This is a genomic window from Streptomyces spiralis, assembly GCF_014654675.1.
Classification (GTDB): domain Bacteria; phylum Actinomycetota; class Actinomycetes; order Streptomycetales; family Streptomycetaceae; genus Streptomyces; species Streptomyces spiralis.
Genome location: NZ_BNBC01000013.1, coordinates 79,542 through 136,831, shown reverse-complemented (window position 1 = coordinate 136,831; position 57,290 = coordinate 79,542). Strand labels below are relative to the sequence as shown.

Below are 57,290 nucleotides of genomic sequence, written 5' to 3'. Positions count from 1 at the left end.
CGTGGCCAGTCGTGCGTGCAGGTGGCAGTCGCGGAAGGCGTCGTGACGGTCCGCCTCCCACATGGCGCCGCGCAGGGTCCCCTCGTACGTGAACCCGCACCTCTCGGCGATGCGGCACGACGCGTCGTGCCCGAGTGCGTGGCCCAACTCCAGGCGGTGCATGCCCAGTTCGGCGAAGGCCCAGTCCACGGTGAGCAGCAGCGCCCGCGTGGCGACTCCCCGTCCGCGGGCCTCGGGGAGCACCCAGTAGCCGACCCGCCCGGTCCGCAGGGGGCGGCTGATGGCGCCGATGCTGACGTGACCGAGGGTCGCGCCGGTCGCCTCGTCCGTGACGCAGAAGGGCATGCCCGTTCCGTCGACGGCGCCGCGCACATGGGCGGTGAGCGACTCGCGCGCGTCGTCCAGGCCCTCCTCCAGGATCAGCGGCGTGTTCCAGCGCCGGAACTCGGGCTCGGTGCGCCCGCGCAGCCAGGTCTCGACGTCCGTCTCGGACTCCGGGTCCCAGACGCGCAGCCGGAGGCCGTGCCCGGACAGCACGGGAGCGGGGTGGACGAGGGACGTCTCACGTATATCGGCCATCTGATCATTGTGTCCCAGGCACCGGCGCTGCGGCGGCCATCATGAGCGACCGTCACGCTCATCCGTGATCAATCCGCAACCAATTCCGGTCTTGACCGAGACCCATCAACCGGGCGTCTGATTACGCTCGCGCACATGGCCGACTCCACGTCCACAACGTCCACCGTTCCCGCACGCCGGCGCGCCGACCACCCCGTCTACGTCGTCGGCGGCGGGCCGGGCGGCCTGGCCGCCGCGTACGCGCTGCGCGCGCGGGGGATACGCGCGGTCGTCCTGGAGAAGTCCGACCGGGTCGGGGCGTCCTGGCGGCGCCACTACGACCGGCTGCACCTGCACACCACCCGCCGCCTGTCCGCGCTGCCCGGTCTGCCGATGCCGCGCCGGTTCGGCAGGTGGGTCTCGCGGGACGACGTGGTGCGGTACCTGGAGAAGTACACCGAGCACCACGAGCTGGAGATCGTGACCGGTGTCGAGGTCTCCCGGCTGACACGCGCGGCCGACGGCGCCGGCTGGCTGCTGCACGCCACCGGCGGGCGGGAGCTGACCGGCAGCGCGGTGGTCGTCGCCACCGGCTACAACCACACGCCGCGTCTGCCCGACTGGCCCGGCCGCACCGGGTACACCGGCGGACTCGGCGAGCCCCGCAGGCTCGTGCACGCCTCCGACTACCGCAACCCCGAGCCCTACACCGGCCGGGACGTGCTCGTCGTCGGTGCCGGCAACACCGGCGCGGAGATCGCCGTCGACCTGGTGGAGGGCGGGGCCGCACGCGTACGGCTGTCCGTGCGCACCGTCCCGCACATCGTGCGCCGGTCGACCGCGGGGTGGCCCGCCCAGTACACGGGCGTGCTCTGCCGGCGGCTGCCGGTCGGGCTCGTCGACCGCCTCGCCGGGCCGCTGGCGAAGGTGAGCGTGCCCGACCTGTCGGCGCACGGCCTGCCCCGCCCCGACACCGGCCTGTACTCCCGGGTCCGTGAGGGGGCGATCCCCGTCCAGGACGTCGGTCTCATCGACGCCGTGCGTGCGGGCAGGGTCGAGATCGTGGGCGCGGTCGAGGGGTTCGAGGACGGCAAGGTCGTGCTCGCCGACGGCAGCCGGATCGAGCCGGACGCCGTCATCGCCGCCACCGGTTACGCCCGCGGCCTGGAGGACCTGGTCGGCCACCTCGGCGTACTGGACTCCCGCGGCAAGCCGGTCGTCCACGGCCCCCGCACCACCGCCGACGCCCCCGGCCTGTACTTCACCGGCTTCACCAACCCCATCAGCGGGATGCTCCGCGAACTGGCCCTCGACGCCGAGCGGATCGCCAGGGCGATCCACAGGGCGATCGCGAAGGCCGGCGGCTGAGCCGGTGGACTAGGCGGTCGCCACCGCGAGTTCCGGCGCGGCCGGAGTCCGCCGGATGACCAGGGCCATCAGCGCCGCCGCCGCGCACAGTGCTCCGGCGGCGTACCAGACCATGTCGTACGAGCCGGTCACGTCCCGTACGACACCGCCGATGAAGGCGACCAGGGCGGCGCCGACCTGGTGGGAGGCGAGGACCCAGCCGAAGACGATCGCGCTGTCCTCGCCGTACTGCTCACGGCACAGGGCGAGCGTGGGCGGGACGGTGGCGACCCAGTCCAGGCCGTAGAAGACGATGAAGAAGATCATCGGCGGGTGCACGTTCGGCGCCAGCAGCATCGGCAGGAACAGCAGGGAGATCCCGCGCAGGGCGTAGTAGACCGCCAGCAGACGGCGCGGCTCGAAGCGGTCGGTGAACCAGCCGGAGGCGATCGTGCCGGCCACGTCGAACACGCCGATGACCGCGAGCAGGGAGGCCGCCGCCGTGATGGGCATGCCGTGGTCGTGGGCGGCGGGCACGAAGTGGGTCTGGATCAGGCCGTTGGTGGAGGCGCCGCAGATCGCGAAGGTGCCGGCCAGCAGCCAGAAGGGGCCGGTGCGCACCGCGGAGAACAGGACGGTCACGGCCCGGCGCGCGGCTCCCGGCACCGGCTCGGGCTTCGGCACGAACTCCGTTGCGCCGTACGGCCGTACGCCCACGTCGGCCGGGTGGTCGCGCAGCAGCAGCCAGACGAAGGGGACGACCGCGAGGGCGGCGAGGGCGACCGTGACGGACGCCGGGCGCCAGCCGTGCTTCTCGACGATCCAGGACAGCAGGGGCAGGAAGATCAGCTGGCCGGAGGCGGAGGCCGCGGTGAGGATGCCGGTGACCAGGCCCCGTCGCTCGGTGAACCACCGGTTGGTGACCGTCGCGGCGAAGGCCAGCGCCATCGAGCCGGTGCCGAGGCCGACCAGCAGGCCCCAGCACAGCAGCAACTGCCAGGCGGCCGTCATCCACACCGTCAGCCCCGAGCCGAGCGCGATCACCGTCAGCGCCGCCGCTACGACCCGCCGGATGCCGAAGCGGTCCATCAGCGCGGCCGCGAAGGGGGCCGTCAGCCCGTACAGCGCGAGGTTGATGGAGACCGCCGCACCGATCGTGCCGCGCGACCAGCCGAAGTCGTGGTTCAGCGGGTCGATGAGCAGTCCGGGCAGGGAGCGGAAGGCGGCGGCGCCGATGATCGTCACGAAGGTGACGGCGGCGACGAACCAGGCGCGGTGGACGCGGTGGGTGCCCTTCCTGCCGGAAGGTGTGCCCTCCGCGGCTGTGGCCGGGGCGGCGGCGGTGTCGGTTGTCTGGGTCACGTCACCAGCTTGCGGTGCCGGGCCGCGCACATCGAGTGGCCCGAAGGACAGCATTCGTAAGGATCGGGCCACTAGGATCGGGGCATGAGTTCTGCGCAGGAGTTCCGGCCGCACCGCGTCGTCGTCCTCGCCCTGGACGGGCTGCTCCCCTTCGAGCTGGGCATCCCGCACCGGATCTTCGGACGGCCCAAGGACGACGCGGGGCGCCGTCTGTACGAGGTCGTCACCTGCTCGGTCCGGCCGCCGGGGCCGGTGCAGACGGACGCCGACTTCTCGATCGAGGTCGCGCACGGGCCGGAGGCCCTGGCCACCGCCGACACCGTGATCGTCCCGGCGTCGTACGAGCTGGGACCGGTGTTCGAGGAGGGCCGGCTGACCGACGAGCTGGCCGCCGCGCTCGCCCGCATCCGGCCCGGCACGCGGCTCGCCTCCATCTGCACGGGGGTGTACGTGCTGGCCGCCGCCGGTTACCTGGACGGCCGCCCCGCCACCACCCACTGGGCCGACGCCGAGCACTTCCAGCGGCTCTTCCCGCGGATCGACGTCGACGCGGACGTGCTGTTCATCGACGACGGCGACGTGCTGACGTCGGCGGGGGTCGCGGCCGGGATCGACCTGTGCCTGCACATGGTGCGCCGCGACCACGGCACCGCGGTCGCCAACGACGTCGCCCGCCGCACCGTCGTACCGCCCCACCGCGACGGCGGGCAGGCGCAGTACATCCACCGGCCCGTTCCGGACCCGCAGCTGGCCACGACGACCGCCGCGCGCGCATGGGCACTGGGGCGGCTGCACGAGCCGATTCAGCTGCGCGACATGGCCGAACAGGAGGCCATGTCCGTCCGGACCTTCACCCGGCGCTTCCGTGAGGAGGTCGGGGTCAGCCCGGGGCAGTGGCTCACCCAGCAGCGCGTCGAACGGGCCCGCCATCTGCTGGAGTCCACGGATCTGTCGGTCGACCAGGTGGCGCGGGACGCGGGGTTCGGTACGGCGCCGTCGATGCGGCAGCACCTCCAGGCGGCGCTCGGGGTGACACCGACGGCGTACCGGCGCACGTTCCGCACCACGACGGCCGCCGCGTCCAGGCCCTCGTCCAGCACGTGAATGTTGTCCACACCCTGTGGACAACATTCACGTGGAATCCCGTCCCCCGGTCACGGTGAGTCCGGGTGACGGCGCGCCCATGCCCGCCCCGAGCACGGCATCGCGCGCCGCCATCCGGTTCCGGCGTTCCGGTCCCACCCCCCTCGGTCCTGAAGGGACCGGCCGACGCCGACCTGACGACTCACACTCGTCGAGGGCTTCCGGCAAGCGGGCCCTCGTCGTCCCCTCACGGCGAATCGCTGCCACAAGCGTGATCAAACGGACACGAACCGTCAACAGCCGTTCAGCGATTTACCCGTTATGCCGGGATCACAGCGGCCGCGCACGGAAGCACCCCCGGCGCACACCCGCCCCACCCCCCGGCCCCGGGGAGCACCGGGCGCCAAACCCCTCGCACACCGGCCCGGCGAGCTACACCGCCTCGTACGCCAGTCCGTCGAACGCGGGGCCGGTGCGGGCGGGTTGCTCGTAGGCGGTGGCGCATGCCGGGGCCGTGCAGACCGGTGCCGCGCACGGTGTCGCCGCGCCGGCGGCCGTCGCCGGTGTCCGGGTGCCGCAGGTCGCCGGGGTCGCCGCGGGAGGCGGGGGCGGTGCACAGCGGTCCAGTTCGCACCAGATGCGCTTGCCCGCGCCCTCGGCGCTCCAGCCCCAGCGGTCCGCGAGGCCGTCGACGAGGGCGAGGCCGCGGCCGTTGGTGGCGTCGTCGCCCGCGCAGCGCGGCACCGGGGCCCGGGTGCTGGCGTCCGCCACCTCCAGGCGCACGGTGGCCGCACCCTCCCCCGTGGCGCCGGGCAGGGACAGTCTGAGCACGGCCGGAGAGCCGGTGTGCAGCACGGCGTTGGTGACGAGCTCGGAGACGAGCAGGACCAGCGTCTCGGCGAGCGGCTCGTCGGACGCTATCCCCGACCCGGCGAGCCGCGAGCGGGCCCACCTGCGAGCTCGCCCCACTTCCGCGGGGTCGGGCCGGATCTCCAGCTGCACTTGAAGCACCTGCACCGCTCACACCATCCGAACCGGCGGACACATAGCCTCGCGCCACACGAGGGCCACGATCGTAGCCATTTTCTGCATGGCCAGAACAACGGCCAGAGCAAGGGTCACCGACCGTGACTCACTTGCCAGACAGCATGGTTGACGTACCGTCACCGCAACAAGCGCTTCGGGCATATTCCCGCGCGAAGGAGTACCCGTGCGGCATACTGTGCGACGCTCGCCACGGGGAGTCGAACAGATGGACGACGAAGGCCGCCCGACCTCGCGAGCCGCGGCGCGCACCGCCGGATCCGGAGCCGCCCCAGGGGCAGCACCGGGACGGCCGGCGCTCCGAACCTCTCGCATCTCCCACAAGGTACCGGAGCGGGGCGGCGACTCCGGGACGTGACGAGCCCGGTCGGCGAAACGACCCGGCAACTACGCTCCGCGACCCCCGATTGCCACGATCATCGACACCCGCATCCGGCTCGGGCCGCCGGCGTCCGGAGGCAGTCACGGACGCCGTGGTCGCGCCCGGTCCTTCAACGGTGTTCCGGGACGGTGAGGCTCAGCGCGATTCCGGGACGGTGAAGTAGCGGGCGAAGGCGGGGACGACGTCCTGTTCGCCCACCCTGCCGTCGGAGTCGGTGTCGAGCGCGGCGGCGGTGGCGTCAGCGATGTCCTCCGCCACGCCGAGCACCTTGAGCATGCGCACGGTGTCGGCGACGGTGGCGGCCCCGTCGCCGTCGGTGTCCGCGACGGCCAGGGCGGCGTGCAGGAAGGGGCGGGCGATCTCGGCGAACCGCTCGGGGTTGTCGCGCAGCCGCTTGACCGCGCCGGTCACGAACTCCTCACGCGTGATGCGCTGGTCGCCGTCGCGGTCGGCGATCCCGGCCATGCCCTGCCAGAACGCCTCCGCACCGGCGTACAGGGCCTGTCCCTTGTCCGAGCGGGCTGTGGTGCCGAACTCGGCGAGCAGCGACTTGGCCGCCGCGCTGAAGTCCTCGCGGTCGATCCAGCCGTTGCCGTCCTGGTCGAAGACGGCGAACCGGGCCGCGATCCTGCGCTCGTACTCGCTGCTGACCATGTCTTCTCCGGCTGCCTCACGTGTGGGTTCCGTCTGGCAGGGAGCGTACGACGCCGGAGGTGTCCGCAGGTGGGAAACGCACGGTTGTGCCACCTACGGGTACTGGCGCACCGTCACGCGGACAGGGGTTCCTCGTCCACGGCCGCCGCGAGGTCCGGGTAGACGTCGAAAAGGCGGCGCACGCCGAGCGCGCCGAGGACCCGGTTGACGTGGGAGCCGTCGACGGCGCCGCCGGCCGGGAGGATCAGGCGCAGCCGGCCCTGGCAGGAGCGGATCAGACGGCGGGCCGCGATGAGGACGCCGACGCCGCTGGAGTCGCAGAAGAAGACGTCCGAGAGGTCCAGTACGAGATCGTGCCGGCCCTCGGCCACCACGTCGTGGATGCGTTGGCGCAGCATCGGCGAGGTCACCAGATCCAGTTCGCCCGCGACCTGGAGCACGCTCCACTCGCCCTGCCCGTCGCTGGTCACCTTGAACACCACGGCTGCCCTCCGCTCGCCGGAATTCCCCGGAACCGCCCGGAAACGGAAGCAGTTCCTACACTTCTGTCCGCGCGGCTGCCCAGCGGCCGTTCCCGCAAACGCCGGACGACAAACCGACGGCGTTCATCAAGGGACTTGTTTCAGTCATATTCATTCGTGTTCGATCAGACTTGATCCGACGGCACGGGGTAGGCCGACTCGTGCGGCCTCCACCACCGGCCCCACCCACCGGCCTTCACCACGGCCTTTACCACCTGCGGACGCCCGGGGGCGCGCAATGCAACAAAGGGGCGTGCGCCGTAGGACGTGCCGACTACATTCGATGTGACCAGACAGACAGGCTGGACCGGGACGGACCAGGACAGAAGCAAGGCAACGGGACCACAAGCAGCAAGGGCAGCAAGGCAACAGGACCGCAGGCGGCAGGGCCGTAGGCAGCAGGACGGCAAGGCCGGGCGTGAAGGGGGACGCATGGCGGACAGGGACGCACCACCCCGCTGGGACCGCGGAATGCAACAGCGGCTCGCACGCGGAGAGGCGGCCGCCCTGGGCGAGCTCTACGACCGGTTCGGCTCGCTCGTGCACGGCCTCGCGCATCGCGTGCTCGGCGACGAGAAGGCCGCCGACAGCATCACCGGCGAGGTCTTCACCCACGTCTGGCAGCACCCCGACGCCTACGACCCCCGCCAGGGCCCCCTGCGTTCCTGGGTGGCCGCGCTCACCCACCGCCTCGCCGTGCAGCGGCTGCGCACCACCGAGACCGCCGCCCTGGTCCGCGGCGGCGGGGGCTCCGCCGAGGAGCTGGAGGGCAGGGTGCGCCGCGCCTCGGTCGCCGCCCGTGCCGACTACATCGTCCACTCCATGCCGGCCCCGCTGCGCGCCGCCCTGGAACTGGCCTACTTCCAGCGCCACGACTACCGCCGGACCGCCGCCCGCCTCGGCGTCACCGAGGACGAGGCCCGGCGCCGGCTCCGCCTCGGCCTCCAGCTCCTGTCCACCGCGCACGACGCCGCGGTCCTCGGCGTGCCGCCCGAACACGGGGGTGCGGCATGAGCGGAGCGGGACCGTACGAAGAGGGCGACGGGCACTTCGAGGAAGGCGGCGGAGGCGACGGGAAGAACGGGAACGAGGAGCACGGCGACCCCGGACGGTCGCCGCGCATACCCATGCCCCGCGTCTCCGTCGAGGACAGCGGGCTGCCGCTGCCCACACCGGAGCAACCGGACAAATCATCAGCAATCACTCAACTCGCAGAGCCCACGGAGCCTTCCGCGCGCCCGGAGTCGAAGGGCCGCACCGTGCTGGAGCATCACGTCCTGAAGTCGCTCCTCGGTGCCTGGGCGCTGGCCGCCTGTTCCGCGGAGGAGACCGCGGCCGTCGAGGAACACCTCGGCGAGTGCGGCGGCTGCGCGGAGGAGGCGCTGCGGCTGCGGGACGCGGTCGGCCTGCTGCACCGCCCCGAGAGCCTCGACCTCGACCCGGGTCTGCGCACCCGCGTCCTGGCGAGTTGCCTGCAGCGCAGGCCGCCGCGCTTCCCGGTGCCCGACTGGGCTGCGCCCTACGACGCGGAGACCGCGCGTCTGGACGCGCTGCTGCAGGACATCGGGGACTCCGAGTGGGACGCGCCGGTACGGCTGCGCTGGTTCGACGGCGAGGACGCGGCGAGCCGCCGTACCACCGTGGCCGGGGTGATCGCGCATCTGACGAGCGTCGACGGGCTGATCGCGGTCGCCCTCGGCCTCGACGACCCACTGGGGGACGCCGCCGACGGCACGGGCGACGGTGCCGGGCCGACCCCCGAGGCGCGCACCGAGGCGTACTGGCGGTCCGCGCACCTTCCCCGGGCCGGCTCCGTACGGATGCCGTGGCGGGAGCAGACGCACGCGCTCGTACGGACGGTGTCCGTCGCCGGTGGGGTCGGTGGTGCCGGCGAAACCGACACTGACGGGTCGGACGCCACCCCCGACGCGCCCCCGGCCGTGTCGTACGGCGACTTCGAACTGCCGTTGCGGGACGCGCTGCTCGACCGGGCCTTCGAGTGCTGGATCCACGCGGAGGACATCGCCGAGGCCGTCGACTACCCCTACGAGCCGCCCGCGCCGCGCCATCTGCGCGGGATGATCGACCTCGCCGCCCGGATGCTGCCGGGCATGCTGGCCGTACGGCGCCGGGCCGGCCTCGCCTCCCCCGCCCGCACCCGGCATCTCGTGGCCGCCGGACGGCCCGGCCGCAGCCTGCGGCTGGAGATCGAGGGGCTGGCCGGCGGCGAGTGGCTGATCCCGCTCGACTCGCCGGGAGCGGTGGGCTCCGCGGAGCACGAGGTGGCCCATGTCGCGCTGGACGGGGTGGAGTTCTGCCGCCTCGCGGCGGGCCACATCGCCCCGCGCGAGGCGGCGGTCGGCCAGGTCGGCGACCGGGAGGCGATCAGGGACGTGCTGTACGCGGCGGCGTCGCTGAGCCGGATGTGAGGTGCCCCCGTTCCCGGGGGCACCGGGCGGGTGCCCCTACGCGAACACCACCGTGCGGCGGCCGTTGAGCAGGATGCGGCGCTCCGCGTGCCACTTCACCGCGCGGGCCAGCGCCTGGCACTCCACGTCCCGGCCGACCGCGACCAGTTGGTCCGGGGTGACGTCGTGGCCGACCCGCTCGACCTCCTGCTCGATGATCGGGCCTTCGTCGAGGTCCGCGGTCACGTAGTGGGCGGTCGCGCCGATCAGCTTCACGCCCCTGGCGTGCGCCTGGTGGTACGGCTTGGCGCCCTTGAAGCTCGGCAGGAAGGAGTGGTGGATGTTGATGATCTTTCCACTGAGCTGCTTGCACAGGTCGTCCGAGAGGACCTGCATGTAGCGGGCGAGGACGACCAGCTCGACCTTCTCCTCGCGCACGATCTCCAGCAGCCGCGCCTCGGCCTCGGCCTTGGTGTCCCGGGTCACCGGGATGTGGTGGAAGGGAATGTCGTACGACCCCACCAGCTCCGCGAAGTCGGTGTGGTTGGACACCACCGCCGCGATCTCCACCGGCAGCGCGCCGATCCGGGCGCGGAAGAGCAGGTCGTTCAGGCAGTGCCCGAACTTGCTGACCATCAGCACGACCCGCATCTTCTCGTCGGCCCGGTGGATCTGCCAGTCCATGGCGAAGGAGTCGCCGATCGCCGCGAAGCTGGCGCGCAGCTTGTCCACGGTCACGGGGGCCTCGGCGGAGAAGTGGACCCGCATGAAGAACAGTCCCGTGTCCTGGTCGCCGAACTGCTGGCTGTCCACGATGTTGCAGCCGGTCATGAACAGGTAGCTCGACACGGCGTGCACGATGCCCTGCTTGTCCGGGCAGGACAGGATCAGGACGTACTGGTCGGCCGGCTGGGCCGCCGCGGCTCGGGGGGACTGCTCATTCATGCACCACAGGGTCCCACACGCCCCGCCCGCCGTGGGCCGCCGTCCCGCAGGACGGGACGGCGGCCGCAGCCTGTGCGGCGCGGGTCACGCGGCGCCGTGCGGGTCGTACGAACCCCGTGCGGGTCACGCGGCCCGCTGCGGGTCACGCGGCGCGGGTGAGGATGCGCAGCACCTCGAGGCTGCGCGGCGGGGCGTCGGGGTCCTCGCCGTCGCTCACCGCCATCCGCACGTGCGCGTCCCGCGCCGCCCGGACCGCCTCCGGCCAGCCGTGGTGGTCGAGATAGGCGGCCACCGGCGCGTCCGGGCCGACCTCGTGCATGAGCCGCAGCACCCGCAGCACGGCGGTGTCGACGAGGGCCGCCTCCTGGGAGTCCCGGAAGATCGTGCCGACGTACTTCTCGGCGGACCAGTTGTCCAGCCAGGTGTCCTCGACCAGGCGGTAGACGGCGTCGGTGACGTCGCCGTAACCTTCGACTCCCGCCAGCCAAACCTCGCGCTGGAACACCGGGTCGGAGAGCATGTGCAGCGCGGAACGCACATTGCTGCGCCAGCGCCACCACGGCATGTCGTTGAGTGGCATGCCGCCCATGGTGGATGAGCGACGGCCGCGACGGGAAGAGTTCTCCGAACCTTGCACGGTCATCGATCGTACGTTCTCCCTCCCGGCACACTCACCGGCCCCTGTAATTCACCTGCGCGTCACCCGCTGTTGAACATGGGTCACTCCATGGTTAGGGATGTGCGGGAATCGTGCGTGTGCATGACCGGCAGGCGACGTACGCGCAGCACGAACCTCCCCGCCCCCACCCGCCCCGCCGGAAGGCGCAGAGCCCTTCTGTCCGCGGGCGCACTGGCGGCGTGCGCGTCGCTCGCCGCGGGCTGCGGTGTCGTCCCCGGTGCCACGGGGGGCTCCGGGGACGGCACCGTCACCGTGATGACCTGGGCGCCGGACGGGACCAAGGCGACCAACAAGCCCGGCATGCCCGCCATGGCCCGCGCCTACGCCCGCTGGGTCAACGCCCACGGCGGCATCGCGGGCCACAAGCTGAAGGTCCTCACCTGCAACGACGGCAACGACAGCGTGCAGGCCGGCAAGTGCGCCCGGCGCGCCGTCCAGGAGAACGTGGTCGCCGTCGTCGGCTCCTACAGCCAGTTCAGCGACTCCTTCTTCCCTCCGCTGGAGGGCGCGGGCATCCCGTACATCGGCGGCTACGGCGTGACCAGCACCGAGTTCACCAGGGCGCTGTCCTATCCCGTCAACGGCGGGCAGCCCACCCTGCTGGTCGGCCTCGGCCGGGAGCTGGCCGCCGACTGCGGCCCCGTCACGCTCGTCCGCCCCGACAGCATCGCGGGCGACGAACTGCCCAGCCTGCTCAACGCCGGCCTGAAGGCCGGCGGCCACACCCCCGCCCACGACCAGATGGCCCCCGAGGACGCCACCGAGTACTCCGCCGAGGCGGACCGGGCGCTGCGGCAGGCCACCGCCGACCGGGGCAGGAAGGGCTGCGTGATACCGGCCCTGGGCGAGCGCACCAGCATCTTCATGGACTCCTTCCGCCGCGACCGGGAGAACTATCCGGCGGTGCGCACCGACGCCGTGCTCGGCAGCGTCGACCAGACGGTGGTCGACGCCAGCGGCGGACCGTCGGGGCCCTACGAAGGCTCGTACGTCACCGGCTGGTACCCGGTCGCGGGCGACCCGCGCTGGGACCCGATGAAGAAGGTGATCAACGAGGAGGCCTTCGGTGACAACCGGGTCGACCCCGCGGACGCCGGGGTGCAGACCACCTGGATCGCCTACACCGTGCTCCGGGCCGTCCTGGAGAAGATCGGCTCCGGCGAGGTCAGCGCCGACTCCGTACGGCACACCCTCGACGACGGGCTGCGGGTCGACACCGGCGGACTGACCCCGCCGCTGCGCTGGGAGCAGTCGGGGCCGTTCTCCGGCGCCGGCTTCGCCCGCCTGGTCAACGCCGACGTCACCCTCCAGGTGGTGCGCCAGGGACGGCTGGTGTCGGCCACGAAGGGGTTCGTCGACGTGACGAAGACGCTGCAGGACGCGGACGTGGAGTGATCCGCCGCCCGGCTCCGAGCGGCGGAGCCGGGCAGCGGGGGCGCTCAGAGCTGGGTCGGCTGGCGCTGGGTGAGGCCGTACTTCTTCGCGATCGTGTTCCACAGCTGCGCGGCCTTGACCTTCTGGGCGCTGGCGACACCGCTCTGGCGGTTGCCCTGCTGGGCCTCGGCGGTGGTGCGGGCGTGGCCCTTCTTGCAGCCCTTCTTATCCTTGACCTGGTCCGCCCAGGCCGCGTAGTGCTGGTCGGCCGACGCCGAGGCCTTCCACGCGCTGGTGAGCGCGCTGGTGAGTTCGGCGTTGCCGGGGAGCTTGTCGACGGAGAGTCGGCCCAGCCGGGTCACCAGGCCGTTGCGCTGCTTGGCGGCGTCGCGCAGGTCGCTGGCCGAGCTGTCCAGGTTGTCGCACTTGCGGACGTTCGCGACCGCGTTGATCACGGAGGTGCGGCTGCTGCCGCTGTCGGCCAGCAGCTTGTCCAGCTCGACCGCCTGCGCGCGGGCCGGGTCGGCGGACGGTGAGGCAGAGGAGTCGGTGGCGGGAGCCGTGGCGGAGACGTTCGTGTTCTTGTCGGTGCTGTCGCCGCCGCCTCCGCCACCGCCGCTGAGCATGGCGCCCGCGCCGACGCCGAGCACGACGATGCCGATGCCGACGGCCGCGATCAGCGGCACGCGCGAGCCGGTCCGTCTGCCCCCGCGGCCGGGGTCGCCGTCGCCGTCGCCGGCCTGCCCCACGAAGGAGGACGGCCCGCCCGGACCGGGCGCGCCCGGCCGGCCGGGCGGAACGTCGTGGGACTGGAAGCGGGGCATCTGCTGGGTGGCCGGGGCGCCGCCGGCGTCGCTGCGGAACAGGTTGTCGAACTCGGCGGGTGTCTGCCGCCCGCCGGCCGCGCTCGGTCCGCCGCCGTACGGGGCTGCCGGTGCCCCGGCCGCCTGGGCCTCCACGGGTGCGATGAACTGGGTGGCCTGGGCGTCCGGGTCGCCGCCCGGCAGCGGGCCCGCGCCACCCTGCGGTACGCGGCCCAGGAACCGGGTCGAGGAGTCGCCGCCGGACGCCTCGGGCGGCATCGCCCCCGGCGCCACCGGCGGTATGTACTGCGTCGCGCCCTCGTCCGCCGGTGCGGCGGGCACGGGCGGCAGGTACTGCGTGGCCCCCTCGTTCACGGGAGCCGCACCGACCGGCGGAAGGTACTGAGTGGCGCCCTCGTCGCCGCCGGGCGCGCCGTGCGCCGGGGCACCGTAGGCGGGTACGCCGGGCGCGCCGTGTGCGCCGTGTGCGGCCTGCTGTCCGGCCGGGGCGCCGTACGGGTCCGATCCCGCCGCCGGCGGCAGCGCGGCACCGTGCGCGCCGGTCGTGTACGGGCTCGGCGGGGCGGCCTGGGGGGCGTACGGGTCCGCGGCCGGAGGCAGCGGGGCGCCCGCCTGGGCGCCGTAGGCCGGGGCGCCCTCGGGGGGCAGCGGGCCGGCGGCCTGACCGTGGGCACCCCACGGGGCCTGGGGGCCCTGCGGGTTCTGCGGGCCCTGCGGGTACGCCTCCGGGGCGCCCGAGCCCCAGGACGGGGCGGACTGGGAGGTCTGGAAGGGCTGGGCGGACTGGTCGGGCGCAGACTGCCAGCCCTGTCCGGGCTGCGGCGCCACCGTCTGCCCGCCCTCGGGTCCCCACGGCTGGCCCCAGGCCTGACCGCCGGCCGGGGCCGCGGCCCGACCGGCCGACTGGGCGGGCGGCAGGCCGCCGGGCCCGCCGGTGCCGGCCGGGCCGCCCGCACCGCCCGTCATGCCCGGCAGCAGGGGCTGCCCACCGTCGGAGGGCAGCACGATGCCTTCGCGCGCGGGCCGCGCCGAGGGCTCCTCGCCCTGTCCACTCTGCGTCACCGGGACTCCTACGATTGGGGGACCTTCGGAATCGTCGGCTCACGCTACCGGGTCCCCCGAGCCCGGTGCCACGCAGCACCGGGCGCGCACTCCTTCCCTGTGACGGCAGTAACAAAACCCGCGCGTACGGCGCTGTATGTGACCCGCGCACGCGCGTTCAGGCCGCCGCCCGCACCTCCAGCCGCGCCCCGAACTCCCTTACCACCGACTCCTCCCGGTACGGGTCGAGACGCTGCTGAAAGTCCTCCAGGTACTCCACGCCCCGGTCGGAGCGCAGGGTCTGAAGCAGCTCCACGGCCTTCAGGCCGGTGCTGCAGGCCTGTTCGACCTCCCGTTGCTGCACCTGCGCCGTGGCGAGCAGCACATAGCCGATCGCCCGGCGCCGGGCCCGCGAGGCGGGATGCCCGGCCAGCGACGCCTCCGCCTGCCGTGCCGCCGCCTCCGGCCGGCCCAGGTCCCGGTAGCAGTGCGCCAACTCGTCGGCGAGATAGGCCTCGTCGAAGTGCGCGATCCACGCCGGGTCGTCCCCGGAGTCCGTCTCGGCGGACTCCAGCGCGCTCACCGCCCGGCCCGCGGACAGCTCGGCCGCCCGCACATCGCCCATCAGCGCGTGCCCGCGCGCCTCCGCCGCGTGGAACATCGCCTCCGCGCGCGGTGTCACGCGACCCCGCGCTCCCTCCTGCGCCGCCCGCGCCAACTGCGCGATCTCACGCGGGTTTCCGAGCTGTGCGGCCAGGTGGCTCATGGAGGCGGCCAGCACGTAACCGCCGTAACCGCGGTCCCCGGCCGCCTGGGCGAGCCGCAGCGCCTGGATGTAGTACCGCTGGGCCAGGCCGGGTTGGCCGGTGTCCACGGCCATGTAGCCGGCGAGCTCCGTCAACCGCGACACGGCGGCGAACAGATCGCGGCCCACCGCCTCCCGGTACGACCCCGCCAGCAGCCCCGAGACCACGCTGTTGAGGTAGTGCACGACCACCGGGCGCACATGCCCGCTGCCGTAGGTGTGGTCCAGGTCGACCAGGGCCTGCGTCATGGCCCGTACGGCCGCCACGTCGGACTGGCCCACCCGGGGCCCGGCCGAGCGCGCGACCTGCCCGTCCGGTGCGGTGATCAGCCAGTCGCGGCTCGGCTCGACCAGCGCGGAGGCGGCGACGGAGGAGCCGGACAGGAAGTCCCGCCGGCCCACGTCGCTGCGCCACAGCTCGCAGACCTGCTCGATGGCCCCCAGTACCGTCGGCGAGAACTGGAGACCCACTCCCGAGGCGAGGTTCTTGCCGTTGGCCATGCCGATCTCGTCGATCGTGACCGTACGGCCGAGCTTGCGGCCCAGCGCCTCCGCGATGATCGCCGGGGCCCGGCCGCGTGGCTGCTGCCCGCGCAGCCAGCGCGCCACGGACGTCTTGTCGTAGCGAAGGTCGAGGCCGTGCTCGGCGCCGCACATGTTGACCCGGCGGGCCAGTCCGGCGTTCGAGCAGCCCGCTTCCTGGATGAGCGCCTGCAGCCGTTCGTTCGGCTGCCGCGCGACGAGAGGCCTTGCGGCCATGGCGTTAACCCCCTGCCTTCGTGGCGGCTCGCCCCTTCGGCTCACTCGCCGTGTGGCTCCGGTGCCCTGCCCGTGCACCGACGTTGACGTGTTCCGCACGGCCGGACCCGTCCGCGTCCCGGCGGAGGGTCCGGCTGTGAAGATCAATGCCCCAACGACATAACGAAAATGCGAGACATGCGAAGATTGCCGGGGTAAAGGCGGATACCCCCGCACAGAGGATTACCCAGCGCCTGCCGGCGATCCTCCCGCGCGCCCCCACACATGCATCCATGCGCCCCGGGCGCGGAATCGATGCTCCCCTCCCGCGCGCGGAACCGTGCCGCGAGACTCCCGCACCACCCGTAACTCCAGGTGGGCGCGGGAGTTGAGTGGGGCGTGGAAGAGACGATCCCGGGCACGCACGCCGCACAGATTGCCGGTCAGATCCCCAAGCAGCGCGGGGACTCGCTGCTGGAGACCGCCGTTCGCTATGCCGAGGAGCGCCACTGGGACGTGTTCCCCGGCACCTGGCTGGAGGCCGTTGACGGGGTGCAGCGCTGCTCCTGCGGCGACCCGGCGTGCGCCGCGCCCGGCGCGCACCCGGCGCGCGAGGACTGGGCGACCCTGGCGACCGGCAGCGCCACCGTGGCCCGCCGGATGTGGCAGAGGCAGCCGACCGCCTCGATCCTGCTCCCCACGGGCCGTACGTTCGACGCGATCTGCGTCCCGGAGACGGCCGGGTTCCTCGCGCTGGCCCGTATGGAGCGGCTGGAGCTGACCCTCGGGCCGGTGACGCTGACCCCCGAGCGGCGCATGCAGTTCTTCGTGCTGCCGGGGGCCTGCGCCAAACTGCCGGACCTGCTGCGCAAACTGGGCTGGGCGCCGGGGTCCCTGGACCTGCTCGCGCTGGGCGAGGGCGCGTACGTGGCCGCGCCGCCCACGCGGTACGGGTCGCGGGGCGCCGTGCAGTGGGCCTGCCGGCCGACCCCGGCGAACCGGTGGCTGCCGGACGCGGAGGAGCTGATCTCGGCGCTGGCCTACGCGTGCGGCAGGGACCGGTAGGGGCCCGGCGGCGAGGACGGGAGCAGGGGCGGTGGGCACATTGACGGCGATGGACACGCTGACGGCGATGGGCGCGTTGACGGCGATGGACACGCTGACGGCGATGGACGCGCCGAGGGCCGTGGCGCGCTGGGGGCCGTAGACGCACCGGGCTCCCTCGTAGGGTTCACCTGACGGAGGGAGCAGCAGTGGTGAGTAACAGTGCCGTACGTGTCCAGGGGCTCTGGAAGCGGTTCGGGCAGCAGGTCGCCGTCGCCGGGATCGATCTGGAGCTGCCCGCCGGGAAGTTCATCGGCCTGGTGGGGCCCAACGGGGCAGGCAAGACCACCACGCTGTCCATGGTGACCGGGCTGCTGCGACCCGATCAGGGAACCGTCGAGGTCGTCGGGCACGACGTGTGGCGGGACCCGGTGGCGGTGAAGGCGCGGATCGGGGTGCTGCCCGAGGGACTCCGGCTCTTCGAGCGGCTGTCGGGCCGGGAACTGCTGTCGTACTCCGGGCGGCTGCGCGGGCTGCCCGGAGCCGAGGTGGACCGCCGGGCCACCCAACTGCTCGACGTACTCGACCTGTCCGGCGCCCAGCACAAACTCGTCGTCGACTACTCGACCGGCATGCGCAAGAAGATCGGACTCGCCTGCGCGCTCCTCCACAACCCCGAAGTCCTCTTCCTCGACGAGCCGTTCGAGGGCGTCGACCCCGTGTCCGCGCAGACCATCCGGGGCGTCCTGGAGCGGTACACCGCCTCCGGCGCGACCGTCGTGTTCTCCTCGCACGTCATGGAACTGGTCGAGTCCCTGTGCGACTGGGTGGCCGTCATGGCCGCGGGCCGCATCCGCGCCCACGGCACCCTCGCCGAGGTGCGCGGCCAGGCCCCCAGCCTTCAGCGGGCGTTCCTCGAACTCGTCGGCGCGCAGGGCCGGGAAGCCGGTTCCGACCTCGACTGGCTGGGCGGAGGCACCCGATGAGCACCGCCGCGAACACCGCCGTGAACACCACCTCGCCGAGCGCCGCCGGCGGCTCGATCACCCCCGTCGTCGTACGGCTGAAGCTGTCGCTGCTGCGCGGCGGGCTGCGGCGGTCCGGCGGCCGGCGCGCCGCGTACATCGCGTCGGCCGTCGTCGCGCTGCTGTTCGCCGTGTCCCAGCTGCTCGGCATGATCCTGCTGCGCGGGCACGCGCACATCGCCTCCGTGACCGTGCTGGGCACGGCCGTACTGGCCCTGGGCTGGGCGGTGATGCCGCTGTTCTTCCCCAGCGGCGACGAGACCCTGGACCCCACCCGTCTGGTGATGCTGCCGCTGCGCCCGCAGCCGCTCGTCCGGGCGCTGCTGGCGGCCTCCCTGGTCGGCATCGGGCCGCTGTTCACGGTGCTGCTGCTGACGGGCTGTGTGATCTCGGTGGCGCACGGGGCGGCGGCGTACGCCGTCGCGGTCCTCGCGCTGCTGCTCGCCCTGCTGGTGTGCGTGGCCCTCGCCCGGGCCGTGGCCGCCGCCAACACCCGGCTGCTGACCAGCCGCAAGGGCCGGGACCTCGCGGTGCTCAGCGGACTGGTCATCGCGATCGGCGCGCAACTGGTCAACTTCGGCATGCAGCGGCTGGGTTCGTCGGGACTCGGCCGGCTCGACCCGGTGGCGGACGTGGTCCGCTGGGTGCCGCCCGCGTCGGCGGTGGGCGCGGTGGACTCGGTGAGCGACGGCTCGTACGGCGTCGCGGTGGCCCAGCTCGCACTGACCGCGGCCGCCCTGGCCGCACTCCTGACGATGTGGGCGCGCACCCTGACCCGCCTGATGACCTCCCCCGACGCCTCCACGCTCCAGCCCGCCGACACCGCAGCCCGCGACCGGTCCCGCACCGGCGGACTGACCCGGCTGCTGCCCTCCGGCCGCACCGGCACCGTCATGGAACGCAGCCTGCGCTACGTCTGGCGCGACCCGAAGACCAAGGCGGCCTGGGTGACCTCGCTGGCCATCGGCCTGATCGTGCCGGTGTTCAACGCCCTCCAGGGCACCGGATCGCTCTACTTCGCCTGCTTCGCCGCCGGGATGCTCGGCATCCAGATGTACAACCAGTTCGGGCAGGACACCTCCGCCTTCTGGATGGTCGCGCTGACGATCTCCACCCCGCGCGACGCCTACCTCGAGCTGCGCGGACGGGCGCTGGCCCTGCTGGTGGTGACCCTCCCCTACGCCACCCTGGTCACGGTGGTGACGACGGCACTGCTCGGCGACTGGCCACGGCTGCCCGAGGTGCTCGGCCTGTCCTTCTCCCTGCTCGGCGCGATGCTGGCGACCGGCGCGTGGACCTCGGCGCGCTTCCCGTACTCCATCCCGCAGGAGGGCCACAAGAACGTGGCCCCCGGCCAGGCGGGCCTCGCCTGGATCGCCATCGCCGGCGGCATGGTCTCGGCGGCCCTGCTGTCCTCCCCCGTCATCGCCCTGGCCATCTGGGCGAACGTCAGCGCGACCGGCGACACCTGGAGCTGGCTCCTGCTCCCGGCGGGCGCGGCGTACGGCGCCGCGATCACCTACGCGGGCCTACGGCTCGCGGCCCCCCGCACGGCGGCCCGGCTACCGGAGATCCTGACGTCGGTGAGCAAGGGGTGAGCCGGAGACGAGGGGTCAGCCGGGTCGGCAGGGGATGAGGAGGTGGAGACAGGTCGTGCGGACCTGTTCTCGGGTCCTCACCCGGTCAGGACCGCGTCCAGAAACGGAGTGATCGCCGCGCGCCAGGCGTCCGGCTGGTCGTAGTGGACGAGGTGGCCGGCGTCGGCGACCTCCGCGTACTGGCCGTGGGGGAGGACGCGCACCATCTCCTGGGCCTCGGCGCGGCCGAGTTCGCCGTCGAGGCCGCGTACGACGAGGGCCGGGCACCGGACCTGGGCCAGTTCCTCCCAGTGGGCGTCGTAGACCCAGGTCTCGCGGGAGGTGAGCATCCGGTCGGGTTCGAAGACGGGGCGCCAGCCGTCGGGGCACTCGTGCATGACCTCGGCGTAGAACTCGCCGCGGGCCGGGTTAGGGCGCTCCACCCAGGGGTCGTCCTCGCCGAACCACTTGCGGACGTCGGCGAGGGTGGCGAAGGGCAGGGGCCAGGACTTGAACCAGTCCTCCCACTCGCGCTGGGAGGCCGCGCCGAGGGCGGAGGCCCGCATGTCGCAGATGATCAGTCCGCGCACGAGGTCGGGGCGTTTCGCGGCGAGCTGCCAGGCGGTCAGTGCGCCCATGGCGTGCCCGATGAGGACGGCCGGGCCGAGGCCGAGCTGTTCCACGGCCGCCTCGGCGTCCTCGACGTAGGCGTCGCGGGTGTAGGCCGCCTGCGGGGGTTTCTGGCTCTGGCCGTGGCCGCGCTGGTCGAGGGCGACGGCCCGGTGCCGCTCGGAGAGCCAGCGGGCGGTGGCGGCCCAGTGGGAGGCGCGGCCCATGAGCCCGTGGAGTAAGAGCACGCCGGTGGGCGGGCGGAGTTCGGCCTCGTGGCCGGCGTGCGGTTCGTGGGGCTCGTGCGGTTCGTACGGTGCCGCCTGCGACGGTACGAAGGTACGCGGTGCGGTGCTGTCCGAAGCCGAGTTGCCTGGTGCTGTCTTCCGGGGTTCCGCGAACTCCCAGGCGGCGAGCCGTACGCCGCCCGCCCCGGTCACGTCGATGCGCCGCGCCATTGGCCCTGGCACCCCCCTAGCTCGCTGCCCATTCCCGTAGCGCGGGCCCTGCGGCCCATCACCCACAGGCTATCGAATGCCTATTCGAAAACGCCTTTCCCGCCGTCAACACCCCTCGTTCGAGTGACCCCCCGCAACGCATGATCGCCGCCACCGGGGGGAGATCTTCAACGGGAGGCGGACCACTCGGGGAAAAGGGGTCCGCGGGGGACGACCCTGAGAGCTCGGGGCTCCGGGTCGCTACAGGGGAGGACAGGCCCCGGCGCCACCACACGGCGCCGGGGCCCTCCACACGTCTGCGGCACATCCTCCCCCACCCCCACGAGTCATATGCCTCACGCGACAGCCTCGCACGCCCGGCGCCCGCGCGCTGCGCTTCGACGCGCTGGATCCGCGACGCAGAGGGGCAGGAGGAACCAGCGGTCAGCGCTTGGCGACGAAGACGTGGGAGGCGACCTCCGCCTCCAGCTCGGCGGCCTCGCCGCCGCTGCCGACCAGCACACCGCCCGCCGACTCCGTCACGCTCACCACCGAGCCGGGCTGCACGCCCGCGCGGCGCAGCGTGTACATCAGCTGCGCGTCCGTCTGGATGGGCTCGCCGATCCGGCGGACGACGACCGTCTTGCCGTCCGAGCCCGGGTCGAGGTCGGCCAGCGACACCATGCCCTCGTCCAGGAACGGGTCGGCGTGGTCCTTCTCGCCCAGCTCCTCCAGGCCCGGGATCGGGTTGCCGTACGGCGACTCGGTCGGGTGCCGCAGCAGCTCCAGCACGCGGCGCTCGACGGCCTCGCTCATCACATGCTCCCAGCGGCAGGCCTCGGCGTGCACCTGCTCCCATTCCAGGCCGATCACGTCGACCAGCAGACACTCCGCGAGCCGGTGCTTGCGCATCACGCGCGTGGCCAGCCGGCGGCCCTCGTCCGTGAGCTCCAGGTGCCGGTCCGGAGCGACCGAGACCAGGCCGTCGCGCTCCATGCGCGCGACCGTCTGGCTCACCGTCGGCCCGCTCTGGTCCAGCCGCTCGGCGATCCGGGCGCGCATCGGGACGACGCCTTCCTCCTCCAGCTCGAGGATGGTGCGGAGATACATCTCCGTGGTGTCGATCAGTCCGGACATACGTGCCCCTCGATTACCTCTGCCGGAAGCTCGGCGGCTCCCAGGCGCGTGCGCTGGCCCTGAACTCAATTCTGACGCATACCACTGACAACCGGGGCGTGCCGACGGAACCCCGCGTCGCAGACCGCGATTCCGGACGGTCGCGGCGGCCGGGAACACGCCCGGCGGCGTACCCGGCCGTATTGACAGGACTCTGGTCCAGACCTCACCGTGATCCGCGGCACAGGGGCATGGGCAGACGCCCCGCAGACGCCCCCAGACATCCTCACAGCCGTCCACGGCATCCACAGGCATCCGGAGGGACCCCGCATGAGCGACCGCACGTTGGCCGGCCAGTTCTTCGACGCGGCCATCGGCCTGCTCCAGCGGGTCCGTGACGAGGAGGCCGAGTCCGTCACGGCCGCCGGCACCCTGCTCGCCGACACCGTGGCCGACGGCGGCCGCCTGTTCGCCTTCGGCGCCGGACACTCCTCCCTCGCCGCCCAGGACGTCGTCTATCGGGCCGGCGGCCTCGCCCTGATGAACCTCCTCGCCGTCCCCGGCGCCGTCGGCGTCGACGTCATGCCCGCCACCCTGGGCTCCGCCCTCGAACGCGTCGACGGCCTCGCCGCCGCCGTCCTGGACTGCTCCCCCATCCGCTCCGGCGACGCCCTGGTGATCGTCTCCCTGTCCGGCCGCAACGCCCTCCCCGTCGAGATGGCCATGAACGCCCGCGCCCTGGGCGTGAAGGTCATCGGAGTGACGTCGGTGGCCTACGCCACCCAGACCACGTCCCGCCACGTGTCGGGGACGTATCTGAAGGACCACTGCGACGTCGTCCTGGACTCCAAGATCGCCGTCGGCGACGCCGAACTCACCCTCGACACCGTCCCCGCGCCCTTCGCCCCGGCCTCCACGGTCGTCACCTCGGCCCTTCTCCAGGCGGTCATGGCCACCACCGCCGGCGTCCTGGCCGACCGCGGCATCGAGCCCCCGCTGCTGCGCTCCGGCAACGTCGACGGCGGCCACGAGTGGAACGGCAAGGTCTTCGAGCAGTACGCGGACCGGATCTTCTACCGGCGCTGACGATCCCAGGCCCACGCGCGCGTGCCCCGGGACTGCCACCACACGTGGTGCACAACGTGATCGCGTCGCCCGCCGCGACGACCCTCGACGAGGTGCGCGAGCCCAGCGGACGCAACCGGCTGGAGCGGCCTCACCGAGACCGAGCGGTACGTACTCCCGGACGAGACCGACCTCTGGCTGACCCTGCGGCTGACGGCGGCGGCGCACAGCCACCGTGTTCGTCTCGGGTTCGCTCCAGGTCCACGGGGATTTTCCGCGTACAACGATTCCTTCAATCTTGCGGGAACCCGATGTGCGCTGCGTCACGTTCAAGTTGAATGAAGGCCAGTGAACGAAAGCCAGTGAGTGAACCGACGCGCCGTGTGTGCGGACGCAGCCTGCAGGGGGTCCAGGTGAGTGCTTCCCGGCGTAGTGGGACCACCGACGAGCTCGGGCCCGACGAGCCCGAGCCGGAACGGGACGGTCCGGGGGCCCTCGACAGCCCCGAACACCCCAGTGGCACCAGTGGCCCTGGCGGTCCCGACGGCTCCGACCTGCTCGCCGCCCTGCTCGACGGCATGGACGCCGCCCTCTGCGCCTTCGACGCGGGCGGCGTCGTCACCCACTGGAACCGCGAGGCCGAACGCATCCTCGGGTGGACGGCCGCCGAGGCGGTCGGCCGGCACGGCTTCGCCGGATGGGCCGTACGCAGCGCGGACGCCGAGGAGGTCGAACGGCGGCTGATGTCCGCCATGCACGCACGCGGACGCCAGGTCCACGAGTTCGCCCTCCTCACCAAGGACGGCGGCCGCGTCCTCGTACGCACCCAGTCCGCGGCCGTACGTGGACCCGACGGCAAACCGGCCGGCCTGTACTGCGCCTTCAGCGAGGTGCACACACAGATCGACCTGGAGCGGTCCATCGCCCTCAGCGAGGCCCTGTTCGAAGAGGCGTCCTGGGGCGTCGTCCTCGTCGACGCCGACCTGCGGCCCGCCGTCGTCAACGCCCACGCCGCCCGGGCTCTCGGCACCGGCCGCACCGCCGCACTCGGACGCCCCCTCGGCGAACTGCTCTCCCAGGGCGTGGAAGAACTCGAGAGCGCGCTCACCCACGTCCTGGCGGAAGGCGCACCGCCCGCACCCGCCGAGATCTGGGTGAGCGTGCGCGCCCCGGAGGGCGACCGGCGGCGATGCTGGCGCAGCGGATTCGTCCGGCTCGCCTCACCGCTGGCCGAGGAACCCGTGCCACTCGGCGTCGCCTGGCTCTTCGTCGACGTCACCGAGGCCAAGCACGGCGAGCAGGAAGCCTCGCTGCTGCGGTTCCGCACCAACCAACTGCACCGGGCCGCCCGCGCCGCCGCCGAGTGCGAGGACCCCGCGGAGGCCGCGACCGTCCACCTCGACTTCGCCCTCGCCGGCTTCGCCGACCACGCCCTCGTCGACCGGGTGGCCGGCGGCACCGCCCCCGAGGACGGCGAGCCCACCACCCCGCTGCGGCTGGTACGCGTCGCCGCCACCCCCTCCGACGGCCCCGGACCCAGCCTGCTCACCGGCCGGGCCGGACTGCCCGTCCGCTACGGCGAGGGACACCCCGCCCTGCAGTGCATCGAACGGACCGGCGCCGTCCGCGCCACCGTCGGCACGGTCCCGGCCGACCAGGCACGCGCCTGGGCCCAGACCCGCCAGTGGCCCGCCGACACCGTGCACGCGCTGTGCGCCGTGCTGCGCAGCCGCGGCCGCACCCTGGGCGTCGTCACGTTCCTGCGCTGCTCCGGCCGCAGCCCCTTCGAACGCTCCGACGCGGCCTACGCCGAGGACGTGGCCGTACGCATCGCGACGGCCCTGGACCTGGCGGGGCTGCTGGAGAGGGAGTGACCGTGACAGGCCGGAGCGGGCGCCCGTGAGCGCGGAAGAGGCGCCCGTACGAGGTCAGGCGGTCCGCCGCCGCGCGTACACCTCTATCTCGATCTTCATCTGCGGGTCCGCCAGCCCGCACACCATCATCGTCGCCGCCGGCCGTACCTCGCCGAACACCCGCCGCAGCACCGGCCAGCACGGCTCGAAGTCCTCCCGCACGGGCAGCAGATACCGCACCCGCACCACGTCCTCGAACCCGCACCCCGCCTCCTTCAGCGCGGCCCCGATGTTCCGCAGACACTGCTCGGCCTGCTCCACCACGTCCTCGGAGATCGTCATCGTCGCGTAGTCGTACCCGGTCGTCCCGGAGACGTGCACCCACTCCCCGTCCACCACGGCCCGTGCGTACCCGATCCGCTCCTCGAACACCGAACCGCTGAGAATCGCCCGTCGCTCTGTCATGCGGGGAACAGTAGGCGACCGGACGAGTGCGTCGCCCGCTTCCGTACGGCACGGCCTTGGGCCGCCAGGTACGGCAGCAAACAGACATCGAGCAGCCGCGACCGTCTTGTACCAGGGAGATCGCCTGTCCGTACGAGGGATATGAGAGATCCGCACTTACCGGCGATCTTCGAACGCATTGCGCGCTGCGTGAGGGCCTTGGTCACTACGGTCACAGTCGCACACAGGAAGGGAGGTCACTCGCTCCCCAGCCGCAAGGCTGCCGAGTGACCAGCCCCAGTCATCACGATCGGACGATCAGGGAGGTGCCCCCGATGACTACGTTTTCCCGCAGGCGAGCAGACCCACCAGGCTGTGCTTCCTCAGCAGCCTGCTCTGGAATCCGTGGGAGCAGACAACCCTGGGAGCAGGGACGAAACGGCTCACGGACACCCCGCCGCCGCGCGGGGCACCGGCAGGGAACATGGGCGAGGGGAGACCGACGGGTCCGGCACCGGCACCCGTCGGCGTCACGCCGAAAACGCCGCCACGGCGGCGCAGGCGGCAGAGGAGGGAGACGGTGACGTCTCCGCACACGGCAGGACGTACCAGGGCGGAGCCGGAGCGAGCAGGGTGTTCGTGCTGTCCAGAGACGGGCGGCCGCTCATGCCCTGCCACCCCGCCCGCGCCCGGGAGCTCCTGGGCAAGGGACGGGCCGTGGTCGCCCGGCAGGTCCCCTTCACCATCCGGCTCAAGGACCGCACACTCGCCGAGTCGGAAGTCGACGGCGTCCAGCTACGCATCGATCCCGGCTCCAAGGGCACCGGCCTCGTCCTCACCGACGAGAAGAAGGAGACCAGGGAAGACGGCACCACCGTCGTCGTCCGGCGCGGACTGATCTCCATCGAACAACGTCTCCCACTGGAATCTACGGCTTGTGCAGCGGGGTGACGGATACCGGTACAGCAGTCGGCTGGAAGCAGGGACGTCAGCGTGGAGAAAAACATGTTGATGGACGCCGGATCGGTTCCTAGAGTGTGGCCTACGCCGAAAGGAGGTGATCGGGTACATGAGTGAATCCCGGACACGCGAGGTGGCTGCGGGCTAGCGGCCCGTCACCCCACCCAGTGCGGTGCCGGACCAGCGCGTGAGAGACGCGTGCAGCCGGCCCAATCCCAAGCAGTCACCCGACCCGCGAGCTGCCGGTACGTCCGGCCGGCTTCCCCGCCGTCAGGCGGGGGGACCCAGCTCGCGGGTCGTCTGCGTTCGCGGGCCTCTCGAAGACCCCCCTCAGGGGCTCAGGCGTTCCACGTGCCAGGTGCCGTCCGGTCGGGTGGTGTAGCGGAGGCGGTCGTGGAGGCGGTTCTCGCGGCCCTGCCAGAACTCGACCGAGTGAGGGACGACACGGAAGCCGCCCCAGTGGGGTGGGACGGGGACCTGTTCGCCCTCGGGGTAGCGGGCGGCGAGTTCGGCGTACTGCGTGTCGACGATGTCGCGGGTGGCGATGACCGTGGACTGGGCGCTGGCCCAGGCGCCGAGCTGGGAGCCGTGGGGGCGGGTGCGGAAGTAGGCGGCGGTCTCGTCGCGGCCGGTGCGGTGGGCGGTGCCCTGGACGATGACCTGGCGGGCCATGGGGTGCCAGGGGAAGAGCAGGGAGACGTGGGGGTTCTCGGCGAGGTCGCGGGCCTTGCGGGAGCCGTAGTTGGTGTAGAAGACGAAGCCCTGCTCGTCGAAGGCCTTCAGCAGGACCGTGCGGGAGCTGGGGCGGCCCTGGGCGTCGGCGGTGGAGACGACCATGGCGTTGGGTTCGAACAGGTGGGCCTCGGCGGCGGCCTGCTGGAACCAGTGGGCGAACTGTTCCACCGGTGTGTCGGCCAGGTCGGCCTCGTCCAGGCCTTCGGCCCGGTAGTGCATGCGCATGGCGGCGAGGTCGAAGGGCGCGGTCTCTCCGGCTTCTTGGTCGGTCACGCGGTCATCTTGCCGTATCGGTGGCGTCCGTCCGGCGGGGGTGTCCTTCGTCACTGCGTGGCACTGAGTGCCGGACAGTCTCCCCTTCCGTGGCACCCGGGGTTATCGTGCTGGTGCCGTGCCGGTTGGGTGAGCCGCGACCGCACGGGGCATGACAGGGGTACCGTCCCGGACCGCGAGTCGGTGGACACGACCGCGGATCCGTACGGGCGGCAGTACCCGAGGAGCCTGAGGAAGTCCGAGGGAGTCCGAGGAGTCCGACGGAGTCCGAGGAGTCCGGCGGAGTTCGGTGAGCCGTCCGGACCCCGCGGTCGCCCCCTCTGAAAACCGCCTGCTGCTGACATCTCCGACATCCGACACCTGGTCGTCGTTCCCCCGTCGCACCATCTGTCGCACAGACCACGAGGAGCCGCCTGATGTCCGACTTCGTACCCGGGCTCGAGGGAGTCGTCGCGTTCGAGACGGAGATCGCCGAACCGGACAAGGAGGGCGGCGCCCTCCGGTACCGGGGCGTCGACATCGAGGATCTCGTCGGTCATGTCTCCTTCGGCAATGTGTGGGGGCTGCTCGTCGACGGCGCCTTCAACCCCGGTCTGCCGCCGGCCGAGCCGTTCCCGATCCCGGTGCACTCGGGTGACATCCGCGTGGACGTGCAGTCGGCGCTGGCGATGCTCGCCCCGGTGTGGGGGCTGAAACCGCTGCTGGACATCGATGCCGAGCAGGCCCGGGAGGACCTGGCGCGGGCGGCGGTGATGGCGTTGTCGTACGTCGCCCAGTCGGCGCGCGGGCAGGGTCTGCCGATGGTGCCGCAGCGGGAGATCGACAAGGCGAGCACCATCACCGAGCGGTTCATGATCCGCTGGCGGGGTGAGCCGGACCCCAAGCACGTGGCGGCCGTGGACGCGTACTGGTCGTCCGCTGCCGAGCACGGTATGAACGCGTCCACGTTCACGGCCCGGGTGATCGCTTCCACGGGCGCGGATGTGGCGGCCGCCCTGTCGGGTGCGGTGGGCGCGATGTCCGGTCCGCTGCACGGCGGTGCGCCGTCCCGGGTGCTCGGCATGATCGAGGAGATCGAGCGGACGGGGGATGCCGAGGGGTATGTGCGGCGGGCGCTGGACCGTGGTGAGCGGCTGATGGGTTTCGGTCACCGGGTGTACCGGGCGGAGGACCCGCGTGCGCGGGTGCTGCGTCGTACGGCGCGGGAGCTGGGTGCTCCGCGGTTCGAGGTCGCCGAGGCGCTGGAGAAGGCGGCTCTGGAGGAGCTGCACAATCGTCGTCCGGACCGGGTGCTGGCGACGAACGTGGAGTTCTGGGCGGCGATCATGCTGGACTTCGCCCAGGTTCCGGCGCACATGTTCACGTCGATGTTCACCTGTGCGCGTACGGCGGGCTGGTCGGCGCACATTCTGGAGCAGAAGCGCACCGGCCGTCTGGTGCGTCCTTCCGCCCGCTACATCGGTCCGGGTCCGCGCAGCCCGCGTGAGATCACGGGGTACGACGAGATCGCGCACTGACGGAAGCGTGTGCTGACGGGTCCGCGTGCGGAGGCTCCGGTGGCGTGCGGGCCCGTCCCGTGCGCCGTCCTCCCCTGTGCCGTCCTCGCGTGCGTCCCCGCGGCTCAGGCCAGGGTCTGGTCCAGTAGTGCCGCCCACTGGGTGACGACGCGTTCGCGGCGGGCGGTGTCGTCGGTGAGGAGGTTGGCGAGGCCCAGGCCGCGGGCCATGTCGAGGAAGCCCTGGACGGTTTCGCGGGTGCCGGGGCGGGATTCGTCGGCGCCGAGCAGTTCCACGGCGATGCGGTGGGTCTCGCGGCCGACGCGGGCTTCCAGTTCGGTGACGCGGGCGCGGAGCTGGTCCTCGTTGGAGGCGGCGACCCACAGGTGGAGGGCGGCGCGGAAGAGGGGGCCGGTGTAGAGGTCGACGAGGGCGCGGACGACGGCGCGCCGGTCGCCGGACGCGCCCTCGGGGAAGAGGGCGCGGGTGGCGGTGGAGCGTTCCTCGGCGACGTATTCGACGGCGGCGGTGAAGAGGTCCTCGCGGGTGGGGAAGTGGTGTTGTGCGGCGCCGCGGGAGACGCCCGCGCGTTCGGCGACGGCGGACACCGTGGAGCCCGCCCAGCCGTGTTCGGCGAGGCAGGCGACGGCGGCCTCGAGGAGTCGCTGCCGGGTGGCCCGGCTGCGGTCCTGCTTGGGTACGCGGTCGCGTTCCGCCGTACTCACACCACCCATGCCGCATCCCGTCTTTCCAGGAAGGCCGTCATCCCCTCCCGGGCCTGGGGGGAGGTGAACAGCCGGGCCGAGAGCGCGGTCAGGTCGGCCGCGTCCCGGTCGAACGTCTCCAGCACCCTAGCCGTGAGCAGCCGTTTCGTCTCGGTCAGGGCTTGGGGGGAGGAGCGGCGCAGGCCGTCGAGGATGGGGGTGAGGGCGTCGTCGACGTCGTCCGCGGTCGTGGTGAGCAGGCCGAGGCGTACGGCTTCGGACGGGTCGAAGCGTTCGCCGGTGAGGTAGTAGCGGGCCAGGGCGCGGGGGTCGGTGCGCGGCAGGAGGGGCAGGGAGATCACGGCCGGTGCGACGCCGATGCGTACCTCGGTGAAGGCGAAGGTGGCCGTGGTGGAGGCGGCGGCGATGTCGCAGGCGGCGAGGAGGCCGAGGCCGCCGGCGCGGACGTGTCCGGTGACGCGGGCGATCACGGGCTTGGGCAGTTCGACGATCTGCCGCAGGAGTCCCACCAGTGCGTCCGGGTGGGGTGGGTCGCGCAGGTCGGCTCCGGCGCTGAAGGTGGTGCCGGTGTGGGTGAGGACCACGGCGCGTACGTCGGGGTCCTTGCCGCAGTCGGTGAGGGCGTCGGCGAGGTCGGAGACGAGGGCGGCGGAGAGGGCGTTGCGGGTGTCGGTGGCGTCGAGGCTGAGGGTTTCGACGGCACGCGCGCGCGTACGGCTGATCAGGGTCACGACAGCTCCCCGGGGTTGCGGCGCAGGGCCTGTGTCATGGCAGCTCCCTGAGTTCGCGGCGCAGGATCTTGCCGGAGGCGGCGCGGGGGACGGTGTCGATGAAGGTGACCTGGCGTATGCGTTTGTAGGGGGCGACGCGTTCGGCGACGTACAGCATGATCTCGTTCTCGTCGAGGCCGTCGGCGGTGGGCTGGCGGACGACGAAGGCGTGCGGGATCTCGTTGCCGTCCTCGTTGTAGGCGCCGATGACGGCGGCGTCGGCGATGCCGGGGTGGGTGAGCAGTTGGGCTTCCAGTTCGGCGGGGGCCACCTGGAAGCCCTTGTACTTGATGAGTTCCTTGACGCGGTCGACGACGAAGAGCCAGCCGTCCTCGTCGACGTGTCCGACGTCTCCGGTGTGCAGCCAGCCGTCGGTGTCGATCAGCTGGGCGGTGGCGTCGGGTCGGCCGAGGTAGCCCTTCATGATCTGGGGGCCGCGGATCAGGATCTCGCCGGACTCGCCGGTGCCGAGGTCCTTGTCGGGGTCGTCGAGGGAGACGATCCGCATCTCGGTGCCGGCGATGAGCCTGCCGACGGTGCCGGCGGGGGCGTCGTGCAGCCGGTCGAGGGGGACGACGTGGGTGCCCGGGGACAGTTCCGTCATGCCGTAGGCCTGGCCGATCGGGGGCAGGCGGAGCCGCTGGGAGCAGGCGCGCGCGAGGGTGGCGTCGAGCGGGGCGGCGGCGCTGATGACGTAGGTGAGGGAGGACAGGTCGTAGCGGGCGACCGCGGGGTGTTTGGCGAGGGCGAGGACGATCGGCGGGGCGACGTAGAGGCCGGTGATGCGGTGGGTCTCGATGGCGGCGAGGAAGGTCTCCAGGTCGAAGCGGGGCAGGACGACGACGGTGGCGCCCTTGCGCAGGGGGGCGTTCATCAGGGCGGTGAGGCCGTAGATGTGGAAGAACGGCAGGACGGCGAGGATGCGGTCGCCGGGGCCGGTGGTGATGGCCGGTTCGAGCTGGGCGAGGTTGGTGGCGATCTGCCGGTGGGTGAGCATGACGCCTTTGGGGGTGCCGGTGGTGCCGGAGGAGTACGGCAGTGCGGCGATGTCCTCGGCGGGGTCGAGGTCGATGTGCGGTTCGGGTGCGGTGGAGCCGAGCATGTCGATGAGCGACCGGTGTCCGGGTGCGCTGTCGCAGACGAGGATCTCCCGTATGCCGCCGGCGAGTTCGGCGGCGCGGCGGGCGGAGTCCAGCAGCGGGGAGACGGTGACGATCCAGCGGGCGGCGCTGTCGCGCAGTTGTTTGGCGAACTCCTCGGGGGTGGCGAGCGGGTGCACGGTGGTGACGGAGGCGCCCGCGCGGGTGGCCGCGTAGAAGGCGGCCGGGAAGGCGATGGTGTTGGGGCTGTGCAGGGCGAGGACGTCGCCCTTGCGGACGCCGGTGTCGGCGAGCGCGGCGGCCAGGCGCCGGTGGAACCGGTCCAGCTGCTCGTACGTGAGGGTGGTGCCGTCGGTGCCGTCGATCAGTGCGGGCTGGTCGCCGAACTCGGCGGCCCGGCCCAGGACGGCGTCGTGGATGGGGAGTTCGACGGGGGAGACGTCTGCGTACTCGCTGCGGAACACGGTTCCTCCAAGCGGCTGCGGCTCAGTACGACTTGGGCAGACCGAGGGTCTGGTGGGAGACGTAGTTGAGAATCATCTCCCGGCTCACCGGAGCGATACGAGACACGCGTGCGGCCGTTATCAGTGAGGCGAGCCCGAACTCGCGGGTGAGTCCGTTGCCGCCGAGGGTGTGCACGGCCTGGTCGACGGCCTTCACGCAGGCCTCTCCGGCCGCGTACTTGGCCATGTTGGCGGCCTCGCCGGCGCCGATGTCGTCGCCGGTGTCGTAGAGGTGGGCCGCTTTCTGCATCATCAGCCGGGCGAGTTCGAGGTCGATGTGGGCCTGGGCGAGGGGGTGGGCGATGGCCTGGTGGGCGCCGATGGGGGTTTTCCAGACGGTGCGGTCGCGGGCGTATTCGACGGCCTTGGCGAGTGCGTAGCGGCCCATGCCGATCGCGAAGGCGGCGGTCATGATCCGCTCGGGGTTGAGCCCGGCGAACAGCTGGAGGAGGCCCGCGTCCTCGTCGCCGACGAGCGCGTCCGCGGGGAGCCGTACGTCGTCCAGGACCAGTTCGAACTGTTTTTCGGCGGCGTTGAGTTCCATGTCGATGGGCCGCTTCTGGAAGCCGTCGGCGTCGGTCGGCACGATGAACAGGCAGGGCTTCAGGCGGCCGGTGCGGGCGTCCTCGGTGCGGCCGACGATCAGTACGGCGTCGGCGATGTCCACGCCGGAGATGAACACCTTGCGGCCGGTGAGCAGCCAGTCGGCGCCGTCGCGGCGGGCGGTGGTGGTGATGCGGTGGGAGTTGGAGCCGGCGTCGGGTTCGGTGATGCCGAAGGCCATGAGGCGGGTGCCGTCGGCGAGTCCGGGGAGCCACTGCCGCTTCTGGGCCTCGGTGCCGAAGCGGGAGATCACGGTGCCGCAGATGGCGGGCGAGACGATGAGCATGAGGAGGGGGGAGCCCGAGGCGCCCAGCTCTTCGAGGACTATGGAGAGTTCGGTGATGCCGCCGCCTCCGCCTCCGTGCTCCTCCGGGAGGTTGACGCCGAGGTAGCCGAGTTTGCCTGCCTCGGTCCAGAGTTCGGTGGGGGGTTTGCCGTCGGCGACGGTGCGGGTGAGGTAGTCGCGGCCGTAGCGCTTGCCGAGGGCGGCGACGGCGGATCGGAGGGCCTTGTGCTCTTCGGATTCGATGACGGCGGTCATGGGGCTCCTAGGAAGAGGCTTGTCGAGAAGGGCTTTCCTGCACTACGGCGAGCACCGTGCCCGGCTCCACCTGCTGCCCGGGCTTGACGTGCAGGGCGCTGAGCGTCCCGCTGACCGGTGCCGAGATCTGGTGCTGCATCTTCATGGCCTCCAGCCAGATCAGGGGCTGTCCGGCCCGGACGGAGGCCCCTTCCGTCAGGTCCTCGGCGACGCGTACGACCGTGCCCGGCATCGGGGCGAGCAGGGAGCCGGGGGCGAGCTGGGCGGCCGGGTCGGGGAAGCGGGGCAGGGCGGTGAGGCGGGTGGTGTTGACGTACACCTGGTCGCCGTACCGGGCGATGTCGAAGCGGCGCTGCACGCCGTCCGCTTCGAGGACGACCCGGCGCGCGTCGGCCTGTACGACCCGTACCCCGTCGGCCGTGAGTCCCTGGCGGGTGTGCCGGTAGTGGACCTCGTGCTCCTCCCCCGCGATCAGGTAGCGCTTGGTCTGCGGCCGGGAGGGGACGTTGCGCCAGCCGCCGAAGCGGGAGCGGCCGTGGGCGTCGGCGAGGGCGGCGGCAAGAGGGGCGTACGGGTCGGGGGCCGGTGAGGTGAGGCCTGCGAGGTGACGGTCGTAGAAGCCGGTGTCCATGCGGGCCCGGGTGAACTCCTCGTGCCGCAGGGAGCGCACCAGCAGGTCGCGGTTGGTGACGGGGCCGTGGATCACGGCGGTCTCGAGCGCGCCGGCGAGTCTGCGGATGGCCTCCGCGCGCGTGGGGGCGTGGGCGACGGCCTTGGCGAGCATCGGGTCGTAGTGGACGCCGACGGTGTCGCCGTCGCCGTAGCCGGTGTCGAGGCGGACGCCGGGCGGCAGGGCGAGGCGGTGCAGGGTGCCGGTCTGCGGGGCCCAGTCGTGGGCCGGGTCCTCGGCGTACAGGCGGGCCTCGATCGCGTGGCCGCGCGCGCGTGGGGGTGTGGTGTCGAGGGCCCGGCCTTCTGCGACGCGGATCTGTTCGGCGACCAGGTCGAGGCCGAACACGGCCTCGGTGACGGGGTGTTCGACCTGGAGGCGGGTGTTCATCTCCAGGAAGTGCGCGCGGTCGCCCTCGACCAGGAACTCGACGGTGCCGGCGCCGACGTAGGAGACGGCGCGCGCGGCGCGTACGGCCAGCGTGTACAGCTCTTGCGTGAGCCCGTCGGAGAGTCCGGGTGCGGGGGCTTCCTCGATGACCTTCTGGTGGCGGCGCTGGAGGGAGCAGTCGCGGGTGCCGAGCGGCCAGACGGTGCCGTGGGCGTCGGCGAGGATCTGCACCTCGACATGGCGGCCGCCCTCGACGTAGGGCTCGATGAACACCTCGCCGTCGCCGAATGCGCTCGCGGCCTCGGCGCGCGCGCTCTCCAGCGCGGCCGGCAGCTCCTTCAGACGGCGCACGATCCGCATCCCGCGCCCTCCGCCGCCTGCGGCGGCCTTCACGAGCACCGGCAGGTCGGCCGCGGTGATGTCGGCCTCGTCGAGGGGTGCGAGGCCCATCAGTGCCTTGGCGCGGGTCTTGGACGCCATCGCCTCGATGGCGTCGGGTGGCGGGCCGATCCAGATCAGGCCGGCGTCGAGGACGGCGCGTGCGAAGCCGGCGTTCTCGGACAGGAAGCCGTAGCCGGGGTGCACGGCGTCGGCGCCGGCCCCGAGCGCCGCCTTCACGATCAGGTCGGCGCGCAGGTACGTCTCGGCGGGCGTGGCGCCCGGCAGGCGTACGGCGGCGTCGGCCACGCGCGCGTGGAGGGCGTTCGCGTCGGCGTCCGAGTGCACGGCGACGGTGCGGATGCCCGCCTCGCGGCAGGTGCGGAAGACCCGGCAGGCGATCTCGCCCCGGTTGGCGACGAGCAGTGTCTGGATCATGGACCTCACATCCGGAAGACGCCGAAGCCGCCGCGCGCGCCCTCGTAGGGGGCGGTGTGGATGGCCGAGAGGCAGATGCCGAGGACGGTGCGGGTGTCGCGCGGGTCGATGACGCCGTCGTCGTACAGCCGGCCGGACAGGAACATCGGCAGTGACTCGGACTCGATCTGCTGCTCGACCATGGCGCGCAGCGCCGCGTCCGCCTCGTCGTCGTACGGCTGTCCCTTGGCCGCCGCCGACTGCCGGGCGACGATCGACAGCACGCCGGCGAGCTGCTGCGGGCCCATGACGGCGGACTTGGCACTGGGCCAGGCGAACAGGAAGCGCGGGTCGTAGGCCCGTCCGCACATGCCGTAGTGCCCGGCGCCGTAGGAGGCGCCCATGAGGACGGAGAGGTGGGGAACGCGGGAGTTGGAGACCGCGTTGATCATCATGGCGCCGTGCTTGATGATGCCGCCCTGTTCGTATGCGCGGCCGACCATGTAGCCGGTGGTGTTGTGCAGGAACAGCAGGGGGATGTCGCGCTGGTTGGCGAGCTGGATGAACTGGGCGGCCTTCTGCGACTCCTCGCTGAACAGCACGCCCTGGGCGTTGGCGAGGATGCCGACGGGGTAGCCGTGGAGGCTCGCCCAGCCGGTGACCAGGCTGGTCCCGTACAGCGGTTTGAACGCGTCGAAGTCGGAGGCGTCGACGATGCGGGCGATCACCTCGCGCGGGTCGAAGGGGGTCTTCAGATCGCCCGGAACGATGCCGAGAAGTTCCTCGTTGTCATATTTCGGGGGCTCTGCGAAGGGGGGATCGGGGTGGGCCTTGCGGTGGTTGAGGCGGGCGACGACGCGGCGTGCCTGTCTGAGGGCGTCCTGCTCGTCGACGGCGAAGTGGTCGGCGAGTCCGGACACGCGCGCGTGCATCTCGGCGCCGCCCAGCGACTCGTCGTCGCTCTCCTCACCGGTGGCCATCTTCACCAGCGGCGGCCCGCCGAGGAACACCTTGGCCCGCTCCTTGACCATGATCACGTGGTCGGACATGCCGGGGATGTAGGCGCCGCCGGCGGTGGAGTTGCCGAAGACGACGGCGACGGTGGGGATGCCGGCCGCCGACAGCCGGGTCAGGTCCCGGAAGATGGCGCCGCCCGGGATGAAGATCTCCTTCTGGGACGGCAGATCCGCGCCGCCCGACTCCACCAGGCTGATGCAGGGCAGCCGGTTGGCGAGGGCGATGTCGTTGGCGCGCAGGGCCTTCTTCAGGCTCCACGGGTTGCTGGCGCCGCCGCGCACGGTGGGGTCGTTGGCGGTGATCAGGCATTCGACGCCCTCGACGACCCCGATCCCGGTGACCAGCGAGGCGCCGACGGTGTAGTCGCTGCCCCAGGCGGCGAGCGGGGACAGCTCCAGGAACGGCGTGTCGGGGTCGAGGAGCAGCTCGATGCGTTCCCGGGCGAGCAGTTTGCCGCGTCGCCGGTGCCGTTCGACGTACTTGGCGCCGCCGCCCGCGAGCGCCTTGGCGTGCTCGGCTTCGAGATCGGCGAGCCTGGCGAGCATGGCCTCGCGGTTTTCCCGGTACGCGGCGGAGCCGGCGTCCAGGGAGGAGGACAGGACCGTCACAGCAGGGCCTCCGGGATGTCCAGGTGGCGGGAGCGCAGCCACTCGCCGAGGGCCTTGGCCTGCGGGTCGAAGCGGTGCTGGGCGGCGACGCCCTCGCCGAGGAACCCCTCGACGACGAAGTTGAGGGCGCGCAGACGGGGCAGGACGTGCCGGGTGACGGGCAGCGCCCGGCTCTCGGGGATCAGCTGCCGGAACCGGTCGGCGGTCAGCTCGTGTGCGAGCCACCGCCAGCCGTCCTCCGACCGCGCCCACACACCGACGTTGGCGTCCCCGCCCTTGTCGCCGCTGCGGGCCCCGGCGACGAGCCCGAGCGGGGCACGCCGTACGGGCCCGCCGGGAAGGGGGTCCGGCAGCGGCGGCTCCGGTACGTCGTCGAGCGCGCGGGTGTCGTGGGGCGGCGGCACGGCGATACGGCGGCCGTCGTGGAGGACGGCCAGATGCTCCACGGCGTCCTGTGGGACGTGGGCGGCCTCGAAGACGCCGTAGGGCGCGCCCTTCCCGGGCGGTGCGAGCATGTGGAAGCCGGGGTATCCGGCCAGCGCCAGCTCCACGGCGGCCCCGCTGAACGCCCGCCCCACGGCTTCCGGATCCCGGTCGCGCACGACGAGGCGGAGCAGCGCGCTGGCGGTCTCCTCGGAGTCGGCGTCGGCCCGGTCGGTGCGCACCAGGTCCCAGCGCACCTCGGCCGGGCGTGACTTGGCGGCGCCGAGGGCGTCCTCCATCTGCCGGCGCACCAGTTCGGCCTTGCGCTCGATGTCGAGCCCGGTCAGGACGAAGGTGACCTCGTTGCGGAAGCCGCCGAGGCGGCCCCGCCCGACCTTGAGGGTGGGCGGCGGAGCCTCACCGCGCACACCCTCGACGCGCACCCGCTCGGGTCCGTCCTGGCGCAGCCGTACGGTGTCCAGCCGCGTGGTGACATCGGGCCCGGCGTACCGGGCGCCGGCCGTCTCGTACAGCAGCTGGGCGGTCACCGTGCCGGTGTCGACGACACCGCCGGTGCCTGGGTGCTTGGTGACGACGCAGGTGCCGTCGGCGTGGATCTCGGCGAGCGGGAAGCCGGGATGGCGCAGCCGCTCGAGGCCGTGGTCGGTGAAGAAGGCATAGTTGCCGCCGGTGGCCTGGGCGCCGCACTCCAGTACGTGCCCGGCGACGACGGCACCCGCGAGCCGGTCGTACTCCCCCGGCTGCCAGCCGAAGTGGGCGGCGGCGGGCCCGGTGACCAGGGCCGCGTCGGTGACCCGCCCGGTGACGACGATGTCGGCGCCCGCGCGCAGGCAGGCGGCGATCCCGAAGCCGCCGAGGTAGGCGTGGGCGGCGAGGGTGCCCGTGGGGGTCCCCTCTGCTCCAGCGGGGTCGGGAGCCCCGGGGTGGGTCGTGGTGAGGTCGTCGCCCTCGACGTGCGCGACCTTGACCGGTATGCCGAGTCGCCGTGCAAGCTGCCGTATGTCGTCGGCGAGTCCGGCCGGGTTGAGTCCGCCGGCGTTGGTGACGATCCGCACCCCCCGCTCGTGCGCGAGGCCGAGGCAGTCCTCCAGCTGGCGCGGGAAGGTGCGGGCGTACCCGGCGGAGGGGTCCTTCAGCCGGTCCCGGCCGAGGATGAGCAGGGTGAGTTCGGCGAGGTAGTCGCCGGTGAGGACGTCGAGTTCGCCGCCGGTGAGCATCTCGCGCAGGGCGTCGAAGCGGTCGCCGTAGAAACCGGAGAAGTTGCCGATGCGCAGGACCGTCACGCCGGTTCCCCCTTCGGAGTGCGTCCGGTACCGGGCGGCCCGGCGAAGGCCTGGGCGATGTCCAGCCAGCGGTCGGCGTCCGGGCCCGCTGCGGTCAGGGCGAGGTCGGCGCGGTGGGCGCGCTGGGTGACCAGCAGGCAGAAGTCGAGGGCGGGGCCGGTGACGCGCTGCGGGGCGTCCTCGGGTCCGTAGGCCCACGTCTCGCCTGCGGGTGAGGTGAGTTCGACGCGGAACTCGCCGGCCGGCGGGGTCAGTCCGTGCACGCCGTACGCGAAGTCGCGGGTGCGCACGCCGAGGCGGGCGATGTGCCGGAGGCGGTCGGTGGGGGGACGGGCCTTGCCGAGCGCTTCGGCGACGTCCAGGCCGTGCGCCCAGGTCTCCATCAGACGGGCGGTGGCCATGGAGGCCGTGGACATGGGCGGGCCGTACCAGGGGAAGCGGGCGCCGGGCGGGGCCTCGCGCAGCGCCCGGCCGAGCGCCGTATGGCCCTCCCGCCAGCGGGCCAGCAGCTCGGCGGGCGGCAGGTGCGCGCCCTCCTCGGCGCCCTCGTCGACGAACGTGCCGGGGGCGGCGAGGGCCTTGTCGACCAACACCCGGAAGGCTTCCGCGTCGGTGACGGCCAGCAGCGCCGAGCGGTCGGTCCAGGCGAGGTGGGCGATCTGGTGAGCGATGGTCCAGCGGGGCGCGGGGGTCGGGAGCGTCCATAGTTCCGGCTCCAACTCGGCCACCAGCCGGTCGAGTTCGTCGCTCTCCACACGCAGGTCGTCGATGACGGGCGTCGGGTCGGCCATGAGGGGGAGCATGGCACCGGGCATGAAAACAATCAAGCATGCTTGCATGATTTCTGGGTGGAGCCATGGCGAGGCCCTGAACGCGTTTCTGCCGAGATCGGCTTCGACGCGGCCGGGTGGATCGCGGACGCGAGGACCAGGGTCGCGCCCTGAGCGGGCGCCTGCGGATCACTCCGGAAGCCGGAACCCGCCCGCCGGACCGTCTCAGTCGTCCTCGCCGGTCAGGAAGTACCCTTCCCTCGCCCCACCTGCGTGCGTATCGCGCCCATGCTCGCCGCGATGACCAGGGTGATGGCGAGGCCCTGGGCGGAGGTGAGGGACTGGCCCAGGATGAGGAAGCCCGCTGTGGCAGCGAGGGCCGGTTCCAGGCTCATGAGGACGGCGAAGGTGGAGGCGGGCAGGCGGCGCAGGGCCAGCAGTTCGAGGGTGTAGGGCAGGACGGAGGAGAGCAGCGCCACCGCCGCGCCCAGCCCGAACGTCGTCGGGTCGGCCAGCTTCGCGCCCGACTCGGCGATCCCCAGCGGCAGGAACAGCACCGCGCCGACCGCCATCGCCAGGGCCAGACCGTCGGCCTGCGGGAAGCGCCGGCCGGTGCGGGCGCTGAAGACGATGTACGCCGCCCACATCGCACCCGCGCCGAGCGCGAAGGCCACCCCGGCGGGATCGAGGCTGCCGAAGTCCCCGCCGCCGAGCAGGAACACACCGGCCAGGGCCAGTGCCGCCCACACCGCGTTGACCGCACGGCGGGAGGCCAGGACCGACAGGGCGAGCGGGCCGAGGACTTCCAGGGTGACCGCGGGTCCGAGCGGGATGCGGTCGACGGCCTGGTAGAACAGACCGTTCATCGCGGCCATCGTGACACCGAAGACGACGACCGTGCCCCAGTCGGCGCGCGAGTGCCCGCGCAGCCGGGGCCGGCAGACGAGCAGCAGCACGATCGCGGCCACCAGCAGCCTCAGGCTCACCACGCCGAGCGCACCCGCCCGTGGCATCAGCGTCACCGCCAGCGCGCCACCGAACTGCACCGAGACGCCGCCGGCGAGCACCAGCCCGACGGGACCGAGTGAGCCGAAGCGGCGCGACGCAGGAGTTCCCGGCGCGGGCGCCTGGGCACCGGCGGCAGGCGCGAGGGGGGTCGACGAGGACGGGCTGGCGGCGCTGGGGGTGGTCACGGGCGGTCCAGGGTCGGGTTCGGGGGCGCTGGGCCCGGGAGTTGGTCGTTCATCGCGATGTACTACTGAGTCCAGGGTAGTAGACCTCCGTCAGGCGTGTGAACCCATTTTGCAGCTGTCTCGGATGCCGGTGCCTGCCAGGGCCCCGGCGATGACCGTCAGCCTCCCCGCTCCTCCCGTTCGTCCAGTGCCTGGGCCAGCACCTCCGCCAGATGCCGTCCCCGTAGCCCCGCCAGCTGCTCCAGCTGTGTGCGGCAGGAGAAGCCGTCCGCCAGGATCGCCGCTCCAGCCCCGGCGCGGCGTACCGACGGCAGCAGTTGTTCCTCGGCGCAGGCCGTGGAAACCTCCCAGTGGCCCCGCTCGAAACCGAAGTTTCCGGCGAGTCCGCAGCAGCCGCCGGCCAGCTCGCCGGTGAGCCCGGCCGCCTCGCGCAGGCGGCGCTCGGCGGCGTCGCCGAGGACCGCGTGCTGGTGGCAGTGGGTCTGGCCGGCGACAGGGCGGTTCAGGCGGGGCGGGGTCCAGGCGGGGGCGTGGCGTTCCAGGGCCTGTGCGAAGGTCAGCACCCGGTCGGCCAGCTGGCGGGCGCGTGGGTCGTCGGGGAGCAGCTCCGGCAGGTCGGTGCGCAGGGCGGCGGCGCAGCTCGGTTCCAGGACGACGACCGGGGCGGCCGTCTCCAGGACCGGTTCCATCAGGTCGAGGGTGCGGCGCATGACCGTACGGGCGCGGTCGAGCTGGCCCGTGGAGACGTATGTCAGCCCGCAGCAGACCCTGCCCCGGCCCCTCAGCAGGCCGACGGGGTCGAGGGCGACCGTGCGGCCGTCGCCGACCGGCGGCCGCTTGAGGTGGACCGTCGGCGGCAGCGCCACCCGCAGGCCCGCCGCCTGAAGTACCCGTACGGCCGCCCGGCCCACGGAGGGCGAGAGATGCTCGGTGAAGGTGTCCGGCCACAGGACGACCACGTCGCCGCCGCCCGCGGCACTCCGGCCACGTCGCCTCTCCCACCACCGGGTGAACGGCTCCGTCGCCAGCCGCGGGATCCTCCGTTCGGGTGCGATCCCGCCCAGCCGTTTCGCCGCCCATGCCAGGGGTCGTACCGAGGCGAGCGCGTTGGCCACCCGTGCCGTGCGCGTGCGGGCGGCCCAGCGCAGCCACACCGGCAGCCACCCCATGGAGTAGTGGGCGGCGGGGCGGCGCCGGCCCGCGTAGTGGTGGTGCAGGAACTCCGCCTTGTACGTGGCCATGTCGACGCCGACCGGGCAGTCCGAGCGGCAGCCCTTGCACGACAGGCACAGATCGAGCGCGTCGCGGACCTCCGTGGACCGCCAGCCGTCGGTCACCAGCTCGCCGGCGAGCATCTCGTGCAGCAGCCGGGCACGCCCGCGCGTGGAGTGCTGCTCCTGCCCCGTCGCCCGGAAGGACGGGCACATCACCGCCGGTCCGGACGCCTGCGTCGTACGGCACTTGGCGACTCCCACGCAGCGGCGGACCGCCGCCGAGAAGTCGCCGCCGTCGGCCGGGTAGCCGAAGGCGACGTCCACGGGCTCGCGCGGCAGGACGGAGAAGCGCAGGTTCGCGTCCAGGGGGGCCGGTCGGACCAGCATCCTGGGGTTGAGCAGGTCGTCCGGGTCCCAGACGCGCTTGGCCCGCTCGAACAGGGCCACCATCTCCTCGCCGTACATCTTCGGCAGCAGCTCGGCGCGCGCCTGTCCGTCGCCGTGCTCTCCCGACAGCGAGCCGCCGTGGGAGACGACCAGCTCGGCGAGTTCCTCGGAGAAGCGCCGGAAGCGGCCGACACCGGCCGGAGTCAGCAGGTCGAAGTCGATCCGGACGTGGATGCAGCCGTCCCCGAAGTGCCCGTACGGCGTACCGCGCAGGCCGTGGGCCGACAGCAGCCCGCGGAAGTCGCGGAGATACGCGCCGAGCCGGTCGGGCGGCACCGCGCAGTCCTCCCAGCCGGGCCAGGCCTCCGAGCCGTCCGGCATCCTCGTCGCCGTACCGCTCGCGTCCTCCCGGATCCGCCACAGCGCCCGCTGCCCGGCCGGATCGGTCACGACCAGGGCGTCGACGACGTCCGCCGCCCGCACGATCGCCTCCGCACGCGCGCGCGCCTCCTCCGCCGTCTCGCCGCCGGTCTCCACGAACAGCCAGGCCCCGCCCTTCGGCAGCCCGGCCGCCGACCGCACCAGATCGGCCGCCATGCCCTCCACGGTCAGCGGCCCGTGCGGCAGCAGGCCCGCAGCCGCCTCCGCGGCCGCGCCCTCGTCGGCGTACGCCAGCACGGCGAGCGCACGCGCACGGGGCGCCTGGACCAGCCCTACGACCGCCTCGGTCAGCACCCCGAGCGTGCCCTCCGAACCGCAGAAGGAGCGGGCGACGTCCGCGCCCTTCTCCGGCAGCAGGGCGTCCAGCGCGTACCCGGAGATGCGCCGGGGCAGCTCGGGGAAGCCCGTGCGCAGCCGCGCGAGCTCGCCCTCGACCAGCTCCCGCAGTCCGTCCGGCGCCCCGGCCCACCCCTGGCCGAGCCGCAGCCGCTCGCCGCGGGCGGTGACCACCGACAGCTCCCGCACGCTGTCCGCGGTGGTCCCCCACGCCACCGAGTGCGAGCCGCAGGAGTTGTTGCCGATCATCCCGCCGAGCGTGCACCGGCTGTGCGTGGACGGGTCGGGGCCGAAGCGCAGCCCGTGCGGTGCGGCGGCCTCCTGGAGCCGGTCCAGGACCAGCCCCGGCTGGACGACGGCCGTCCGCGTCCCGGGGTCCAGGTCCAGCACCCGGTTCATGTGCCGGGTGAAGTCCAGCACCACGCCCGTCCCCGTCGCCTGCCCCGCGATCGACGTCCCGCCGCCCCGCGCCACCACCGGCACCCCGCGCACCCGGCACACCTCCAGCACGGCGGCCACGTCATCGGCGTCTCTCGGCGCCACGACGCCCTGCGCGACACGCCGGTAGTTGGACGCGTCCATGGTGACCAGCGCCCGGGAGGTGACGTCGAAGCCGACCTTCCCCCGGACGGCCCTGCGCAGCTCCGCTTCGAGACCCGAGAGATCCGTCATGCGTCCAGGATGCATCCCCTCACGGACAGTTACCGAGCCTTTTCCACAGCCTCGGGCATATCGTCGTACCGGACCTCGGTTCGCCCGCTCCGCGGCTCGCCGATCCCGTCTCGTCGAACGTCTCATCGGGTCGTCTCATCCGACGGACATGTTTCCGTCCGGTTTCACCGAAGAGATACGCTCCGGCTCGTGGCTGAGATCCAGATTCCCTCTGACATCAAGCCCGCGGACGGACGTTTCGGCGCGGGTCCCTCCAAGGTGCGGACGGAGGCGCTGGACGCCCTCGCCTCCACCGGCACGTCCCTCATGGGTACCTCCCACCGCCAGGCCCCCGTCAAGAACCTGGTCGGCAAGGTACGCGAGGGCATCGCCCAGCTCTTCTCCCTCCCCGACGGCTACGAGGTGATCCTCGGCAACGGCGGCTCCACCGCCTTCTGGGACATCGCCACCCACGGCCTGATCGAGAACAAGTCCCAGCACCTGAGCTTCGGCGAGTTCTCCTCGAAGTTCGCCAAGGCGGCCAAGCTCGCCCCGTGGCTGGCCGAGCCCACCGTCGTCGCCGCCGACCCGGGCACCCACCCCGAGCCGCGGGCCGAGGCGGGCGTGGACGTCTACGCCTTCACCCACAACGAGACCTCGACCGGCGTGGCCATGCCCATCAAGCGGGTCGCGGGCGCCGACGAGGGCGCGCTGGTCCTGGTGGACGCCACCTCCGGCGCCGGCGGCCTCCCGGTCGACGTCGCCGAGACCGACGTCTACTACTTCGCCCCGCAGAAGTCCTTCGCCTCCGACGGCGGCCTGTGGATCGGCGTGTTCTCCCCGGCCGCCATCGAGCGCGCCGAGCGGATCCACGCGTCCGGCCGTCACGTCCCGGAGTTCTTCAGCCTTCCCACGGCGATCGACAACTCCCGCAAGAACCAGACGTACAACACCCCGGCCCTCGCCACCCTCTTCCTGCTGAACCAGCAGCTGGAGTGGCTCAACGGCCAGGGCGGCCTCGACTGGTCGGTCCGCCGCACGGCCACCTCCGCGCGCACGCTGTACGGCTGGGCGGAGGACGTGAAGTTCGCGACCCCGTTCGTGACCGACCCTGCCAAGCGCTCCCAGGTCATCGGCACGATCGACTTCTCCGACGAGGTCGACGCCGCCGCCGTCGCCAAGGTCCTGCGCGCCAACGGCATCGTGGACACCGAGCCCTACCGCAAGCTGGGCCGCAACCAGCTCCGCGTCGCGATGTTCCCCGCGATCGACCCGGCGGACATCGAGGCCCTGACGAAGTGCGTCGACTACGTGATCGAGAGGCTCTGACCTCTCGGGTACGCGAGGGGCTCTGAACTCTCGCGGTACGACGACGAGAACGGTGAAGGGCGCCCGTGAACACCGGGCGCCCTCGCCTTTCACGATGCCGTACGGCTCGCGCTCGGCGTTTACGACGCCGTGCAGCTCACGCTCGGCGCGCTGCCTCCTCCGGGTGCTCCCCCGAAGCCGAAGCTGGTCGAACCGCCCGCCGGGACCGAGCCGTTGTGGTCGGCGTTGGCCGCCGTCACGGTCGAGCCGGTCTGGGTGTACGTGGCGTTCCACATGTTGGTGATCTTCTGGGAGCCGCTCCAGGTCCAGGTCACCTTCCAGGACTTGATGGCGGTGGTGCCCGTATTGGTCACCGTCACCTGGGCGTTGAAGCCGGTGCCCCAGTCGTTGGTCACGGTGTACGCCGCGGTGCAGGCGGGGGTGGATCCGCTGCCGCCGTCACCGCCGCCGCCGTTGTCCCCGCCGCCCGCCGGGAACCCGGGCGCCTTGATGCTCGCCAGGTAGCCGTCCTTGACGGTGTCCACGGTCTGCCAGTCGTCCTTGAGGATGCCGCCGGTGTCGCCGGAGTCGGGGTTCCAGGACCAGAAGGTCCACTGGAAGCTGTCGGCGCCGTACGTCGACGTCGGACGGAGGTAACTCACCAGCGCGGACAGCCACTTCTGGTCCACCGTCGACTGCAGCGTCGTACCGAACTCGCCCACCCACACGGGGGCGATGTTCTGCTTGAAGAGGTATCCCCAGTACTTGTCCCAGATCCCGGGCATGTTGGCCGGGAAGGACGGGTCGCTGAACCAGCTCTGCTGGGCGACGCTGGTGGCGTAGTCGTGGGCGGAGTACACGAGGCGGTCGGCGACGTCGAGGCGCACCGGGTACTGCCCGGCGCCCATCAGGTTGCCGCCCCACCAGCCGGAGACGCCGTTGAAGGTCTGGATGCCCTCGACGAAGATCAGCAGGTCGGGGTTGACGGACAGGACGGCGTTGCCGGCGCGCTCGGCGGCCAGGCGCCAGTCGGTCGACTGGTCGCCGCAGCCCCAGCAGGCCGGGTCGTGGGGTTCGTTGTGCAGGTCGATGCCGATGACGGTGTCCTGGCCCTTGTAGCGGGTGGCCAGCGCCTTCAGGTCGGCGATCCAGGTCGACTCGGGGACGGCAGAGGTGTACCAGAGGGCCGACTGGCCGCCGGAGTCCGGCCGGTGGCGGTCGAGGATGACCTTCAGGCCGTCGTGGCCCGCGTACGCCACGATCTTGTCCATGATCTGAAGGGGGGTCAGCCCCTGCAGATCGGTGTTCATGCCGTTGAAGTTGATGCTGTCGGCGGTCGTGCCGGCCTTGAAGATGTCGTCGCTGTAGGGCAGCCGGATGGTGTTGTAGCCCAGCGACTTCATCTGGTCGATCATGCTCTTGTAGTCCCGGGACCACAGGCCGTGGGCCACGTGGTTACCGGTCTCGAAGCCGAACCAGTTGATGCCGGCGATACGGACGGGGTTCCCGGCCGCGTCCAGGATCTGGCGTCCGCTGGTGTGCCAGTAGCCGGCGCCCGCCGCCGCGGTGATGGCGTCGGCGGCGTGGGCGGCCGTCGGCGCGGCGAGACCGGCGCCCACCCCCAGCGGTATCAGGAGCGCTGCGGCGGCCGTGCACAGCGCTCTGCGCAAACTGCGGAACATGTCGCTGCTGTCCTCTCGGAGGCGCGGGCCCGGAACAGAATGGGAGCGCTCCCAAATCCCGCGTCACCCATGGAACGCGAATTGTCGGAGGCCCGTCAAGACCGTCGACGCAACATCCGTCCCAGCCCGAACACCGCAACCGCCGCCACGAGGACCACGACGCCGCCCGTCTTGAGCTCGCCAGAGATGCCCCCACCGCTCCCGCCGGACGCCTGCGCGCCCGAGGCGCCTCCGCCCGACGACGGCTTCGAGGTCCCGCCGCCCCCGCCGCCGGGCGCGGGCTCCGCCTGCACGGGGCTGTCCTCGCCCTCGCTGCCGTACATCAGCTTGGTGCCGTCGATGCTGTACGTGACCGACTCGCCCTGCCCCTGCAACGGCACCTCCAGCCTGCCCTCGCGCTTGATCCTCCCGCCGTTCCAGTCGTAGTAGATCCCGCCGAAGTAGCCGCGTACGGCCAGTTGGGTGCCGTCCGGGGAGAAGGCGGCGTCGGTGGCCCACAGGTCGACGGGCGCGATGGGCTTGAAGACGTTGGTCCCGGTGGGCGACAGGCGGGCCGGCCCCTCGAACAGGTGACCGCCGTTCTCCTTCTTGTCGATGATGTACACCCGCCCGGTCTTCGGGTGCACGACGAGCGACTCGGCGTTGCGGGGGCCGTCCGCGTACTTCACCACGTACTGCGTGGCCCGGATCGTCTGGTCCTTGAGCACCTTGGGCTCGGGCAGCTTGTAGATCCAGACGTACGGCCAGGTGCCGTCGCGGTTGTCGCCGATGTCGCCGACGTAGATCTGGTTGCCGGGACCGATGGAGATGGCCTCGGCGTCGCGGGGCCGGCCGATGCCGCTGAGCGTGACGGTGGCGACGGTCTTGCCGGTCCTGGAGTCCACGGCGTAGAGGTAGGGGCCGTCTTCGCTGTCGTTGTGCGTCCAGTAGATGCCGGGGTGCAGACGCGAGGCGGCCAGTCCGCTGGACTCCTTGATCCGGGGGTCCTTGATCGTGAAGCCGCCGTCCCCGTCGGCGGCGGAGGCGGGCGCAGCGGCGGGCAGGGCGAAGGCGCCCACGAGGAGGGCTCCGGCGAGCAGGGCGAACGGTCGGCGCATCCTCCAAGCCTGCCATCACACGGGCCCGTTCACGTGAGGTGGCGGGCCTCACATCGCACCCTCCGCGTCGATCGTCCATCATGAGCGGATGCTCAGGTTCATGCCCGTCGGCGACTCCATGACGATCGGCAGCGCGGGCGAACACACATGGCGTCACCGGCTGTGGCAGCACCTGCGCGTGTCGTACGGCGGCCCGTTCACCTTCGTCGGGCCGCGCGAGACGCTGTACGACAAGACGGCGGACGCGCCGACCTCGTACGCCTACGCCGACCCCGGCTTCCCCCGCGCCCATCTGGCCGGCTGGGGAGAGGGGTGGCTGCACATGGCTCCGCTGATCGGCGGTGCGGTGCGGGAGTGCCGGGCGGATGTGCTGCTGGTCTCGCTGGGCCTGATAGACCTCGGCTTCTACACGAACGCCGAGCAGACGGCGGAGAACGTACGGGCGTTCGTCGCGGGCGCACGGGAGGCGAACCCGCGCGTCCGCATGGTGCTGCTGCCGGTGATCCCGAACATACGGGCGGAGGCGGACGCGCTCTTCGCCACCCAGGTGGACCTCTTCAACGCCCTGCTCGCGAAGGCGGCCGCCGACCTGGACGAGCCCCGCTCACCCATCCTGCTCGCCTCGCCCCCGGAGTCGTACGACATCCACACCGACACCTACGACGGCACGCACCCCAACGCGAGCGGCGAGCACCGGATCGCGGAGGCCTTCGCGGGGGCGATGTGGGAGGCATGGGGGGTCGGACAGCCGTACGTGGCCGGAACAAGCTGACCGAATTCCGACGCCATGCCCGTCCCCGAGGGATACCGGGTCGAGATCGTCGGGGGCACCATCCACATGACGCCGCGGCGGCACACTCACTGGAACATCACCTTTCGGATCGCAGCAGCTGTCGCGGCCAAGTTCGGAATGGAGAGGGTGTTCTCGGACGTCCGCATCGACTTCCCGGGCCACGAGAACGGTTTGAACGGCTTCTGCCCGGACGTCGCCCGGCTCAAAGCCTCGGCCAAGAAGGACAAAAAGGGCCACTGGCGGTACCAGGACGTCCTGTTCGTCGCCGAGGTCATCTCCCAGGGCACGGCCGCCAACGACTACGGCCCGAAGAGGTTCGCCTACGCGGAGGCCGAGGTCCCCCTCTACGTCATCGCCGATCCCTACCAGGGCCGGTGCCACGTCTACACCGACCCCAAGCAGGGCGACTACGACGAGCCGACGAGGGTGGACTTCGGCAACGCCATCGATCTCACCGGCACCGTGGTCGACCTCGTGCTCAAGACGGACGACTTCCCCCGCGACTGACGGCGCTCCAGCCTCAACTCCCCCTTGCCTTGAGCGCACTCCAGGCCGTTGGCTTGGAGACCATGAAGTACACACAGCTCGGACGCACGGGCCTCAAGGTCAGCCGACTCGTCCTCGGGACGATGAACTTCGGGCCGCAGACCGACGAGGCCGACAGTCACGCGATCATGGACGCGGCGCTGGACGCCGGGATCAACTTCTTCGACACCGCCAACGTGTACGGGTGGGGCGAGAACAAGGGCCGTACCGAGTCCATCATCGGCAACTGGTTCGCGAAGGGCGGCGACCGGCGCGACAAGGTCGTCCTCGCCACCAAGGTCTACGGCAACATGGGTGCCGACGGCGAGGCCTGGCCCAACCACGACAAGCTCTCGGCCCTCAACATCCGGCGCGCGGTCGACGCCAGCCTGAAGCGGCTGCAGACCGACCACATCGACGTCTACCAGTTCCACCACATCGACCGGAACACGCCCTTCGAGGAGATCTGGCAGGCCGTCGACGTCCTGGTCCAGCAGGGCAAGATCCTCTACGTCGGCTCCTCCAACTTCCCCGGCTACAAGATCGCCCAGGCCAACGAGATCGCGGCCCGCCGGGGCGGCACCATCGGCCTGGTCAGCGAGCAGTGCCTGTACAACCTCGCGGAGCGCCGCGCCGAGATGGAGGTCATCCCGGCGGCCCAGGACTACGGCCTCGGGGTCATCCCCTGGTCGCCGCTGCACGGCGGGCTGCTGGGCGGGGTCATCAAGAAGGAGGTCCAGGGCGGGCGCCGCGCCTCTGGTCGGGCCGCCACCACGCTGGCCGACCCCGGCGCCCGCGCCCAGATCCAGTCCTACGAGGACCTGCTCGACAAGCACGGACTGGAGCCCGGCGAGGTCGCGCTGGCCTGGCTGCTCACCCGGCCCGGCGTGACCGGCCCGATCGTCGGCCCGCGCACCGCCGAGCAGCTGGCGTCCGCGCTGCGGGCCGTCGAGCTGGAGCTGAGCGCGGAGCTGCTGGCCGAACTGGACGAGATCTTCCCGGGTACCGGACCGTCCCCGGAGGCCTTCGCCTGGTGAGACCGGCCGGTCACCGACCGGCCGACCGCGGCGGCCGTGCTCGATCTGCGCGGTGTGCTCGGCGTCACCTGCCGAGCGCGGCCGCCAGGGCGACGACGGCGAACATCAGCACAAGCGCGACGGCCATGATCCGGTTACGGGTTTTCGGGTCCACGTATTCGAGACTAACCGGCCCCGCCGAGTGCCCAGCGGGCGACCGGCTCGTAGCGGGGCCGCTCGCCCGCCACGCCCGACTTCGGCAGGTTGCTGCGGACGAGGACCAGCTCGTCCACCGTCCAGGTGCGGCTGGTGAACCCCGTGAGCACCTGGACGTGCGGCCGTACGTCCACGACGTCCCGGCCGCGCGCCACCGTCAGGTGGGCCTTGTAGCGGCGGTGCTCCCCCATCTCCACGCCGGCCCTGCGCGCCGCGGCCTCCGCGCGCTCGGCGAGGAACCCCATGGTGCGCAGGTCGCCGTCGGCGCCCGTCCACAGCACCTTCCCGCGGCCGAACTGGCCGCCGCCGCGCAACGCGATCTCGAAGGGTTCGGTACGGTGCGCGGCCCTGCCCAGCCGCTCCGACAGCTCCGGCAGGAGCTCCTCGCCGACCTCGCCGTAGAAGGCGAGCGTGAAGTGCCACCCCGGGCGCCCGGTCCAGCGCAGCCGGTCCGCGCCGGGCAGCTTCTTCAGGGCGGCGATCTCCTGCGCGAGTGCGCCGATGACGTCCTCGGGGGGCAGTACGGCGGCGAAGAGTCTCATGAGGTCAGTGTCCCGCCGGGGCCCTCGCCTGTCCGTATGTCCGCATGTCCGCCGGGGCCCACTCCGGCGCCCCGCGACCGGCTCCGGCGCCCGTGGGGGCGCCGGAGTGCGGGGTGAGTGCCGGGCACCCGAGTGCCGGGCTACGCGGCCGTCGCCAGCCCCTCGCGGGCCTCTCGGGGCACGAACCGCACCCGGGGATGGCCGTGGTGCCAGCCGACGGCCAGGCGCAGGCCGCCCACGCGGGCCAGGGCCAGGCCGATGGTGACCGCGGCGGTGAGCGAGATGGCGCCGCCGAGGGCGAAGCCGGTCCGGGCGCCGTAGGCGTCGGTGACCCAGCCGACCACGGGGGCGCCCAGCGGTGTGCCGCCCACGAAGACCATCATGAACAGGGCCATCACCCGGCCGCGCATGGCGGGGTCGGTGGCCATCTGGACCGCGGTGTTCGCCGTGACGTTGACCGTCAGGCCGAAGACGCCGATGGGGGCCATCAGCAGCGCGAACAGCCAGTACGACGGGGCCAGCGCGGCCACGACCTCCAGGGTGCCGAAGGCGGCGGCCGCCGCGATCAGCACGCGCATCCGGGCGGTGCCGCGGCGGGCCGCGAGCAGGGCGCCGATCAGGGAGCCGATCGCCATCACGGTGTTGAAGAGGCTGTAGCCGCCGGCCCCGGCGTGGAAGATGTCGTCGGCGTACGCCGACAGCCACACCGGGAAGTTGAAGCCGAAGGTGCCGATGAAGCCGACCAGGACGATCGGCCAGATCAGGTCGGGGCGCCCGGCGACGTAGCGCAGGCCCTCACGCAGCTGGCCCTTGCCGCGCGGGGCACGTTCGACGACGTGCAGCTCGCGGGCGCGCATCAGCAACAGGCCGGCGATCGGTGCGACGAAGGACAGGCCGTTGGCGAGGAACGCCCAGCCGGTGCCCACGCCGGTGATCATGACACCCGCGACGGCGGGGCCGATCAGGCGGGCGGACTGGAAGTTCGCCGAGTTCAGGCTGACCGCGTTCTGCAGCTGCTTCGGGCCGACCATCTCCGAGACGAAGGACTGGCGGGCCGGGTTGTCGACGACGGTCGCGAGGCCGACGGCGAAGGCGGCGAGGTAGACGTGCCAGACCTGGACGTGGCCGGTGAGCGTGAGCGCGGCGAGCGCCAGGCCGGTGAGGGCCATCGAGGACTGGGTGACCAGCAGCGCGGGCCGCTTGGGCAGACGGTCGACGAGTACGCCGCCGTAGAGGCCGAAGAGCAGCATCGGCAGGAACTGCAGGGCCGTGGTGATGCCGACGGCGGCCGAGGAGCCGGTGAGGGAGAGCACCAGCCAGTCCTGGGCGATGCGCTGCATCCAGGTGCCGGTGTTGGAAACGACCTGGCCCAGGAAGAACAGGCGGTAGTTCCTGATCCTCAGCGAGCTGAACATCGAGGCCTTGCGGGGAGCGCGGGGGGCGTCCGCAGATTTCCGGGAGTCCGGGGCGTTCGGGGAGTCGGGGGTGTGCGAGGAGTCGTGGGTGTGCGAGGAGTTGTAGGGATTCGGTGCGGGGGCGGAAGCTGCTCCGGGTCCCGTACTCAAAGGGGTTCGCCTCCTTCTGGCTGCGTGTGCTCCTCCGGGGGCGTGCTCCGCCCGCCCCCGCGGCTCACTCGCCGGCTGATGTGCTTCAGAGATGCGCGAGCTTTTCCAGCACGGGGGCGGCCGCGCGCAGTTTCGCCCACTCGTCCTCGTCGAGGCCCTCGACCAAGCCGGCCAGGAAGACGTTCCGCTTGCGGCGGCTCTCCTCGAGCATGGTCTCGGCCTGCTCGGTCCTGGTGACGACCTTCTGGCGCCGGTCCTCGGGGTGCGGCTCCAGCCGGACCAGTCCCTTGGCCTCCAGCAGCGCCACGATGCGGGTCATCGACGGCGGCTGCACGTGCTCCTTGCGGGCGAGCTCGCCCGGCGTGGCGCTGCCGCATCTGGAGAGGGTGCCCAGCACCGACATCTCGGTGGGACTGAGCGACTCGTCGACCCGCTGGTGCTTGAGCCGACGGGACAACCGCATCACGGCGGATCGCAGGGAGTTCACGGCGGCGGCGTCGTCGCCATGGCTAAGGTCCGGCATGTTCTTTAGAGTAACTCATTACTCTCGCTAAGGACCACCGGGGACACGCACGTGTGCGGTGACTCTGACCACTACCGGTCACAAATGTCACTCATATGGGTGATCCACGCGCGGAACGTGACACACGGCGCGGAAGTGTGCCGCGACCCTCGACTGCATGGGAACCGATGTGCTCAGCCTGCGCATGGACTGCGAGCTGCTCGAACGGCTCCGGTCCCATGCCGCGAAAAGAGGAATGAGCGTCCAGGACTATGTCGTCCGGACGCTCATTCGCAATGACTTCGACGAGCGGTTCCAGGCCGCCGTCGAGGAGACCGAGCGGTTCTACGGGGTTCCGTGACTCCCCTCGGTCACCGGGATCAGGTCAGGCCCAGGGCCGGCATCAGGTAGTAGAAGGCGAACACCGCCGCCACCACGTACATCGCCACCGGGACCTCGCGGCCGCGGCCGGCGGACAGACGCAGCGCCACGAAGGTGATGAAGCCCATGCCGATGCCGTTGGTGATCGAGTAGGTGAACGGCATCATCAGCATCGTCACGAAGGCCGGGACGGCGATCGTGTAGTCCGCCCAGTCGATCTCCTTGACCGCCCCGGACATGATCAGGAAGCCGACCGCGACCAGAGCCGGGGTGGCCGCCTGGGACGGGACCATCGTGGCGACCGGGGTGAGGAAGAGCGCCACGGCGAACAGCGCGCCGGTGACGACGTTGGCGAAGCCGGTGCGCGCTCCCTCGCCGACGCCCGCCGTCGACTCCACGAAGCAGGTGGTGGCCGAGGAGGAGCTGGCGCCACCGGCGGCGACGGCGATGCCGTCGACGAAGAGGACCTTGCCGATGCCCGGCATCTGCCCCTGGGCGTCGGTCAGCTTGGCCTCGTCGCCGACGCCCATGATCGTGCCCATGGCGTCGAAGAAGCAGGACAGCAGCACGGTGAAGACGAACAGGATGCCGGTCAGCACGCCGACCCGGTCGAAGCCGCCGAACAGGCTGACCTTGCCGATCAGGCCGAAGTCGGGGGTGGACACCGGGTTGCCGGGCCACTTCGGGGTGGTCAGGCCCCAGGACGGGATGTGGGCGACGGCGTTGATCACGACGGCCACGACGGTCATCGCGACGATCGAGATCAGGATCGCGCCGGGCACCTTGCGCACGATCAGCGCGAGCGTGAGCAGCACACCCAGGACGAAGACGAGGACCGGCCAGCCGTTGAGGTGACCGTCGGCGCCCAGCTGGAGCGGGACGGTGGTGTGGGCGGCGTCCGGGATCCGGGAGACGAAGCCGGAGTCGACGAGGCCGATCAGCATGATGAACAGGCCGATGCCGATGGAGATGCCCTTGCGCAGGCCGAGCGGCACGGCGTTCATGACGCGCTCGCGCAGCCCGGAGGCGACGAGCAGCATCACGACGAAGCCGGCCAGGACGACCATGCCCATGGCGTCGGGCCAGGTCATGCGGGGCGCGAGCTGGAGCGCGACGACGGTGTTGACGCCGAGGCCGGCCGCGAGCGCGATCGGCACGTTGCCGATGACACCCATGAGGAGGGTGGTGAAGGCGGCGGTCAGGGCGGTGGCGGTGACGAGCTGGCCGTTGTCGAGCTGATGCCCGTACATGTCCTTCGCGCTGCCGAGGATGATCGGGTTCAGCACGATGATGTAGGCCATCGCGAAGAAGGTGGCGAAGCCGCCTCGGATCTCGCGGGGCAGGGAGCTGCCTCGCTCGGAGATCTTGAAGTAGCGGTCGAGGGCGCCGTACGCGGGCGGCGTTCCCGGCTTCTCGGGGGCGGGGACCTTGGCGGTGGCCGAGGTGGACATGCAGGTGACCTCAGGGATGCAGGGAAGTACGGGAGTACCGGAGGTGGAACGGGTTCAAACGTGATCGAGTCTCGCCGTCTTCGATCACCAACAGGTCTCCCCCACGTCTCTGTTGGGGTTTCATACGAAGAGAAACGGCCAGACTCAGACCGTTTCAGTATGAACATATGAAGCGGAAAAGGCTAATCTCCGCGCGTAGACCCAAGGGAGGCCGGAGCCCGGGACGGGCGCGGGCGGGGGCTGAGAGATGCGCTCGGGGGGGACTCGGAGCTGGGCTCGGGAGGGACTCGGAGGTGGGCTCGGGGCCGTCCCTCCCTGGCCGGTGGCGGGCCGTAAGCTGAGCCCATGGCGAAGTGGACCCCCAAGCACGAGGCGCCGGAGCCCCTGGAGGGCCCCGTGGTCGCCACCATCACCGGCGGCACGATCGTCTGGTTCGTCCTCTTCCTGGTCCAGCTCCCCTTCTACGGCTGGTTCGCCGACCACGGGCACACCTGGTGGCTCTGGACCTGCCTGGCCGGAGCCGGCCTCGGCCTGATCGGCATCTGGTACGTCCGCAAGCGCGACGCGGCGATCAAGCGAGCGGCGTCCGCCGGCGAAACGCCCCGCGCGCAACGCCCGGCGTCGGCGGAGTAGGCCCCGCGGGGCCTGGGGGGAAGAGCCCCGGACGCTCATCCCTGTCCCCACCGAGTCGGGCGGGCAGGCGGGCGAAGGTCAACGAGTGAAGGCGCGCGTCCGCACGTACCGTCGGTTGCATGGCCCACACCGACGCGGGCGCGGAACTCGACCCCGTGCACCCCGTCCCCGTGCCCTTTCCCGTCCCGCCGACGCAGGTGACGCGGGCGGGGGGACTGACCCGCGCCGAGGTCGCCGAGCGTCTCGCCCGCGGCGAGGTCAACGACGTACCGGTGCGCAGCAGCCGCTCACTCGCCGAAATCGTCCGCGCGAACGTCCTCACCCGCTTCAACGCGATCATCGGCGTGCTCTGGCTGATCATGCTGTGCGTGGCCCCGATCCAGGACAGCCTCTTCGGCTTCGTGATCCTCGCCAACACCGGCATCGGGATCCTCCAGGAGTGGCGGGCCAAGCAGACCCTCGACTCGCTCGCCGTCATCGGCGAGGCCCGCCCCACGGTCCGCCGCGACGGGACCGCCGTCGCGATCTCCGCCTCCGAGATCGTCCTCGACGACGTGATCGAGGTCGGGCCGGGGGACAAGGTGGCCGTCGACGGCGCCTGCGTCGAGGCCGACAGGCTGGAGATCGACGAGTCGCTGCTCACCGGCGAGGCCGACCCCGTCGTCAAGCGGCCCGGCGACCACGTCATGTCCGGCAGCTTCGTCGTCGCGGGCGGCGGCGCCTTCCAGGCCACCCGGGTCGGCCGCGAGGCCTACGCCGCCCGGCTCGCCGAGGAGGCCTCCCGCTTCACCCTGGTCCACTCCGAGCTGCGCACCGGCATCTCGACCATCCTCAAGTACGTGACGTGGATGATGGTCCCGACCGCCGTCGCCCTCGTCATCAGCCAGCTCGTGGTCAAGGACACCGACCTGAAGGACTCGCTGGCCCGCACCGTCGGCGGCATCGTCCCCATGGTCCCCGAGGGGCTGGTCCTGCTCACCTCCGTCGCCTTCGCCATCGGTGTGATCCGGCTGGGCCGCAAGCAGTGCCTCGTCCAGGAGCTGCCCGCCATCGAGGGGCTGGCCCGCGTCGACACCGTCTGCCTGGACAAGACCGGCACGCTCACCGAGGGCGGCATGGACGTCACCGAGCTCAGGACGCTGAACGGCCACGACGAGTCGTACGTACGCCAGGTCCTCGGCGCCCTCGGCGAGTCCGACCCGCGCCCGAACGCCTCCCTTCAGGCGATCATCGACGCCTGCCCGGACAGCGAGGAGTGGCGGTGCGTGGAGTCGCTGCCCTTCTCCTCCGCCCGCAAGTACAGCGGGGCCAGCTTCAGCGAGGGCAACGGCGAGTCCAGTACCTGGCTGCTGGGCGCCCCGGACGTCCTCCTGCCCGCCGACGCCCCCGCCCTCGCCGAGACCGGGCTGCTGAACGCGCGGGGCCTGCGCGTCCTGCTGCTCGCCCGTGCCGCCCGCGAGCTGGACGACCCCGAGGTCGCCCGCGACGCCGTGCCCACCGCGCTCGTCGTGCTGGATCAGCGGCTGCGGTCCGACGCCGCCGACACCCTGCGCTACTTCGCCGAGCAGAACGTCCGCGCCAAGGTCATCTCCGGTGACAACGCGGTCTCCGTGGGCGCGGTGGCCGCCAAGGTCGGTCTCGCCGGTTCCGCCGTCGACGCCCGCCGGCTGCCCGCCGAGCGGGAGGCGATGGCGCGGGAGCTCGACGAGGGGACCGTGTTCGGGCGGGTCACCCCGCAGCAGAAGCGGGACATGGTGGGCGCGCTCCAGTCGCGCGGGCACACGGTCGCGATGACCGGTGACGGCGTGAACGACGTCCTCGCCCTGAAGGACGCCGACATAGGCGTGTCGATGGGCTCGGGTTCGGAGGCCACCCGGGCGGTCGCGCAGATCGTGCTGCTGGACAACAGCTTCGCCGTGCTGCCGTCGGTGGTCGCGGAGGGGCGGCGGGTGATCGGCAACATCACCCGGGTGGCGACCCTGTTCCTGGTCAAGACGGTCTACTCGGTGCTGCTGGCCGTGCTGGTGGTGTGCTCGCAGGTGGAGTACCCGTTCCTGCCCCGGCACCTGACCCTGCTGTCCACCCTCACCATCGGCGTCCCCGCCTTCTTCCTGGCGCTCGCCCCGAACACGGAACGGGCGCGGCCGCACTTCGTACGGCGGGTCATGCGCTACGCGGTGCCCGGCGGGCTGGTGGCGGCCGTGGCGACGTTCGTGACGTACCTGGTCGCCCGCCGGCACTACACCGGTCCCCAGTCGCTCGACGCGGAGACCAGCGCGGCCACGCTCACGCTCTTCCTGGTCTCGATGTGGGTGCTGGCGATCATCGCCCGCCCCTACACCTGGTGGCGGATCGCGCTGGTGGCCGCGATGGGCGCGGCGTTCGTGTGCGTGCTGGCCGTGCCCGCGCTCCAGCACTTCTTCGCGCTGCGGCTGGTGGGGACGGCGATGCCCTGGCTCGCGGTGGGCACCGCCGTCGGCGCGGCGATCGTCCTGGAGGTCCTGTGGAAGCAGGTCGACCGCCGCTTCCCCGCCTGAGGTGTGCCTGCCGCACGCAGCCGGTCCCGCTCACGTCCGCCGGATCGGCGGGACCCCGACCGCGGAAGGCGACCGCCTCCGCAGCGCCCACCCAGCCCCGGCGCCGGGCCTCAGCCCGGCGCCTGGCCTCTGGCCGATGTCCGAGCCCCGCCCGAGGCCCAACCCCAGCCCGATCGCCCGGCCTCTGACCGGCGTCCAAGCC

Annotated in this window: 48 protein-coding genes (1 of these 48 only partly in view); 19 read left to right on the top strand and 29 right to left on the bottom strand. The window is 72.1% G+C overall.

The features are described from left to right. Positions 1-579: the 5' portion of a GNAT family N-acetyltransferase gene (locus tag IE318_RS16050; RefSeq protein WP_189900878.1), read on the bottom strand. Its footprint begins 105 nt before the window's first position; 579 of the gene's 684 nt are visible here — the first part of the coding sequence; it begins with the start codon at positions 577-579; its stop codon lies off the left edge, out of view. Between the two features lie 135 nt (positions 580-714). Between IE318_RS16050 and IE318_RS16045 the strand changes: the two genes are divergently transcribed. Continuing rightward, positions 715-1,926 carry a flavin-containing monooxygenase gene (locus IE318_RS16045; RefSeq protein ID WP_189900876.1) on the top strand — a complete coding sequence of 404 codons (1,212 nt, stop codon included), beginning with the start codon at positions 715-717 and terminating at the stop codon, positions 1,924-1,926. Positions 1,927-1,935: 9 nt separating this feature from the next. Here the strand turns inward: IE318_RS16045 and IE318_RS16040 are convergent, their stop codons facing one another. Beyond that, positions 1,936-3,267, bottom strand: coding sequence for an MFS transporter (locus tag IE318_RS16040; RefSeq protein WP_030165154.1), 1,332 nt, complete (start codon positions 3,265-3,267; stop codon positions 1,936-1,938). A gap of 84 nt (positions 3,268-3,351) precedes the next feature. Here IE318_RS16040 and IE318_RS16035 point away from each other — a divergent pair, with 84 nt between their 5' ends. Beyond that, a complete protein-coding gene (locus IE318_RS16035; protein WP_189900875.1) occupies positions 3,352-4,371 on the top strand; it encodes a GlxA family transcriptional regulator in 1,020 nt (339 codons plus the stop codon). A 411-nt stretch (positions 4,372-4,782) separates the two neighbouring features. Here the strand turns inward: IE318_RS16035 and IE318_RS16030 are convergent, their stop codons facing one another. From IE318_RS16030 to IE318_RS16020, 3 genes are all read right to left on the bottom strand, one after another. After that, entirely contained in the window at positions 4,783-5,367 is a 585-nt protein-coding gene (locus IE318_RS16030; protein WP_373311182.1) for an ATP-binding protein, read from the bottom strand. A gap of 544 nt (positions 5,368-5,911) precedes the next feature. Further along, positions 5,912-6,430 (bottom strand): EF-hand domain-containing protein, encoded by a 519-nt coding sequence (locus tag IE318_RS16025; protein ID WP_189900873.1) that lies wholly within the window; start codon positions 6,428-6,430, stop codon positions 5,912-5,914. A 113-nt stretch (positions 6,431-6,543) separates the two neighbouring features. Then, positions 6,544-6,912 carry an STAS domain-containing protein gene (locus IE318_RS16020; RefSeq protein ID WP_189900871.1) on the bottom strand — a complete coding sequence of 123 codons (369 nt, stop codon included), beginning with the start codon at positions 6,910-6,912 and terminating at the stop codon, positions 6,544-6,546. A 471-nt stretch (positions 6,913-7,383) separates the two neighbouring features. On the opposite strand from IE318_RS16020, the gene IE318_RS16015 reads away from it, so the two are divergent. Together IE318_RS16015 and IE318_RS16010 are read left to right on the top strand one after the other, a co-directional pair. After that, positions 7,384-7,965 (top strand): sigma factor, encoded by a 582-nt coding sequence (locus IE318_RS16015; protein ID WP_189900869.1) that lies wholly within the window; start codon positions 7,384-7,386, stop codon positions 7,963-7,965. Next, on the top strand, positions 7,962-9,380 hold the full coding sequence (locus tag IE318_RS16010) for a zf-HC2 domain-containing protein (protein ID WP_189900867.1): 1,419 nt from the start codon (positions 7,962-7,964) through the stop codon (positions 9,378-9,380). The genes IE318_RS16015 and IE318_RS16010 overlap by 4 nt, the downstream gene beginning before the upstream one ends. 36 nt (positions 9,381-9,416) lie before the next feature. On the opposite strand, the gene purU is transcribed toward IE318_RS16010, so the two are convergent. Next, positions 9,417-10,304: a formyltetrahydrofolate deformylase gene (purU, locus tag IE318_RS16005; RefSeq protein WP_030165138.1), complete on the bottom strand. Its 888-nt coding sequence runs from the start codon at positions 10,302-10,304 to the stop codon at positions 9,417-9,419. A 142-nt stretch (positions 10,305-10,446) separates the two neighbouring features. Beyond that, on the bottom strand, positions 10,447-10,947 hold the full coding sequence (locus IE318_RS16000; RefSeq protein ID WP_078916921.1) for an SCO4402 family protein: 501 nt from the start codon (positions 10,945-10,947) through the stop codon (positions 10,447-10,449). Positions 10,948-11,064: 117 nt separating this feature from the next. On the opposite strand from IE318_RS16000, the gene IE318_RS15995 reads away from it, so the two are divergent. Then, positions 11,065-12,378 carry an ABC transporter substrate-binding protein gene (locus IE318_RS15995; protein WP_189900865.1) on the top strand — a complete coding sequence of 438 codons (1,314 nt, stop codon included), beginning with the start codon at positions 11,065-11,067 and terminating at the stop codon, positions 12,376-12,378. Between the two features lie 44 nt (positions 12,379-12,422). Here the strand turns inward: IE318_RS15995 and IE318_RS15990 are convergent, their stop codons facing one another. Both IE318_RS15990 and IE318_RS15985 read right to left on the bottom strand, forming a co-directional pair. Next, positions 12,423-14,243 (bottom strand): hypothetical protein, encoded by a 1,821-nt coding sequence (locus IE318_RS15990; protein WP_189900863.1) that lies wholly within the window; start codon positions 14,241-14,243, stop codon positions 12,423-12,425. A gap of 157 nt (positions 14,244-14,400) precedes the next feature. After that, positions 14,401-15,786, bottom strand: coding sequence for an NsdA family TPR-like regulatory protein (locus IE318_RS15985; RefSeq protein ID WP_189900861.1), 1,386 nt, complete (start codon positions 15,784-15,786; stop codon positions 14,401-14,403). A gap of 378 nt (positions 15,787-16,164) precedes the next feature. Between IE318_RS15985 and IE318_RS15980 the strand changes: the two genes are divergently transcribed. The 3 genes from IE318_RS15980 (at position 16,165) to IE318_RS15970 (ending at position 19,432) form a co-directional block, all read left to right on the top strand. Beyond that, complete coding sequence (locus IE318_RS15980; protein ID WP_030165130.1) at positions 16,165-16,830, top strand: bifunctional DNA primase/polymerase; 666 nt, start codon at positions 16,165-16,167, stop codon at positions 16,828-16,830. Positions 16,831-17,000: 170 nt separating this feature from the next. Continuing rightward, on the top strand, positions 17,001-17,795 hold the full coding sequence (locus tag IE318_RS15975) for an ABC transporter ATP-binding protein (RefSeq protein WP_030165129.1): 795 nt from the start codon (positions 17,001-17,003) through the stop codon (positions 17,793-17,795). Further along, positions 17,792-19,432, top strand: a complete 1,641-nt coding sequence (locus IE318_RS15970; RefSeq protein WP_189900859.1) for a transporter — start codon at positions 17,792-17,794, stop codon at positions 19,430-19,432. Before IE318_RS15975 ends, IE318_RS15970 begins: the two co-directional genes overlap by 4 nt. 77 nt (positions 19,433-19,509) lie before the next feature. Here the strand turns inward: IE318_RS15970 and IE318_RS15965 are convergent, their stop codons facing one another. Both IE318_RS15965 and IE318_RS15960 read right to left on the bottom strand, forming a co-directional pair. Then, a complete protein-coding gene (locus IE318_RS15965; RefSeq protein WP_189900857.1) occupies positions 19,510-20,478 on the bottom strand; it encodes an alpha/beta fold hydrolase in 969 nt (322 codons plus the stop codon). A 423-nt stretch (positions 20,479-20,901) separates the two neighbouring features. Further along, the gene (locus IE318_RS15960; RefSeq protein ID WP_030165121.1) at positions 20,902-21,594 is read right to left on the bottom strand and encodes an iron-dependent transcriptional repressor DtxR; all 693 of its coding nucleotides are present in this window, start codon (positions 21,592-21,594) and stop codon (positions 20,902-20,904) included. Between the two features lie 309 nt (positions 21,595-21,903). On the opposite strand from IE318_RS15960, the gene IE318_RS15955 reads away from it, so the two are divergent. Further along, positions 21,904-22,659: an SIS domain-containing protein gene (locus IE318_RS15955; protein WP_030165123.1), complete on the top strand. Its 756-nt coding sequence runs from the start codon at positions 21,904-21,906 to the stop codon at positions 22,657-22,659. 392 nt (positions 22,660-23,051) lie between these two features. Continuing rightward, entirely contained in the window at positions 23,052-24,512 is a 1,461-nt protein-coding gene (locus IE318_RS15950; RefSeq protein WP_229903537.1) for a PAS domain-containing protein, read from the top strand. A gap of 54 nt (positions 24,513-24,566) precedes the next feature. Here IE318_RS15950 and IE318_RS15945 read toward each other — a convergent pair whose 3' ends face one another. Then, positions 24,567-24,956, bottom strand: coding sequence for a RidA family protein (locus tag IE318_RS15945; protein ID WP_189900853.1), 390 nt, complete (start codon positions 24,954-24,956; stop codon positions 24,567-24,569). 618 nt (positions 24,957-25,574) lie between these two features. Between IE318_RS15945 and IE318_RS15940 the strand changes: the two genes are divergently transcribed. After that, positions 25,575-25,886: an RRXRR domain-containing protein gene (locus IE318_RS15940; protein WP_229903536.1), complete on the top strand. Its 312-nt coding sequence runs from the start codon at positions 25,575-25,577 to the stop codon at positions 25,884-25,886. Between the two features lie 339 nt (positions 25,887-26,225). Here IE318_RS15940 and pdxH read toward each other — a convergent pair whose 3' ends face one another. Beyond that, positions 26,226-26,855 (bottom strand): pyridoxamine 5'-phosphate oxidase, encoded by a 630-nt coding sequence (gene pdxH, locus IE318_RS15935; protein ID WP_373311189.1) that lies wholly within the window; start codon positions 26,853-26,855, stop codon positions 26,226-26,228. 464 nt (positions 26,856-27,319) lie between these two features. Here pdxH and IE318_RS15930 point away from each other — a divergent pair, with 464 nt between their 5' ends. Continuing rightward, positions 27,320-28,420 carry a citrate synthase 2 gene (locus IE318_RS15930; RefSeq protein ID WP_189900849.1) on the top strand — a complete coding sequence of 367 codons (1,101 nt, stop codon included), beginning with the start codon at positions 27,320-27,322 and terminating at the stop codon, positions 28,418-28,420. Positions 28,421-28,524: 104 nt separating this feature from the next. On the opposite strand, the gene IE318_RS15925 is transcribed toward IE318_RS15930, so the two are convergent. From IE318_RS15925 to IE318_RS15880, 10 genes are all read right to left on the bottom strand, one after another. After that, positions 28,525-29,133 (bottom strand): TetR/AcrR family transcriptional regulator, encoded by a 609-nt coding sequence (locus IE318_RS15925; protein ID WP_189900846.1) that lies wholly within the window; start codon positions 29,131-29,133, stop codon positions 28,525-28,527. Continuing rightward, on the bottom strand, positions 29,121-29,855 hold the full coding sequence (locus IE318_RS15920; RefSeq protein WP_189900844.1) for an enoyl-CoA hydratase family protein: 735 nt from the start codon (positions 29,853-29,855) through the stop codon (positions 29,121-29,123). Before IE318_RS15920 ends, IE318_RS15925 begins: the two co-directional genes overlap by 13 nt. Before the next feature lie 34 nt (positions 29,856-29,889). Continuing rightward, positions 29,890-31,458: a 4-coumarate--CoA ligase family protein gene (locus tag IE318_RS15915; RefSeq protein WP_189900842.1), complete on the bottom strand. Its 1,569-nt coding sequence runs from the start codon at positions 31,456-31,458 to the stop codon at positions 29,890-29,892. 22 nt (positions 31,459-31,480) lie between these two features. Then, positions 31,481-32,641 carry an acyl-CoA dehydrogenase family protein gene (locus IE318_RS15910; RefSeq protein WP_189900840.1) on the bottom strand — a complete coding sequence of 387 codons (1,161 nt, stop codon included), beginning with the start codon at positions 32,639-32,641 and terminating at the stop codon, positions 31,481-31,483. Positions 32,642-32,648: 7 nt separating this feature from the next. Further along, positions 32,649-34,517, bottom strand: coding sequence for an acetyl/propionyl/methylcrotonyl-CoA carboxylase subunit alpha (locus IE318_RS15905; protein WP_189900838.1), 1,869 nt, complete (start codon positions 34,515-34,517; stop codon positions 32,649-32,651). Between the two features lie 5 nt (positions 34,518-34,522). Beyond that, on the bottom strand, positions 34,523-36,121 hold the full coding sequence (locus IE318_RS15900; RefSeq protein WP_189900836.1) for an acyl-CoA carboxylase subunit beta: 1,599 nt from the start codon (positions 36,119-36,121) through the stop codon (positions 34,523-34,525). Further along, entirely contained in the window at positions 36,118-37,848 is a 1,731-nt protein-coding gene (locus IE318_RS15895) for an acyclic terpene utilization AtuA family protein (protein WP_189900834.1), read from the bottom strand. Before IE318_RS15895 ends, IE318_RS15900 begins: the two co-directional genes overlap by 4 nt. After that, the gene (locus IE318_RS15890; protein ID WP_189900831.1) at positions 37,845-38,639 is read right to left on the bottom strand and encodes a TIGR03084 family metal-binding protein; all 795 of its coding nucleotides are present in this window, start codon (positions 38,637-38,639) and stop codon (positions 37,845-37,847) included. Before IE318_RS15890 ends, IE318_RS15895 begins: the two co-directional genes overlap by 4 nt. A 221-nt stretch (positions 38,640-38,860) precedes the next feature. After that, on the bottom strand, positions 38,861-39,811 hold the full coding sequence (locus IE318_RS15885; protein WP_189900829.1) for an EamA family transporter: 951 nt from the start codon (positions 39,809-39,811) through the stop codon (positions 38,861-38,863). Positions 39,812-39,969: 158 nt separating this feature from the next. Continuing rightward, positions 39,970-42,861 (bottom strand): FAD-binding and (Fe-S)-binding domain-containing protein, encoded by a 2,892-nt coding sequence (locus IE318_RS15880; protein WP_189900827.1) that lies wholly within the window; start codon positions 42,859-42,861, stop codon positions 39,970-39,972. 189 nt (positions 42,862-43,050) lie between these two features. Here IE318_RS15880 and serC point away from each other — a divergent pair, with 189 nt between their 5' ends. Next, complete coding sequence (gene serC / locus IE318_RS15875; RefSeq protein WP_030165085.1) at positions 43,051-44,169, top strand: phosphoserine transaminase; 1,119 nt, start codon at positions 43,051-43,053, stop codon at positions 44,167-44,169. A 119-nt stretch (positions 44,170-44,288) separates the two neighbouring features. Here the strand turns inward: serC and IE318_RS15870 are convergent, their stop codons facing one another. After that, positions 44,289-45,830 carry a cellulase family glycosylhydrolase gene (locus IE318_RS15870; RefSeq protein WP_189900826.1) on the bottom strand — a complete coding sequence of 514 codons (1,542 nt, stop codon included), beginning with the start codon at positions 45,828-45,830 and terminating at the stop codon, positions 44,289-44,291. 95 nt (positions 45,831-45,925) lie between these two features. Further along, positions 45,926-46,927, bottom strand: a complete 1,002-nt coding sequence (locus tag IE318_RS15865) for a YncE family protein (RefSeq protein WP_189900825.1) — start codon at positions 46,925-46,927, stop codon at positions 45,926-45,928. 88 nt (positions 46,928-47,015) lie between these two features. Here IE318_RS15865 and IE318_RS15860 point away from each other — a divergent pair, with 88 nt between their 5' ends. The 3 genes from IE318_RS15860 to IE318_RS15850 all read left to right on the top strand — a co-directional run bounded on the left by IE318_RS15860 (position 47,016) and on the right by IE318_RS15850 (position 49,282). Beyond that, positions 47,016-47,699, top strand: coding sequence for a GDSL-type esterase/lipase family protein (locus IE318_RS15860; RefSeq protein WP_189900823.1), 684 nt, complete (start codon positions 47,016-47,018; stop codon positions 47,697-47,699). A gap of 15 nt (positions 47,700-47,714) precedes the next feature. Beyond that, positions 47,715-48,227, top strand: coding sequence for a Uma2 family endonuclease (locus IE318_RS15855; RefSeq protein ID WP_189900821.1), 513 nt, complete (start codon positions 47,715-47,717; stop codon positions 48,225-48,227). Positions 48,228-48,289: 62 nt separating this feature from the next. Continuing rightward, entirely contained in the window at positions 48,290-49,282 is a 993-nt protein-coding gene (locus IE318_RS15850; protein ID WP_189900819.1) for an aldo/keto reductase, read from the top strand. A 164-nt stretch (positions 49,283-49,446) separates the two neighbouring features. Here IE318_RS15850 and thpR read toward each other — a convergent pair whose 3' ends face one another. The 3 genes from thpR to IE318_RS15835 all read right to left on the bottom strand — a co-directional run bounded on the left by thpR (position 49,447) and on the right by IE318_RS15835 (position 52,107). After that, positions 49,447-50,019: an RNA 2',3'-cyclic phosphodiesterase gene (gene thpR / locus IE318_RS15845; RefSeq protein ID WP_030165067.1), complete on the bottom strand. Its 573-nt coding sequence runs from the start codon at positions 50,017-50,019 to the stop codon at positions 49,447-49,449. Positions 50,020-50,159: 140 nt separating this feature from the next. Then, complete coding sequence (locus IE318_RS15840; protein WP_189900960.1) at positions 50,160-51,434, bottom strand: MFS transporter; 1,275 nt, start codon at positions 51,432-51,434, stop codon at positions 50,160-50,162. Between the two features lie 235 nt (positions 51,435-51,669). Then, positions 51,670-52,107 carry a MarR family winged helix-turn-helix transcriptional regulator gene (locus IE318_RS15835; protein WP_030165060.1) on the bottom strand — a complete coding sequence of 146 codons (438 nt, stop codon included), beginning with the start codon at positions 52,105-52,107 and terminating at the stop codon, positions 51,670-51,672. Between the two features lie 157 nt (positions 52,108-52,264). On the opposite strand from IE318_RS15835, the gene IE318_RS15830 reads away from it, so the two are divergent. Then, on the top strand, positions 52,265-52,447 hold the full coding sequence (locus IE318_RS15830; protein ID WP_030165057.1) for a hypothetical protein: 183 nt from the start codon (positions 52,265-52,267) through the stop codon (positions 52,445-52,447). A 19-nt stretch (positions 52,448-52,466) separates the two neighbouring features. Here IE318_RS15830 and IE318_RS15825 read toward each other — a convergent pair whose 3' ends face one another. After that, positions 52,467-53,918, bottom strand: a complete 1,452-nt coding sequence (locus IE318_RS15825) for an NCS2 family permease (protein WP_189900816.1) — start codon at positions 53,916-53,918, stop codon at positions 52,467-52,469. Between the two features lie 345 nt (positions 53,919-54,263). Here IE318_RS15825 and IE318_RS15820 point away from each other — a divergent pair, with 345 nt between their 5' ends. Further along, positions 54,264-54,551: a DUF2530 domain-containing protein gene (locus tag IE318_RS15820; protein ID WP_030165051.1), complete on the top strand. Its 288-nt coding sequence runs from the start codon at positions 54,264-54,266 to the stop codon at positions 54,549-54,551. A 119-nt stretch (positions 54,552-54,670) separates the two neighbouring features. Beyond that, on the top strand, positions 54,671-57,088 hold the full coding sequence (locus IE318_RS15815; protein ID WP_189900814.1) for an HAD-IC family P-type ATPase: 2,418 nt from the start codon (positions 54,671-54,673) through the stop codon (positions 57,086-57,088). The last annotated feature ends 202 nt before the right edge of the window (positions 57,089-57,290 follow it).

Coding starts and splice junctions, on each gene's coding strand:
- IE318_RS16045 (WP_189900876.1), top strand. CDS start 715: ATGGCCGACTCCACGTCCACAACGTCCACCGTTCCCGCACGCCGGCGC.
- IE318_RS16035 (WP_189900875.1), top strand. CDS start 3,352: ATGAGTTCTGCGCAGGAGTTCCGGCCGCACCGCGTCGTCGTCCTCGCC.
- IE318_RS16025 (WP_189900873.1), bottom strand. CDS start 6,430: ATGGTCAGCAGCGAGTACGAGCGCAGGATCGCGGCCCGGTTCGCCGTC.
- IE318_RS16015 (WP_189900869.1), top strand. CDS start 7,384: ATGGCGGACAGGGACGCACCACCCCGCTGGGACCGCGGAATGCAACAG.
- IE318_RS16010 (WP_189900867.1), top strand. CDS start 7,962: ATGAGCGGAGCGGGACCGTACGAAGAGGGCGACGGGCACTTCGAGGAA.
- purU (WP_030165138.1), bottom strand. CDS start 10,304: ATGAATGAGCAGTCCCCCCGAGCCGCGGCGGCCCAGCCGGCCGACCAG.
- IE318_RS16000 (WP_078916921.1), bottom strand. CDS start 10,947: ATGACCGTGCAAGGTTCGGAGAACTCTTCCCGTCGCGGCCGTCGCTCA.
- IE318_RS15995 (WP_189900865.1), top strand. CDS start 11,065: ATGACCGGCAGGCGACGTACGCGCAGCACGAACCTCCCCGCCCCCACC.
- IE318_RS15985 (WP_189900861.1), bottom strand. CDS start 15,786: ATGGCCGCAAGGCCTCTCGTCGCGCGGCAGCCGAACGAACGGCTGCAG.
- IE318_RS15970 (WP_189900859.1), top strand. CDS start 17,792: ATGAGCACCGCCGCGAACACCGCCGTGAACACCACCTCGCCGAGCGCC.
- IE318_RS15965 (WP_189900857.1), bottom strand. CDS start 20,478: ATGGCGCGGCGCATCGACGTGACCGGGGCGGGCGGCGTACGGCTCGCC.
- IE318_RS15960 (WP_030165121.1), bottom strand. CDS start 21,594: ATGTCCGGACTGATCGACACCACGGAGATGTATCTCCGCACCATCCTC.
- IE318_RS15955 (WP_030165123.1), top strand. CDS start 21,904: ATGAGCGACCGCACGTTGGCCGGCCAGTTCTTCGACGCGGCCATCGGC.
- IE318_RS15945 (WP_189900853.1), bottom strand. CDS start 24,956: ATGACAGAGCGACGGGCGATTCTCAGCGGTTCGGTGTTCGAGGAGCGG.
- pdxH (WP_373311189.1), bottom strand. CDS start 26,855: ATGCGCATGCACTACCGGGCCGAAGGCCTGGACGAGGCCGACCTGGCC.
- IE318_RS15930 (WP_189900849.1), top strand. CDS start 27,320: ATGTCCGACTTCGTACCCGGGCTCGAGGGAGTCGTCGCGTTCGAGACG.
- IE318_RS15925 (WP_189900846.1), bottom strand. CDS start 29,133: ATGGGTGGTGTGAGTACGGCGGAACGCGACCGCGTACCCAAGCAGGAC.
- IE318_RS15910 (WP_189900840.1), bottom strand. CDS start 32,641: ATGACCGCCGTCATCGAATCCGAAGAGCACAAGGCCCTCCGATCCGCC.
- IE318_RS15905 (WP_189900838.1), bottom strand. CDS start 34,517: ATGATCCAGACACTGCTCGTCGCCAACCGGGGCGAGATCGCCTGCCGG.
- IE318_RS15890 (WP_189900831.1), bottom strand. CDS start 38,639: ATGGCCGACCCGACGCCCGTCATCGACGACCTGCGTGTGGAGAGCGAC.
- IE318_RS15880 (WP_189900827.1), bottom strand. CDS start 42,861: ATGACGGATCTCTCGGGTCTCGAAGCGGAGCTGCGCAGGGCCGTCCGG.
- IE318_RS15870 (WP_189900826.1), bottom strand. CDS start 45,830: ATGTTCCGCAGTTTGCGCAGAGCGCTGTGCACGGCCGCCGCAGCGCTC.
- IE318_RS15865 (WP_189900825.1), bottom strand. CDS start 46,927: ATGCGCCGACCGTTCGCCCTGCTCGCCGGAGCCCTCCTCGTGGGCGCC.
- IE318_RS15860 (WP_189900823.1), top strand. CDS start 47,016: ATGCTCAGGTTCATGCCCGTCGGCGACTCCATGACGATCGGCAGCGCG.
- IE318_RS15855 (WP_189900821.1), top strand. CDS start 47,715: ATGCCCGTCCCCGAGGGATACCGGGTCGAGATCGTCGGGGGCACCATC.
- IE318_RS15850 (WP_189900819.1), top strand. CDS start 48,290: ATGAAGTACACACAGCTCGGACGCACGGGCCTCAAGGTCAGCCGACTC.
- thpR (WP_030165067.1), bottom strand. CDS start 50,019: ATGAGACTCTTCGCCGCCGTACTGCCCCCCGAGGACGTCATCGGCGCA.
- IE318_RS15840 (WP_189900960.1), bottom strand. CDS start 51,434: ATGTTCAGCTCGCTGAGGATCAGGAACTACCGCCTGTTCTTCCTGGGC.
- IE318_RS15835 (WP_030165060.1), bottom strand. CDS start 52,107: ATGCCGGACCTTAGCCATGGCGACGACGCCGCCGCCGTGAACTCCCTG.
- IE318_RS15830 (WP_030165057.1), top strand. CDS start 52,265: ATGGGAACCGATGTGCTCAGCCTGCGCATGGACTGCGAGCTGCTCGAA.
- IE318_RS15825 (WP_189900816.1), bottom strand. CDS start 53,918: ATGTCCACCTCGGCCACCGCCAAGGTCCCCGCCCCCGAGAAGCCGGGA.
- IE318_RS15820 (WP_030165051.1), top strand. CDS start 54,264: ATGGCGAAGTGGACCCCCAAGCACGAGGCGCCGGAGCCCCTGGAGGGC.
- IE318_RS15815 (WP_189900814.1), top strand. CDS start 54,671: ATGGCCCACACCGACGCGGGCGCGGAACTCGACCCCGTGCACCCCGTC.